48 protein-coding genes, 1 tRNA gene and 1 other RNA gene (2 of these 50 running past the window's edge) are annotated in these 57671 nt (G+C 65.4%); 20 read left to right on the forward strand and 30 right to left on the reverse strand.

What is annotated here, in order from left to right:
* Positions 1-5, forward strand: partial view of a DUF1428 domain-containing protein gene (locus FHY19_RS10885; protein ID WP_259153267.1) — the end only. Its footprint begins 361 nt before the window's first position; only the last 5 of its 366 coding nucleotides appear in the window; the start codon falls outside the window, past its left edge; it ends in the stop codon at positions 3-5.
* Between the two features lie 179 nt (positions 6-184).
* On the forward strand, positions 185-631 hold the full coding sequence (gene trxC, locus FHY19_RS10890; protein ID WP_259166065.1) for a thioredoxin TrxC: 447 nt from the start codon (positions 185-187) through the stop codon (positions 629-631).
* Between the two features lie 95 nt (positions 632-726).
* Here trxC and FHY19_RS10895 read toward each other — a convergent pair whose 3' ends face one another.
* Positions 727-3087: a TonB-dependent receptor gene (locus FHY19_RS10895; protein ID WP_259166066.1), complete on the reverse strand. Its 2361-nt coding sequence runs from the start codon at positions 3085-3087 to the stop codon at positions 727-729.
* Positions 3088-3388: 301 nt separating this feature from the next.
* On the opposite strand from FHY19_RS10895, the gene FHY19_RS10900 reads away from it, so the two are divergent.
* On the forward strand, positions 3389-5026 hold the full coding sequence (locus FHY19_RS10900) for a glycoside hydrolase family 43 protein (RefSeq protein ID WP_259166370.1): 1638 nt from the start codon (positions 3389-3391) through the stop codon (positions 5024-5026).
* Between the two features lie 48 nt (positions 5027-5074).
* On the opposite strand, the gene FHY19_RS10905 is transcribed toward FHY19_RS10900, so the two are convergent.
* The 6 genes from FHY19_RS10905 to FHY19_RS10930 are packed head-to-tail and all read right to left on the reverse strand — an operon-like array spanning position 5075 to position 10491.
* Entirely contained in the window at positions 5075-7030 is a 1956-nt protein-coding gene (locus tag FHY19_RS10905) for a response regulator (protein ID WP_259166067.1), read from the reverse strand.
* Positions 7020-7895, reverse strand: coding sequence for an ATP-binding protein (locus FHY19_RS10910; protein ID WP_259153263.1), 876 nt, complete (start codon positions 7893-7895; stop codon positions 7020-7022). The genes FHY19_RS10905 and FHY19_RS10910 overlap by 11 nt, the downstream gene beginning before the upstream one ends.
* Positions 7892-8902, reverse strand: coding sequence for an ATP-binding protein (locus FHY19_RS10915; RefSeq protein ID WP_259166068.1), 1011 nt, complete (start codon positions 8900-8902; stop codon positions 7892-7894). The genes FHY19_RS10910 and FHY19_RS10915 overlap by 4 nt, the downstream gene beginning before the upstream one ends.
* Complete coding sequence (locus FHY19_RS10920; protein WP_259153261.1) at positions 8893-9288, reverse strand: ATP-binding protein; 396 nt, start codon at positions 9286-9288, stop codon at positions 8893-8895. The genes FHY19_RS10915 and FHY19_RS10920 overlap by 10 nt, the downstream gene beginning before the upstream one ends.
* Entirely contained in the window at positions 9285-9647 is a 363-nt protein-coding gene (locus tag FHY19_RS10925; RefSeq protein WP_104611489.1) for an STAS domain-containing protein, read from the reverse strand. The genes FHY19_RS10920 and FHY19_RS10925 overlap by 4 nt, the downstream gene beginning before the upstream one ends.
* Before the next feature lies 1 nt (position 9648).
* Positions 9649-10491 carry an STAS domain-containing protein gene (locus FHY19_RS10930; RefSeq protein WP_259166069.1) on the reverse strand — a complete coding sequence of 281 codons (843 nt, stop codon included), beginning with the start codon at positions 10489-10491 and terminating at the stop codon, positions 9649-9651.
* A gap of 637 nt (positions 10492-11128) precedes the next feature.
* On the opposite strand from FHY19_RS10930, the gene FHY19_RS10935 reads away from it, so the two are divergent.
* Complete coding sequence (locus FHY19_RS10935; RefSeq protein WP_259166070.1) at positions 11129-12229, forward strand: NADH:flavin oxidoreductase/NADH oxidase; 1101 nt, start codon at positions 11129-11131, stop codon at positions 12227-12229.
* 171 nt (positions 12230-12400) lie between these two features.
* Here the strand turns inward: FHY19_RS10935 and FHY19_RS10940 are convergent.
* From FHY19_RS10940 to FHY19_RS10955, 4 genes are all read right to left on the reverse strand, one after another.
* A non-coding RNA gene (locus tag FHY19_RS10940) (sX9 sRNA) lies at positions 12401-12475 on the reverse strand.
* 60 nt (positions 12476-12535) lie between these two features.
* Positions 12536-14860, reverse strand: coding sequence for a tetratricopeptide repeat protein (locus tag FHY19_RS10945; protein WP_259166072.1), 2325 nt, complete (start codon positions 14858-14860; stop codon positions 12536-12538).
* A 24-nt stretch (positions 14861-14884) separates the two neighbouring features.
* A complete protein-coding gene (locus tag FHY19_RS10950; protein ID WP_259166075.1) occupies positions 14885-16753 on the reverse strand; it encodes an ATP-binding protein in 1869 nt (622 codons plus the stop codon).
* Between the two features lie 225 nt (positions 16754-16978).
* Positions 16979-18334, reverse strand: coding sequence for a helix-turn-helix transcriptional regulator (locus FHY19_RS10955; RefSeq protein WP_259153971.1), 1356 nt, complete (start codon positions 18332-18334; stop codon positions 16979-16981).
* Between the two features lie 899 nt (positions 18335-19233).
* Here FHY19_RS10955 and FHY19_RS10960 point away from each other — a divergent pair.
* Entirely contained in the window at positions 19234-20019 is a 786-nt protein-coding gene (locus FHY19_RS10960) for a response regulator transcription factor (RefSeq protein ID WP_259153970.1), read from the forward strand.
* Positions 20020-20715: 696 nt separating this feature from the next.
* On the opposite strand, the gene FHY19_RS10965 is transcribed toward FHY19_RS10960, so the two are convergent.
* The 13 genes from FHY19_RS10965 to murJ form a co-directional block, all read right to left on the reverse strand.
* Positions 20716-21102 (reverse strand): DUF805 domain-containing protein, encoded by a 387-nt coding sequence (locus FHY19_RS10965; protein ID WP_259166078.1) that lies wholly within the window; start codon positions 21100-21102, stop codon positions 20716-20718.
* Between the two features lie 265 nt (positions 21103-21367).
* Complete coding sequence (radA, locus tag FHY19_RS10970; protein WP_259166080.1) at positions 21368-22759, reverse strand: DNA repair protein RadA; 1392 nt, start codon at positions 22757-22759, stop codon at positions 21368-21370.
* 397 nt (positions 22760-23156) lie between these two features.
* Positions 23157-25037 carry a tetratricopeptide repeat protein gene (locus FHY19_RS10975; RefSeq protein ID WP_259166083.1) on the reverse strand — a complete coding sequence of 627 codons (1881 nt, stop codon included), beginning with the start codon at positions 25035-25037 and terminating at the stop codon, positions 23157-23159.
* 156 nt (positions 25038-25193) lie between these two features.
* Positions 25194-25529, reverse strand: coding sequence for a cytochrome o ubiquinol oxidase subunit IV (gene cyoD, locus FHY19_RS10980; RefSeq protein WP_003484294.1), 336 nt, complete (start codon positions 25527-25529; stop codon positions 25194-25196).
* Positions 25529-26161 (reverse strand): cytochrome o ubiquinol oxidase subunit III, encoded by a 633-nt coding sequence (gene cyoC / locus FHY19_RS10985; RefSeq protein WP_024711670.1) that lies wholly within the window; start codon positions 26159-26161, stop codon positions 25529-25531. The genes cyoD and cyoC overlap by 1 nt, the downstream gene beginning before the upstream one ends.
* A complete protein-coding gene (gene cyoB / locus FHY19_RS10990; protein WP_259153253.1) occupies positions 26158-28158 on the reverse strand; it encodes a cytochrome o ubiquinol oxidase subunit I in 2001 nt (666 codons plus the stop codon). Before cyoB ends, cyoC begins: the two co-directional genes overlap by 4 nt.
* Positions 28158-29093, reverse strand: a complete 936-nt coding sequence (gene cyoA, locus FHY19_RS10995) for a ubiquinol oxidase subunit II (RefSeq protein WP_259153252.1) — start codon at positions 29091-29093, stop codon at positions 28158-28160. The genes cyoB and cyoA overlap by 1 nt, the downstream gene beginning before the upstream one ends.
* 356 nt (positions 29094-29449) lie before the next feature.
* Positions 29450-29525 (reverse strand) — tRNA-Thr (locus tag FHY19_RS11000).
* Positions 29526-29667: 142 nt separating this feature from the next.
* A complete protein-coding gene (gene ispH / locus FHY19_RS11005; RefSeq protein ID WP_259166085.1) occupies positions 29668-30618 on the reverse strand; it encodes a 4-hydroxy-3-methylbut-2-enyl diphosphate reductase in 951 nt (316 codons plus the stop codon).
* 66 nt (positions 30619-30684) lie between these two features.
* Complete coding sequence (lspA, locus tag FHY19_RS11010; RefSeq protein WP_259166088.1) at positions 30685-31203, reverse strand: signal peptidase II; 519 nt, start codon at positions 31201-31203, stop codon at positions 30685-30687.
* Between the two features lie 308 nt (positions 31204-31511).
* Complete coding sequence (ileS, locus tag FHY19_RS11015; protein WP_259166089.1) at positions 31512-34343, reverse strand: isoleucine--tRNA ligase; 2832 nt, start codon at positions 34341-34343, stop codon at positions 31512-31514.
* 6 nt (positions 34344-34349) lie between these two features.
* On the reverse strand, positions 34350-35435 hold the full coding sequence (locus FHY19_RS11020) for a bifunctional riboflavin kinase/FAD synthetase (protein ID WP_259166090.1): 1086 nt from the start codon (positions 35433-35435) through the stop codon (positions 34350-34352).
* Between the two features lie 272 nt (positions 35436-35707).
* Positions 35708-37312 (reverse strand): murein biosynthesis integral membrane protein MurJ, encoded by a 1605-nt coding sequence (murJ, locus tag FHY19_RS11025; protein WP_259166091.1) that lies wholly within the window; start codon positions 37310-37312, stop codon positions 35708-35710.
* A gap of 116 nt (positions 37313-37428) precedes the next feature.
* Between murJ and rpsT the strand changes: the two genes are divergently transcribed.
* Positions 37429-37698 carry a 30S ribosomal protein S20 gene (rpsT, locus tag FHY19_RS11030; protein WP_002807888.1) on the forward strand — a complete coding sequence of 90 codons (270 nt, stop codon included), beginning with the start codon at positions 37429-37431 and terminating at the stop codon, positions 37696-37698.
* A 91-nt stretch (positions 37699-37789) separates the two neighbouring features.
* Here rpsT and obgE read toward each other — a convergent pair whose 3' ends face one another.
* The 3 genes from obgE to rplU form a co-directional block, all read right to left on the reverse strand.
* A complete protein-coding gene (gene obgE / locus FHY19_RS11035; protein ID WP_259153246.1) occupies positions 37790-38839 on the reverse strand; it encodes a GTPase ObgE in 1050 nt (349 codons plus the stop codon).
* Positions 38840-39074: 235 nt separating this feature from the next.
* On the reverse strand, positions 39075-39335 hold the full coding sequence (rpmA, locus tag FHY19_RS11040) for a 50S ribosomal protein L27 (protein ID WP_003484326.1): 261 nt from the start codon (positions 39333-39335) through the stop codon (positions 39075-39077).
* A gap of 12 nt (positions 39336-39347) precedes the next feature.
* A complete protein-coding gene (gene rplU / locus FHY19_RS11045; RefSeq protein WP_005989959.1) occupies positions 39348-39668 on the reverse strand; it encodes a 50S ribosomal protein L21 in 321 nt (106 codons plus the stop codon).
* Between the two features lie 292 nt (positions 39669-39960).
* Here rplU and uvrA point away from each other — a divergent pair, with 292 nt between their 5' ends.
* From uvrA to FHY19_RS11075, 6 genes are all read left to right on the forward strand, one after another.
* Positions 39961-42927, forward strand: coding sequence for an excinuclease ABC subunit UvrA (gene uvrA, locus FHY19_RS11050; RefSeq protein WP_259153225.1), 2967 nt, complete (start codon positions 39961-39963; stop codon positions 42925-42927).
* A complete protein-coding gene (locus FHY19_RS11055; RefSeq protein WP_259153224.1) occupies positions 42927-43331 on the forward strand; it encodes a thioesterase family protein in 405 nt (134 codons plus the stop codon). Before uvrA ends, FHY19_RS11055 begins: the two co-directional genes overlap by 1 nt.
* Positions 43332-43570: 239 nt before the next feature.
* Positions 43571-44341 (forward strand): enoyl-CoA hydratase/isomerase family protein, encoded by a 771-nt coding sequence (locus FHY19_RS11060; RefSeq protein ID WP_259166092.1) that lies wholly within the window; start codon positions 43571-43573, stop codon positions 44339-44341.
* A 72-nt stretch (positions 44342-44413) separates the two neighbouring features.
* Positions 44414-45319, forward strand: coding sequence for an acyl-CoA thioesterase II (gene tesB, locus FHY19_RS11065; RefSeq protein WP_259153222.1), 906 nt, complete (start codon positions 44414-44416; stop codon positions 45317-45319).
* A 230-nt stretch (positions 45320-45549) separates the two neighbouring features.
* The gene (locus FHY19_RS11070; RefSeq protein ID WP_259166093.1) at positions 45550-46053 is read left to right on the forward strand and encodes a DUF2007 domain-containing protein; all 504 of its coding nucleotides are present in this window, start codon (positions 45550-45552) and stop codon (positions 46051-46053) included.
* Positions 46054-46540: 487 nt separating this feature from the next.
* A complete protein-coding gene (locus FHY19_RS11075; RefSeq protein WP_259166096.1) occupies positions 46541-47734 on the forward strand; it encodes a sigma-70 family RNA polymerase sigma factor in 1194 nt (397 codons plus the stop codon).
* Between the two features lie 494 nt (positions 47735-48228).
* Here FHY19_RS11075 and FHY19_RS11080 read toward each other — a convergent pair whose 3' ends face one another.
* On the reverse strand, positions 48229-48828 hold the full coding sequence (locus FHY19_RS11080; RefSeq protein ID WP_259153219.1) for an EF-hand domain-containing protein: 600 nt from the start codon (positions 48826-48828) through the stop codon (positions 48229-48231).
* Between the two features lie 39 nt (positions 48829-48867).
* Between FHY19_RS11080 and FHY19_RS11085 the strand changes: the two genes are divergently transcribed.
* Both FHY19_RS11085 and FHY19_RS11090 read left to right on the forward strand, forming a co-directional pair.
* Positions 48868-49782: an arginyltransferase gene (locus tag FHY19_RS11085; RefSeq protein ID WP_259166098.1), complete on the forward strand. Its 915-nt coding sequence runs from the start codon at positions 48868-48870 to the stop codon at positions 49780-49782.
* A gap of 51 nt (positions 49783-49833) precedes the next feature.
* Complete coding sequence (locus tag FHY19_RS11090) at positions 49834-51060, forward strand: endonuclease/exonuclease/phosphatase family protein (RefSeq protein ID WP_259153218.1); 1227 nt, start codon at positions 49834-49836, stop codon at positions 51058-51060.
* 252 nt (positions 51061-51312) lie between these two features.
* Here the strand turns inward: FHY19_RS11090 and purT are convergent, their stop codons facing one another.
* Positions 51313-52515, reverse strand: coding sequence for a formate-dependent phosphoribosylglycinamide formyltransferase (purT, locus tag FHY19_RS11095; RefSeq protein ID WP_259166100.1), 1203 nt, complete (start codon positions 52513-52515; stop codon positions 51313-51315).
* Positions 52516-52644: 129 nt separating this feature from the next.
* On the opposite strand from purT, the gene FHY19_RS11100 reads away from it, so the two are divergent.
* The 6 genes from FHY19_RS11100 (at position 52645) to FHY19_RS11125 (ending at position 57174) form a co-directional block, all read left to right on the forward strand.
* Positions 52645-53511, forward strand: a complete 867-nt coding sequence (locus FHY19_RS11100) for an SPFH domain-containing protein (RefSeq protein ID WP_259166101.1) — start codon at positions 52645-52647, stop codon at positions 53509-53511.
* A gap of 9 nt (positions 53512-53520) precedes the next feature.
* Entirely contained in the window at positions 53521-53805 is a 285-nt protein-coding gene (locus FHY19_RS11105) for a hypothetical protein (RefSeq protein ID WP_259166102.1), read from the forward strand.
* A complete protein-coding gene (locus FHY19_RS11110) occupies positions 53802-53981 on the forward strand; it encodes an Arc family DNA binding domain-containing protein (protein WP_259153215.1) in 180 nt (59 codons plus the stop codon). The genes FHY19_RS11105 and FHY19_RS11110 overlap by 4 nt, the downstream gene beginning before the upstream one ends.
* A 325-nt stretch (positions 53982-54306) precedes the next feature.
* Positions 54307-54759 (forward strand): PH domain-containing protein, encoded by a 453-nt coding sequence (locus tag FHY19_RS11115; protein ID WP_259166103.1) that lies wholly within the window; start codon positions 54307-54309, stop codon positions 54757-54759.
* Between the two features lie 15 nt (positions 54760-54774).
* Positions 54775-55572 (forward strand): M15 family metallopeptidase, encoded by a 798-nt coding sequence (locus FHY19_RS11120; protein ID WP_259166104.1) that lies wholly within the window; start codon positions 54775-54777, stop codon positions 55570-55572.
* Between the two features lie 168 nt (positions 55573-55740).
* A complete protein-coding gene (locus tag FHY19_RS11125; protein ID WP_259166105.1) occupies positions 55741-57174 on the forward strand; it encodes an FAD-binding oxidoreductase in 1434 nt (477 codons plus the stop codon).
* A gap of 106 nt (positions 57175-57280) precedes the next feature.
* Here the strand turns inward: FHY19_RS11125 and FHY19_RS11130 are convergent, their stop codons facing one another.
* Positions 57281-57671, reverse strand: the 3' portion of a protein-coding gene (locus FHY19_RS11130) for a DNA-3-methyladenine glycosylase (protein WP_259166107.1). It continues 284 nt past the right edge of the window; 391 of the gene's 675 nt are visible here — the last part of the coding sequence; its start codon lies off the right edge, out of view — the gene reads right to left on this strand; its stop codon occupies positions 57281-57283.

Below are 57671 nucleotides of genomic sequence, written 5' to 3' on the forward strand. Positions count from 1 at the left end.
CCTGAGCGAGGCAGCGCGCGTCTGCACGCGCGATCGCATGGCGGCCGCACGCAGTTGGTGCGGCCACCGGTCTGCGGGCCCAGCAGCGTCGGCCGCGGCCGCTACACTGGTGGCATGCAGCCGCAATCGCCGCCGGCGATGTCTGGCGTAGCGACGCGCTGCCTGCCCATCGGAGACCATACACATGACCGACGCACCGCTTCTGATCGCCTGCCCGAACTGCGCTGCCATGAACCGCGTGGCGCGCGCACGCCTGCACGATGCGCCCAACTGTGGCAGTTGCCATCGGCCGTTGTTTCTGGGGTCACCGGTGGCGTTGTCGGCGGCAGATTTCGACAAGCACGCCGTGCGCAGCGCGCTCCCGCTGGTGGTGGATTTCTGGGCACCGTGGTGCGCGCCGTGCCTGAGCATGGCACCGCAGTTTGCGGCCGCTGCCGCGACGCTGGAGCCGCAGGTGCGGCTGGCCAAGGTGGATACCGATCTGCATCCGGCGCTGGGCACGCGCTTTGGCATCCGCAGCATCCCGACCCTGCTGGTCATCCGCGGTGGACATGAGATCGGCCGTCATTCCGGCGCGGTGAGCAGCGCGCAGATCGTCAGCTGGGTGCGCTCGGTCCTGAGCCAAGGCTGAGATGACAAAGCCAGCGGCGCATCCACGCCGCTGGCTTGGCTGACATATCGGACAGGGCCGCGAGGGCTGCGCCGCGGCCCTGCCCCAGGCAGGCGTTACTGCCAGTTGACGTTGACCGACACGCCCACGATGCGCGGCTCGTTATAGACCGCCGCCATGTAGTTTTCGATCACACCCTTGACGTTCTTTTCGTTGGTGATGTTGCGCGCGAATGCCGCCACTTCCCACGCGCCATAACCGCCGGTGTAGCCCAGCTTGAGGCCGCCTTCGAAGTTGCCGTCGGCGCGGAACTCGGTGGAGTCGTACAGCACGAAGCTGGTTTCGCCCTGCTTGTTCCAGTCGGTGGAAACGAAGAACGCGCCATCGTTGCCCATCGGGATGTCGTAGCGCGCGGCCAGGTTGAGGTTGTACTTGGGCGCGTTGGGCAGCGGGTTGCCGTCGATCTGCGCAAAGGTGTTGGCACCGACGCGGATGGTCGGGTCGTTGACCGTGCACACCACTACGCCATTGAGCGCGCAGGCCTGCGCAAACACGCGCCTGTCCTGGATTTCGCTGTGCAGCAGGCTCAGGCCGGCGGTCAGCGACAGGTTGGAGATCGGGCGCCAGTCCAGGTCCGCTTCCAGACCGTAGGCCTTGGCCTTGTCGGCATTGAACAGCACGCCGTTGCCGTCCGAATCGTTGCCGTTGAGCTGGATGTCGTCGACGGTGTAGGTGAAGCCGCTGACATTCAGGCGCAGCCGGTTGTCGAACAGGCTGCTCTTGATGCCGGCTTCCCAGGACAGGATGGTTTCCGAATCGGCGGTGGTGAAGTCCGAATTGAACACCGCGCTGCGGCCCTGGATGGTGGGGCCGCGGAAACCGCGTGCCACGCGTGCATACACGCTCAGGTCCGGGTTGAGTTCATACATCGCGCTCAGGTCCCAGCTGGGCTGGGTGTCGGACATGCGCACATCGCGACGGCCGCGATAGGTCACCGCACCGGCGGCGGTATCGGCGGTCTTGAGCAGGCGGGTCTCCTTGCTGTCCTTGGTCTGGCGCAGACCGGCGGTCAAGGTGAGCGCATCGGTGGCCTTGTAGCTGAGCTGACCGAAGCCGGCCCATGAGGTATTGGTGTTACGCAGCCGCACCCAGTTGTTGGGGTTGCGCGCGGCGGTGCGCAGGAAATACGCACGCTGATAGAAGTCGGTGGTGTCGCGGCCATCGAAGTAGAACGCGCCCACCTGCCATTGCAGTGCGTCGTCGCCTTCGCTGGCCAGACGCAGCTCCTGGGTGTATTGATCCAGGTCGCGGATCTGCCCCATCGACTGGCCGAAGCCGTTCGGCACGCCGTTGACCGGATAGTTGGCCGCCGCGCCGCCATCGGTGTCGCCACGGCTGTAGCCGGAGGTGGTTTCGTAGGCGGTGATGGAGGTCAGCGACACGCCGCCGAAGTCGTAGATCGCCTTGATCGAGCCGCCATCGGTCTTGTAGGCCTGCGGGTTGTCGTTGGCCTCGTCGTAGGCCACGCGGTCGCGCGGCACGTCGACCTTGTCGCTGCCGCGCGTCACTGCGTTGCGCAGGAACAACGTGGAGGTGCCGTCGTAGTCGCGGGTGTGCACAGAGCCCAGCAGCGAGAACGCATCGTTGGGCTTGAGCAGCACCTGCAGGCGCGCATTGCGGTCGTTGTAGCCGCCCATCGCATCCTTGCGCGGGGTGCGCGTGCCATCGGCGCTGCTGCCGGCAAAGGTATTGTCCACCCAGTCGTCGCGGTGCTGATACAGGGCCGACACGCGGAACGACAGCACATCGTTGATCGGCCCCCCAAAGCCGCCGTCCAGCGACACGGTGTTGTAGCTGCCGTAGCTGGCGTCGACGCGGCCGGTGTAGGTGTCGCCCGGCTTGACGGTATCGAACTTGACGATGCCGGCGGTGGTATTGCGGCCGAACAGGGTGCCCTGCGGGCCGCGCAGCACTTCGACCTGATCCACGTCGTAGACGGGGTTGGACTTGAGCACCACGTGCTCCAGCACCACGTCGTCCTGGATGATGGACACCGGCTGCGACGCGCCGAGATAGAAGTCGATGTTGCCCAGGCCGCGGATATAGAAGCGCGGAAAGATGCGCCCGGTGGTGGTCTCGGCGTAGAAGCCCGGCACGCGGCCGGACAGCGCCAGCAAGGTGTCGTCGCCGCCGGCGGTGTACTGCCGCATCGCCGCGCCCTGCACCACGCCCACCGACACCGGCACCTCCTGCAGGTTCTGCTCGCGGTGCTCGGCGGTGACGGTGACCGCGTCCAGCGCGGTGGGGCTGCCCTCGCCCTGGCTGGCCGGCGCCTGCTGGGCCGATGCGGCAGCGGCCATCGAAGCGAGCAGCAGACCGGCGCAGGCGCGTGCCAGCGGCGTGCGTTGCGGTGCACGTGCATACAGATGCGCAACAGCGGACGTCAGCGACGGAGAGACAGACGAGTACAACGACATGCGGGTTGATCCTTGGATGAAGACGCGAAGATGAGTCCGTGCGGCACGGGCCTGCCAGCAGGAGGCGCAGCATGGCGCCGCGCGCACGATATGTCAGCAATGTTGCAGCGAAGTGGCAGGCGCACCGATCCGCGCCCAGAGGCTGCGTTGCGCACAGCCATGCCAGCACGCGCCTGCGGCATGGCAAAACGTCATGCCGTGCCAGGCGCAGAGCTGTCATGCTGCCGCGAGGCTGGCGCCAGGCCAGTGGACGCGTATCGGGGAACCTGTCGTGAAACGAGTCGGATGGATACTGGGCCTGATGGCCGCCGTGAGTTGCGAGCTGGCCCATGCCGGCAGCGCGCTGATCACCCAGGTGGATTACCAGGGCGATGACGGCGGCGCGTTGCCGACCGAGACGCAGTACCGCAATCCGGTGCTGGCCGGGTTTTATCCGGACCCGTCCGCGGTCCGGGTCGGCGACGACTTCTATCTGGTCAACTCCACGTTCGGCTACTTTCCCGGCCTGCCGGTGTTCAAGAGCAGCGACCTGGTGCACTGGACCCAGATCGGCAATGCGATCGATCGCCCCGACCAGATCGACTACGGCCGCGACGAGCTGACCCGCGGCCTGTTCGCCGCCAGCATCAGCCACCACGACGGCACCTTCTACATTGCCAACACCTGTTTCTACTGCGACGGCGGCAACTTCCTGATCACCGCCACCGATCCGGCCGGTCCGTGGTCCGACCCGATCTGGCTCGACGCCAAGGGCATCGACCCGTCGCTGTTCTTCGACGACGACGGCAGCGCCTGGCTGGTCAACAACGACGTGCCGGCCGGCAAGCTGCGCTACGACGGACACCGCGCCATCTGGCTGCAGCAGCTGGATCTGACCCGCATGACACTGGTCGGCACACGTCAGGTGATCGTGGACTCGGGCTTTCAACCGGCCACCAATCCCGAACATATCGAGGGCCCGCATCTATTCCGCCGCGACGGCTACTATTACCTCACCGCAGCCGAAGGCGGCACCGGCGAGCAGCATGCGCAGATGATCTACCGCAGCCGCCAGATCACCGGCCCCTACGAGCCCTGGAGCGGTAACCCGGTACTGACCCAGCGCGACCTGGACCCGAGCCGCAGCGCACCGATCACCTCGACCGGGCATGCACAGTTCGTCGAGCTCCAGGACGGCACGTGGTGGGCGGTGTTCCTGGGCACACGCCCGTATCAGGGCAACCACTACGCGCTTGGCCGCGAAACCTTTCTATTGCCGGTGCAATGGCGCGACGGCTGGCCGCAGGTATTGCCGCATGGCAGCGCCGTGCCGCCGATCGCCACGCGCTCCGCACTGCCTACCGGCACCCAGGCCCTGCCCACCAGCGGCCCGATGCAATGGAGCGAGCGCTTTCAACAGGCGCGCGTGCCGATGCAATGGATGACCTTCCACCCGCCTACCCAGCCGTGGTACCTGCCCGGCCCGCAGGGTCTGCGCATCACCCCCTCGCAGGTGGCGCTGGGCGATATCGGCCGCGGTCAACCCGCGTATCTGGGCCATCGCCTGCAGCATCACCACGCCACGCTGGCGGCCACTGTCGATGGCAGCGCGCTGGCAATCGGCGAGCAGGCAGGCCTTGCGATGGTGGCCAAGGAAAGCCACTTCCTGGCGGCCATGCTGGTGCGCGACGAGGCCGGCGCCGCTGTCGTGTTGTATCGCCGCGCAGGCCTGCAGGACCCCGGCACCGGCACCGTGCTGGCACGTGCGCCGCTGCCCGATGCGACCCAACCGGTGCAGCTGCGCTTTGCGCTGGACGGCGCGCGCGTGCATGTGGATTTCGCGGTAGGCAACGGTCAGTGGCAGACGCTGCTCGAACAGGGCGACGCCCTGCTGCTCAGCACCGAGACGGCCGGCGGTTTTCTGGGCGCCACGTTCGGGCCGTACGCGTACTCGCGTTGACTGCCGGCGCGCGTACACCGCACTGCCGGGCAATCGAACCAATGCTTCCTAAGCGCGCGCCAGCACGCTGCTGTCGAGCATCTGCCCGACGGTATTGAGCAAATCGTTGAGGCTGAAGGGCTTGGGCAGCAAGGCCATGCCGTCGGCCAGAAATTCCTGCCGCGTGACCGCGTTTTCGGCGTAGCCGGTGATGAACAGGATCGGCAGCCCCGGACGCAGCGTACGCGCCACATCGGCCATGTCGCGCCCGTTCATGCCCGGCAGGCCGACATCGGACACCACCAGGTCGATCTGCAGATCGGTGCGCAACTGCTCCAGCGCGCCGATGGCGTCTTCGGCTTCGATCACCTGATACCCGGCGTCGCTGAGCACCTCGCTGACCATCATGCGCACCACGTCGGTGTCGTCCACCAGAAGGATGCGCGCGTTGCGCGCGCGTTGCGTCGTCGGCGACGGTGCCGGCGGCACCTCGCTCGCCGACAGCCCGCGCGGCAGCAGCAACGTCACCGTGGTGCCCTGGCCGATCTGGCTGGTGATGCGCGCGGTACCGCCGGACTGGCGTGCAAAGCCGTAGGTCATCGACAACCCCAGGCCGGTGCCTTCGCCGATGGGTTTGGTGGTGAAAAACGGCTCGAACACCTGATTGAGGATGGCCGGCTCGATGCCGCTGCCGTTGTCGATCACGTTGACCGCGACATACTCGCCATCGTCCAGTTCCGGGTCATTGAGCGCGACGTAGGCGGCGGTCTGCACGCAGATGGTGCCATGCCCGCGTAATGCATCGCGGGCATTGATCACCAGGTTGAGCACCACGTTCTCGAGCTGGTTGGCATCGGCAACCGCCACCAGCGAGGCATCGGCAAGCTCCAGCTCCAGGGCGATGTTCTCGCCGATCGAGCGTTGCAGCATGTCTTCCAGCGAGCGCACGCGCAGATTGACGTCGAACGGCTGCGCATCCAGCGATTGCTTGCGCGCAAACGCGAGCATGCGCTGGGTCAGCGCCGCTGCCCGATGTGCCGAGCCGGTGGCAATTTCGGCCAGGCGCGGCACGCGCTCGATGCGGTTGGATTCCACCGCCAGCTGGATCATGTCCAGGCCGGAAATGATGCTGGTCAGCAGGTTGTTGAAGTCGTGCGCGATGCCGCCGGTGAGCTTGCCCAGCGCTTCCATCTTTTGCGCCTGCAACAGCTGGATTTCGGTGCGCTGGCGCTCGGCGATCTGGTGCGCCAGCTCGGTGGTGGCGGTATCCAGTTCCTGACGCTGCTCGCGCTCGCGCAGGCGCCGCTCGGTGACGTCCTCCACCATCAGCAGGCCCAGGTCCGGCTCGCGGTACGGCGACACCCGCCATTCGGTTTCGCACAGCTTGCCATCGCGCAGGATCGACAGCGTGCCGCTCCAGCGCTCGCGCTGCGCCAGTGCGCCGGTCAGCGCCTGCACGGTGGCCGTCTGATCCAGCCCCGCAGCGTGGATCGCTTCACCCGGCGTGGCATCGCCGATCAGGCGCTGGAACGCCGCGTTGAGGTCATGCGTGTGCAAGGCGGCATCGACCACTGCGATCGGCGCGCTGATGTGCTCGAAGATCTCGCGGAAACGTGCCTCGCTGAGCCGCAACGCTTCTTCGGCATTGCGCGCGCGCAACAGCGTGCGCAGCGTGGCGACCAGCACGTTCGGATCCACCGGGTGGATCAGGTAGGCATCGGCGCCGGCATCAAGCCCGGTGATCATGTCGCCGGTGGCGATCGAAGCCGCCGACACGTGCACCACCGGCAGCAACGCAGTGCGCGGCTCGGCGCGCAGGCTGCGCACGATGTCGAAGCCGCTCATGTCAGGCAGATTGACGTCCAGCACCACCGCCGCGAACGCCTGCGCTGCCAGCTTGGCCAGGCCTTCGGTGCCGGTGCCGGCTTCCTCGACCACGAAGCGGTGGTGCTCGAGCACACGTCGCACCGAATAGCGCGTCACCGCGTTGTCGTCGACGACCAGAATGTGCTGCTTACTGCCCAAGTGCCTTCTCCGCTGCCAGGGTCACCGGCAGCACGACGAAAAATTCCGACCCCTGCCCCACCACGCTGTTGATGCCGACCCGCCCGCCCAGCAGTTCGGCGAACCGCTTGCAGATCGACAGGCCCAGGCCGGTGCCGGTCAGGCGCTTCTGCAGCGGCGAGTCCACCTGTACGAAATCCTCGAACAAGGTCTCGTGAAGTTCGGGCGCGATCCCGATGCCGGTGTCCTGCACGCTGAAGCGCACGTGGTCGTCGCCTTCCATCTGCGCCAGCACGCGCACATGGCCCTGCGGGGTGAACTTGAGCGCGTTGGAAATGAAGTTGCGCAGGATCTGGGCCAGCTTCTTGTCGTCGGTGTACAACATCGGCAGCACCGGCGGGTCTTCGAAGATCAAGGTGGTGGTGCCCACGTCGGTGAGCGGGCGAAACATGCCGCGCAACGCCGCAAACAGGTCCATCAGGTCGAACCAGCCCGGCGAAATGGTGATGCGGCCGGCCTCGATCTTGGCCAGGTCCAGCAGGTCGTCCACCATCTCGGTGAGCTCGCGCGCCGATGCGCTGACAAAGCGCACCTGCTTGAGTTGCTCGTCGTTGAGCGGCCCGTCCATGCCGTCTTCCAGCAGCCGGGTAATGCTCAGGATCGAGCCCAGCGGGGTACGGAACTCGTGGCTCATGTACGACAGGAAACGGCTCTTGAGCTCGGACACCTCGCGCAGCTGCTCGGCCTGCTGGTCGAGTTCGGCGTACAACGCCAGGACGCCCTGGTTGGTTTCGTCCAGCTCCTCGCGCAGCGCCTGGTTCTGCTCGCGCAGGCTCGCCAGTTCGCTCATCGGATCGCTGCCCGGTACTGCATCGGATGCGTTCATTGCATGGCTCCCAGGCGCATGACGAAGACGCAGGCATCGTCGCGGCCGCGCGCGTAATCGCGCAATAGCACGCCCGCAATGATGCGTGGATGGCGCGACAACAGCCCGGCGTGATCGCGCAGGTTCCAGCGCGTCTGCAGGCCGTCGCTATGCATGACCAGCAGCTTGCCCGACGCCTGCGGAAAATCGAACGGCTTGGCCCTGCGAAACTGCACGCCGACGATGCCCGGATGCGAGGGCATGCCGCGCACACCATCGCCATCGCACAAGGCTGCGGCGATATTGCCGACGCCGGCAAAGCGCACCTGCCCGCTGCTGCCGTCGAACTGCATCACCGCGGCCGCGCCGCCCCGGCTGCCGGACATGCCGGCATGCAGCCGCACGAGACGTTCGTCGGGTTCGCCGCTGGCAGCGGCCGCAGCGCGCGTGCCGGCATCGGCGGCATCGGCCGCGCCCGGACCGTGGCCCAGGCCATCGATCATGGTGACGGTGACGTGTTGCGCATTGATCGCCAGATGCCAGGCATCGCCGCAGACCGCTTCGCTGTGCAGCGGCAGCCGGATGGCGCCGTACGGCAGATCGGACGCGGCGCCTGCATCGGCATAGACCCGCGCCAGCACCATCGTACCGGCATGATCCGAATACGCATCCAGCAGCGCCGCCTGCCGTCGCACCGCGCCCAGACCATTGCCGGGCGTGCTGCCGGTGGAGTAGCCGTCGGGCAGGCAATCGGCGAGCACGAAGCCCGGGCCCTGGTCGAGCGCGCACAGCTCCACGCCGATGCCAGCGCTGCCGGCCACGCGGCACAGCTGAATCTGCCCGCCGCCGCCGTGGTTGAGCAGGTTGGTACACAGCTCGGTCGCGACCAGCGCAACGCGGCCGCAAGCGCCTTCGTCGAACCCATTGGCCTGCGCAAGTGCCACCGCATCGCGGCGCACCTGCCCCACCTGTGTCACTTCTTCGACGCGGATGACCTGGGTGAGTGCGCCGGCAACATTCACTTCCATTTGGTGATGGTGATGCGCGTGCCCTTGCCGGCCGCAGTGTCCAGCGTGAAATCGTCGACCAGACGCCGGCTGCCGGACAGGCCTAGCCCCAGCCCGCTACCGGAGGTCCAGCCATCGGTCAGCGCAAGATCCAGATTGGGGATGCCCGGGCCTTCGTCGCGGAAGGTCAGCTGCACGCCCTTGCGGATGCCGCTTTCCACCAGCGCCCAGTCCATGTCGCCGCCGCCACCGTAGATCACGGTGTTGCGCGCCAGCTCGCTGGCCGCAGTGACCAGCTTGGTCTGGTCGACCAGACGCAGGCCGCACTGCACGACCAGCTTGCGCACGGTCTGTCGCGCCAGCACCACGTCCTGCTCGGTGCGGACCGGTTGCGAGCCGGTGGTCATGATGCGGTGTCGGGTTGCTGCAACAGCCGCATGCCGCGTTCGACGTCCAGCGCCGTGCGCACCGACGGCAAGGTCAACCCCAGTTCCACCAGGGTGATCGCCACCGCCGGTTGCATGCCCACCACCACGGTGCGGGCACCCATCAGCGTCGCCAGCCCGGAGATGGTGCTGATCATGCGGCCGATGAACGAGTCGACGATATCCAGTGCGGAGATGTCGATCAGCACGCCACGCGCGGAGGTGACGCTGATCTTTTCCGACAGGTCTTCCTGCAGCTGCAGCGCGAGCTGGTCGTGCATGTCCACCTGGATGGTGACCAGCAACAGGTTGCCCATCCGCAGGATCGGGATGCGCTCCATGTCAGAGCGCCTTGCTCACGGTCAGCCCGGTGCGCTTGAGCGCCAGCGCCAGTGCGTCGGCCAGGTTGGCCTTGGTCACGATGCCCTGCAGATCCAGACCCAGATGGACGATGGTCTGCGCAATCTGCGGGCGCACGCCGCTGATGATGGCATCGGCGCCCATCAGCCGGATCGCGGTGACGGTCTTGAGCAAATGCTGCGCAACCAGCGTGTCCACGGTGGGCACGCCGGTGATGTCGATGATGGCGATCTCCGAGCCGGTATCGACGATGCGCTGCAGCAGCGACTCCATCACCACCTGGGTGCGTTGCGAATCCAGCGTGCCGATCATCGGCAGCGCCAGCACGCCGTCCCAGAGTTTGACCACCGGGGTGGACAGCTCCAGCATCTCTTCCTGCTGGCGCGCGATGATGTCTTCGCGGGTCTTCTGAAACGCCTTGACGGTGTACAGGCCCAGACGGTCCAGCAGCTCGGACAGCGCCCACAACTGCTGCGCGAGGTCTTCCGGAGTGCTGGCGTATTCGCGCTGCACCAGTTCGAACAGCACGCGCTTGAGCGAGAAAATGAAGTTGGCGGTTTCCTGCGAATCGAAGCCACGGGTGGCGCGGTCGCGCGACAGGTTTTCCAGGAAGCGACGGACCTCGCTCCACTCGGCGCTGTCCAGACTGCTGCCATCGTCCTTCAACGAGGCGGCCAGCAGCCGCAAAAAGTCCGCACCCTGGGCCTGCTGATCCTGCCGGGAGATACGCGCATCGTTGCCGAGGCTTGAGCCCAGCCACGCGGCCAACAACGCCTCTTCCTGGCCACGGATCGCGTCGATCGAGCGCTGCTGCAGTGCCACCATGAGATCACCCGCCAAAGAAATGAATAAAAGAAGCTGGCATGCGGGCTGGACTGCGCCTTGACCGACGCGGCGCCCCCACGCCGATGCGTAGCAGAGTAAAGCAATTCAGTTTCGGCAACCAGCAACCCAACCTGTAGCGGTCAGAGGACGTTGCCGCCCGCAGTTTGACATTGCAGCGCACGCACCGAACGTGCGCCGGGACACGTGGTGGGGAATGGGGAATGGGGAATGGGGAATGGGGAATGGGGAATCGGGAATCGGGTGTGGGGTTGGGTGTTGGCAGTTGTTGGTCGGGATTTCGCAGGCGGGGACTGCACGCAAGTGATTGATTGCTGTCAGGTACGCCGGCAACGGCGCATGCAGGTCTCTTGCACGCTGCATGCCGCGGCGCAGCCATGGTCGCCGCGCGTTGTCGCACCGGTCTTGCGTGCGCGACAAGGCGCCTTGGAAAGCGTGCGCTGCGCACCTGCCCTTTCGCTTCTGCCCCCCACCACGCCGTCTTACTCAAGCAAGCGCCACCGGCCTCGACGGTGCGCGCGCCAGGCCGCTGCAACGCGGTGTGCCACCGGCAGTGTTTTGATACGGCCGCCGACGTGGTCTGATCGCCAACCAATTTTTCCAAGGTTCCCGCCCCGCCATGTCGTCGCTTTTTACGCCGTACCACCTCAAGGACGTCTCGCTGCGCAATCGCATCGCGATCCCGCCGATGTGCCAATACACTGCCGTCGACGGATTCAGCAACGACTGGCATCAGGTCCACTACGCCGGCATGGCGCGCGGTGGTGCCGGGCTGGTCATCGTCGAGGCGACCGGCGTGTCGCCCGAAGGGCGCATCACCCCAGGATGTCTGGGCCTGTGGAATGACGCGCAGGCCGAGGGGCTGGCCCGCATCGCCGCATCGATCAGCGCGGCAGGCGCGGTGCCCGGCATCCAGATCGGGCATGCCGGTCGCAAGGCCAGCGCCAACACACCGTGGGAAGGCGACGACCATATCGCCGATGGCGATGCGCGCGGCTGGGACACCCTGTCACCGTCCGCGGTCGCCTTCGGCGGCGGTCTTGGCAAACTGCCGCGCGAGATGACACTGGACGACATCGCCCGCGTGCGTGGCGATTTTGTCGCCGCCGCGCAGCGCGCGCGCGATGCCGGCTTCCAGTGGCTGGAACTGCATTTTGCCCATGGCTATCTGGCGCAGAGTTTCTTCTCGGTGCACGCCAACCACCGCCAGGATGGTTACGGTGGCAATGCCGAAGGCCGCGCGCGCTTTCTGCTGGAAACGCTGCAGGCCGTGCGTGCGGTGTGGCCGGAACATCTGCCGCTGACCGCACGCTTCGGTGTCATCGAGTTCGACGGCCGCGACGAACAAACCCTGGCCGAGGCGATCGACCTGACGCGCGAGTTCAAACGCAGCGGCCTGGATCTGTTGAACGTAAGCATGGGCTTCAGCACACCGAATGCGCAGATTCCATGGGGCCCGGCGCTGCTGGCACCGATCGCCGAACGCGTCAGCCGCGAGGCGCAATTGCCGGTCGCCTCGTCCTGGAACATCGACGACCCCATCGAGGCCGACCGCGTCGTCGCCGACGGGCAAATGGAGCTGGTGATGGTCGGACGCGCGCACCTGGCCAACCCGCATTGGCCGTACCAGGCGGCACTGGCACTGCAACAAGCGCGTCCGTCCTGGGTGCTGCCGCCGTCGTACGCGCATTGGCTGGAGCGGTACGGCAGTCGCAGCTGAGCGGACACGGACTGCAACGTTGCCGCGCGCGGCAACGTTGCGCTCAAGCAAGGACGGGCCCAGCCCACCACGATCGCTGCACGCGCGGGAACGAAGGCAGCCTGGTAATTCTCCGCGAAACAGCACGCCAATCGCCGTACCGATCGCTACGACGCCACGCCGTTCCAACATGGCTAACAAAAGTTGGCGAGTGGTCGTCAGCTGGCTGCGGACGGCGCAGAGCAACCGGATGTATGCGGGGTACATGCCGCACCGAGCAGCGGCCGCGCCCACCTGGCGGTGAGCGCAGTCGTTTTGCTCGCTGTTCTAGAGCCCGTAACGCTCCACCGCTTCCAGATGCGGACGCGTGTCCTGCTCGCAGGCTTCGGCCAGCCGCAGCCAGCACATCGGATGCGACCAGCGCGAGGTCGTGCATCGCAGCACGCGATGCAGTTCCTGCGGGGCGACGTTTTCCGGAAGCGCCACGGTGAACAACACGCCCGGCAGCCCGGATGTTGCATCCTCCGGATCGAACGCATCCGGATGATCCGGGTCGACCACGCGATAGTCGTCGCGACTGTGCAGCCACATCTTCCAGCCGCGCGTCTCCATGTCGGCACGCATCGCCTCGATCACCTCGTCGCCGGGATGCACGCCGTCCACCAGCCAGCTGCTGCCAAAACCGCCGGTTTGCAGCACATGCACCTGCGCATAGGTCGGCACGAAGCGCGCACGCTCGGCCTCGTCCTCCGGTGCCGGATACAACAGGTCCGCATCGAACACCACCCAGTCGCCCACATGCTGACGGCGATGGGCCGGTGCGTTTTCGATGATGCGCGCGGTCACCGGGCCGGTGCGGCGCGCGTAGTACTCGGCAACGTCGCCATCGTCCACACACCGCACGATCACCCAGCCCCAGTCTTCTTCGACAACGCCACTGGCGCTGCTCAGTTCCATGCCGATCGCGGCAGCAGAGGTACGCACCGCATCCCAGTCCTGCGCGGCACTGGCGGCGGTCATGAGATCCCAATGCGCCGAGCGCGGCTCGTCCATCAGCGCGATCAGTTGGCGGTAGACATCGGCCGCCTCGGCAAAACGGCCGGTATTGAGGTACATGCGCGCCAGCAGCCCGCGCGCACCGTGCGAGCCTGGGGAGAGATCCAGCAGCGACGTGCATGCCTGCTCCAGCGCCGGCCAATCGGCCAACCGCTGCGCAAGCTGGGCCTCGCACCACAGCGCCGCCACCGGCACCTGCGGCCGATACAGCAACGCCAGCCGGCGCACGCCCGCGTCATCGCCCCGGGCCAGCAACAGATTCATCAGGCGGAAGGTGGGGCTGGTTTCGCGATCGGCATACCGCTCCACGAAGGCCCACAGCAGCGTAATCGCCTGTTCGTCCGCCGCGCAGGCACTCAATGCGGATGCCGCGGTATCGACCAACTCGGCATCGTCCGGACGCTCGGCCACCGCCTGCAGCAACCATTGCGCTTCGCGCTCAGGATTGCGCACCACATCGTCGCCCTGCGCGTTCAACCATTCCAGCAACTGTGCGGCAGCGACCGGTGCATCCTCGCCCGCCGATGCGGAGGCGATGCGCGCAGCCCAACCGTCCAGCGCCTGCGCGGCGCCACGGTCCTGCCGCAACTTGGGCACATGCGCACGCGCCAGCGCCAGATGCCGGCGTGCCGTCCACACCGCACCGCGCTGCAGCGCCAGATCGATCGCGAGCTCGGCGGCCTCGATCAGGATGCGATGCGCACCGACCTGCGCGTAATGATCCAGCATGACCTGCAGGCGGCTGCCCAGGTCCCAGGTATTGCGCTCGGGTGCGCGCGAGGCCAGCACCGCCACCGCGCGCAACCAGTGCAGGCGATAGCGCGGCGCCACCTCGCGCCACGGCAGCAACGCATCCATGGCTTCTTCGTCGCGCTGCAACAGCGCCAGCGCGCGCGCCTTCTGCAGGCGGCGCGGCTGACTGCAGTTGGCCCACTCCGCGCCCTCGCGTGCGGCCTCGGCTTCGCGCTGTTCGATCAGCGCCAGGGCATCGGTTGCCCGCCCCAGCGACAGCAGGATCGAGATCCGCATGTCCGGCACACCGTCGTAGATCTGGCCGCCGTGCGCCACGATGGTCTGCGACTGCTGTTCCAGATAGCTCAGCGCGGCGTCGCCGCGACCATCGTCGAGCAAGGCATCGGCCTTTTCGCAGCTCAGGCATTGGTAGCACGACCAACTCGGGTCGATGCGGCCCAGGGTTTCATCGCAGACCTCGATGCGCTCTTCCACCCAACCCGGGCCATCGATGTTGGCGTAGCAGGCGGCCAGATCCTGGGTGACGCACACCGATTGCGGGCACTCCACCGCATCGGCACGGTGCGCGCGCTCGAACAGCGCCACCGCATCGCCCAGCGCGCGCTCGCCTTCGCACAGATTGCCGACCCGGTTGCGCATTTCCCAATGGCCGACGAACACTTCCAGCCAGGGGTTGGCCAGCGTCTTGCCCAGCGCACGCGCCTCGGGCAGCAGCGCTTCGGCACGTTCGATCTGCAGATCGCAGATATGGTCGGTCAGGCGTGTCAGCAGCTGCGCGTTCTGCGGCTGCCCGGCTTCGCCCAGATCGTCCTGCAGTTTTTCAACCCAGTTCCAGATTTCCATTGCGTTGTTCCTTGAATGCAGCGCTCAGCGCGCCAGCAATTGGGTCACGGCGTCGGCAAAATCGCCGAACGCCTTGTTGAGATCCGAACCGCCCGACTCGGCGCCGCCGGCCTGCGGCTGCGCGCGCCCCTGCGCAGACACGATCACCTTGAGCGAGCGCAGCAAGCGTGCAGCGACCGCGGCTTGCGGGTTGCCCGCACGCTGTGCGGCCAGCAATGCCTGCAGTGCAGGATTGTCGAGGTTGAGATACAGCCGCTGGGTCTGACGCGCTTCGATACGCGCGGTGAACTGCCGCGCCAGCCGCAGCGCTGCAGTGGACACCCGCTTGTCGTTGTCGTCCTGCTCCAGCCGACGCTTGAGTTCGGCCTCGCGGTCGGGCACCACCACCAGCGGCAGTTCTTCGGGGCTGAACCGCGCCGGCACCAGTGCCTCGCCATCGCCCAGATGCTGCTCCAGCCACGCCAGTTCGTCGGCCGGCAGGGTGTCGAGATGGAACAACTGGCGGTTGCCGTGCTCGGTGCCCAGCTCCACCAGGCGCACGCCCTTGGCCTGCGCCCAGCGACGCAGGAACGGCACCACCGCGTAGCGGTTTCCGTAAGCGACCGGCACGCCCATCGCGCGGAACAGCATTTCTTCGAAACCGCTGTCGCTATCCAGGATCACATGCACCGCGCCACGCGCCGGCAACTGCTGCGCAGGCAAGTCGCCCTGCGAGGTCGGCACGCGCACATGTTCAAGCAGCAGGTCGAACAGGCGCTCATCGCACAGCGCCGCGCCCAGCAAGGCTTCGTTATGCCGCAGCAGGATGCGGCGCCACGCTTCGGGCTGTTGCCGCGCCACGTCCGCCAGGCCCTGCACCAGCGCTTCGGACAAGGCGTGCTGCACCGAGCTGTACACCACATCGCGCTGCAGATCCTCGCGGCTCGCGGTCGGTGTCAACCGGTTGGATTCGATCACCCCGCCGATAAAACCCGCCCACGGCGGCAACAACTCGCGCGCATTGTCGTCCAGCAACATGCCGCGCAGGAACACCGATAGATTGCGGTTATCGCTGGTGCCGTAGGTGGCGCCGTCCTGCACCCACAACAGGCCGACCGCATCGCTGCCGTCGGCGGCACGCACCGGCATGCAGCACAGCGGCTCGAAATTTCGTTCGAAGCGCGCCGCAAACTCGCGCTGCCGACGCCATGCCTGCACCGGATGCAACGGCACCGCATCGTCCATGCGCCACGGCGGCGGCTCGGGATTGATCGGCTGCGCATCGGCACCGACCCGGATCGGCTCGCGCAACAACGCGCAGTAGCGCGACAGGATCTCGTGCAGGCGCGCGTCCTGCGCCAACGCCAGATATTGATCGTGCAGCTCCAGCACCACCTCGGTGCCGACCTGCGCACGCGCCGGGATCGGGCTGACCGTGTATTGCTCGGCATTGCTGGAGATGTAGCAATGGGCCAATGTCGGATTCTGGTACGAGGCGGTACGCACGGTAACGCGTCGCGCCAGCACGAATGCCGACAAAAACCCCAACCCGAACATCCCGATCAGACCGCTGTCTTCGTGCCCTCCCTGACGCAGCCCACGGGTGTACCCCACACCAACGGTGGCCAGAAAATCGTGGATTTCCTGCTGGGTGAGCCCGGCACCGGTATCGGTGATGCGCACGATGCCCTGGGCGGGATCGGCATAGACATGAATGCACGATTCGCCTTGCCAATCGGGCTGTTCCAGGCGGCGTCGCAGGATCGAGTCGTGCGCGTTCTGCACCAGCTCGCGCAGGGCGACAACTGGAGTGGAATACAGATGTTTGCTGAGGACGGACATCAGTCCGTTGAGATCGACGCCAGCGCGGCGGATCTGTGAGGCGTCCGTCGCCTCGGAGATGTGATCTTGCATGATCGTCGTCGTTTCCTTGGCGGCCACGCCCATCCTCGGACGCGCCTCCTGGGTGGCAGTGCGAGCCGGCAAGGATAGCCGCAAGCCATCCTGCACGCACGTCTCACTTTGGCTCCTGCGCTGGCGCGTATACAGGCGCATACGCGCAGCGGACTGCGCCTGACATGTGCCGTCGGAAACGATGCGCCACCGCCCGGCATGCATGCCGGGCGGTGGCGCTGTCGACTAGCGTTGCAGGGTTTCCATCGGTGCCTCGTTGAAATGCTGGCGGTACCCTTTGGCCAGCGCTGAACGGCTGCCAACGCCCCAGCGGCTGGCCGCCTGCAACACGCTGCCGCAGCCGCCTTCGGCCAGCAACTCGTCGCGGATGCTCTGCATGCGGTAACGCCGCAGCACCTGGGTCGGCGACAGCCCGGTGGCCGACTTGAATGCCTGCTGCAACGCGCGCCCGGTCACACCGATCTGCGCAGCCACTTCGTTGATCGACAGGTCCGAACGGTGCGCATTGGTGATCATGTACCCGTAGGCACGGCGGTACTTGGCCGGCAGGCGCGCGGAGATATCGTCGCTGACGTGCGCCGGGGTGCCGCTTTCCAGCAGACGCGGTGCCTGCACTTCGCTGCGCAGGCATTGCACGGCGCCCAATGCGTAGCGGTTGTACAGCAGCAAGGCCTGCTCGGTACGGCCCAGCGCCTGGCTGATCTTGGCCTGGCAGTACTCGAACTCCAGGTTCCAGCGCGGCGCATGATGCCGGCCGGCACCGGCCAGGGCACGCTCGGCCAGATCGGCGCGACCGACAGCCAGTGCAGCCAGCGCCAGCTCCACCTGCGCATCCTGGCGCGCGCACGGCGGGCAACCGGTTGCCGCGGCCGGCAGCGCATCGATCTGCGCGTCGAACCCGAAGGTGTCGCCGCCAGCGATCCGCAACAGGTTGCGCACATGCCGCATGCGCTGCGCCAGTACCGGCATGCTTTCGGCCAGATCGGCGATGCAGGCACGCAGTTCGCTGGGCTCGAACGCATGCGCGGCATCTTCCTGGCGCAGCGTGGCCTGCCAGAAGACATGGTCGCTCATGCGGTCGGCGCGACGGATACGCAGCTGCGCAATCATGTCCAGACGCAGCGCGGTGGCGATGCGCAGCCAGTCGGAGGCGCCGGTTTCCAGCTCGGATAGCGCTTCACGCGCACGTTCCAGCGTCTGCAGGGCCAGGGTGCTCTGGCCGAGGTGAAAGTGGGTCAGCGCCTTGCCCAGCAGACCTTCGCCACACAGGCAGGCCGGCGTGTCGCGGTCCATCGCAAGCTGCGCAAAGCAGTTCAGCGCCGCGCTCAAACGCCGCTGGCTCAGCATCAGCCAGGCGGTATTGCGGCACGACAACAGCCGAAGCTGCCGCTGATGGCCGCGCATTGCCTTCAATGCGTGGCGGTAGGCGTCTTCGGCTTCTTCCTGGTATTCGAGAATCAGCAAGGCATCGCCGCTGGCTCCCAGCAGGCTGACCTCGTCGTCGGGGCCGTCCGGTGTTGCCTGGCCGTCGCGACGTTGTTGAAGATGTTGCAGACCTTGCGGCCAGGCACCAACCAGCATCCTGCTTGTATAGGTAGGAAGACGATCTGCGTAAGACAACGCAGAAATCGCTGCGAAGTAGGTTGAAAGGATCATGCCGGGCTCTCTCTGAGGGGGACGAGCAAAAAACAAACAATGCGCCGGTCTGGCTGGCGCAAACGATTGTATGCAGCGGATCCAATGGAAACTCTCACCTGCGCGCACCGCAAAAATCAAAAAACCTCACTCTGTCTTCCAGCGCGTCCGCCGTGCGTTTTGCATATGCGGGATTCTTTTTTGCAGAGCGCGTGCAGTGTCCAGCGATGGACATTACTTAACGCCTGGACGCTGGTTGCGGTTGCGGCACGACCAGGCAATGCGGTGCCTTCGCGCAACATCTGCCAACGCACGCGTTGATCGCAGATTTTTGAGTGTTTGCTCCGATTGCTGCGCGAACGTTGGGCGGGACGTGGCCATGTTGCTGCGCACACGTCCCGCTCATAACCAAAGTAACTTTCGTGTTACCTGCTCGCCGGACCTATTCCTTGCGAAGGCAGCGTTCGTCGTAATCGCAATACCTTGGTCTAGACCTTTCCAACCAATTTCGTGTATTCCCGGACAAACATGTCCGGGCAATACACCAAGGATATGCGTGGATGCGCGCCCGCATGCCCAAGATGTAAGAGCTGCGTTGCGTATAGATGAGCGCGAGTTAAAGCGTACCCACCCAAACCCGAAGAAAAGTACGCAGCAGTGAAACTTTCTGCCGCTGGAATGGTACATACCATTCGCCTGACCTCGGTCAGACCCTCCCCCCTTTCGCAGCCGGATGGTATGGCGATGCACTTATCTCTATCTGTGGATTTTGTAGCGGCGCCTGCCGCCCGTCACCGGCATCCCACGCACGACTGGTACGTGTGCCGTCACGGGAAGGCCGGATGATGCACACCCCTTCTCCCGGCAAGCACGGAGCGGCGTTCCTGTTGACGCAGGACGCGCGCCTGACATCGCAGGTCAACGCGAGCCTGGCCTCACTAGCACCCAAATTGGCGGTGTTTTCCGATGAGCTGGAGCTGTTGCGCAACTTGCGGCATTCGCCCTGCGACCTGCTGATCTTCGATGCAAGCTGCGTCGCCTCCGACGACAGCTCGGTCCTGGCCTGGCACCGCTGCCACAGCGGCCATCCCACGCCGCTGATCGTGCTGGGGCGGTTCGACTGCCCCGACGACATCCTGGCCTGGTACCAAGCCGGCGCGCAGGAAGTGTTAGCGCTCCCATTCAACTCGTGCGAACTGCAGGTGCGGGCGGCATTGGCGATCTCCCCCGCCCCAGAGGCCTGCCAGGAGTCGCAACACCTCACCGTCGGCCCGTATCAGCTGATCCGCGAAGAAAACACGGTTTACCTGCATGGCAAGCCGATCGTGCTCACCGCGCGCGAGTTCTCGATCGCCTGGCTGCTGTTTTCCAGCCCCGGGGTCTGTTTCCGCCGCTGCCAGCTCGCCAAAGCGGTCTGGGGCAGCCACACCGAGTTCACCGACCGCACCATGGAGCAGCACATCTACAAGCTGCGCAAGAAATTGCAGCTGTGCAACCACAGCGGCGTGGTCCGTATCAGAACCGTGTATTCGCATGGCTACAAGCTGGAGCTCGCGTTACAGGGCAAGGACCCGCTGGCGCCGGGCAAAAGCGCAAGCCCGAGCGCCGGACATCGCGCGGCCGCCTGCTGAGCGCTGATTCGGCATCAGACCCTCGCCATGCACTTATCGAGGTACGTGCATGGCGGATCGTGACGCTGGCGGCCTGCATCGGCTTGCCATGGCGCCATGCGCCCGCCCCCACTCCCCGGTTTCAAGGTGTTTGAATCGTTGTATTAATTCATTTCAAACTGTGTCGTTCGACCAAACCAGGTTGAATCGACCAACGATGAGATCGGCAGTGGCTCAGGCTGCGAATATGAAGTCCGGGCAGATCGGCTGTTCACGCACGATGCCGAGTGACGCAACCGCCGGTCGAAACACCTTGCGATCTTCGGGAACTTTCTGATTCCCTTTGGGCAAGCAAGGGAGGCCTGAACAGGCACCCGTACAACCGATTGCGATGAGGGCGCTGCGCCCGCGCATCTCGCCCCTGCAAAAATTCAACAACGCCACCAGAGCGACAGCGTAGCTGCCAGGCAGGAGCAGGCGTGCTGCTAACGCAATACACGTTGCCGTGATCATTCGGCTGCGGTGTACTCGATCCGCCATGCGGTGGATGTGTGGCCCTGAGCCGCCGTCCCGGCATCGGCAGGTAACATGCGCGCAACGCGGGAGACAGTGCACGCGACACCGCACCCTGGGGGTTGCCAGCTGCGTCAAATCGCATAAACGACGATGGCGCAGGAAACTCCTGCGCCATCGTTCAACCCACATCGTGCGAGGCGATTACTGCTTCGGGCTCTCGCCGTACTGGTTCGGGCCCGGGGTGCCTTCCAGGCACATGAACACGAGCACGATAAAACCGCCGACGTAAGGCACGAAGCTGATCAGATAGAACCAGCCCGACTTGTCCTGGTCATGCAGCCGACGCACGGTCACCGCAATGCCGGGGACGATCAGCGCCAGCACGAAGATCGCCATGATGGCAACGACCACCCAGGCCAGCGGACCAGGGCCGTTCTCGCCTCCCATCACCGCCGCCGCAATACCGAACATGATGCCCAGCACCGCCAGAACGATCACCTGCATCAACATGAACATCCAGTATTCCTTGCGACGCGAGCGACCTTCAAAGTCGGCGTAACGCTTGAGCGGCAACAACATCCATTCCATCGTGGTTCTCCAGTTCGAGCAATCAGCGGTGTCTGTGATCCGGTGCACAGTGCAACGGGCCGCGCATGGTGCCATAGCCGCACTCTGGTGAAAACGCTTTCTTCACACCCGAATCCAAATTGCCGCCGCCAGCCGACGGGCGGTTGCCTGCGCAGGCAACGCCCATCGGGCGATAGCGATATTGGGCAGGGCCGCCTGCGGATAGGCCAACGGCAAGCTCGGCCGGGTCGTCTGCCCTGCCAGTCCCCACGCAGCAACGCATGCCTCAGTCGGCCGCGGCCTCCAGCGCCTGGCTCAGCCGCTCCACCGCGATGATCTCCATCCCCTTGATGCTGGCCGTCTTCGGTGCATTGGCACGCGGCACGATCGCGCGTTTGAAGCCGTGCGTGGCAGCTTCCTTCAAGCGATCCTCGCCATTGGGCACCGGACGGATCTCGCCGGACAACCCGACCTCGCCGAAGGCGATCGTCTTCTCGGACAACGGCCGGTCGCGCAGCGAGGACAACACTGCCAGCAGCACCGGCAGGTCGGCCGCAGTCTCCTGCACGCGAATGCCGCCGACCACGTTGACGAACACGTCCTGATCGCCCACCACGATGCCGCCATGGCGGTGCAGCACCGCCAGCAACATCGCCAGCCGGTTCTGCTCCAGGCCCACCGCGACGCGCCGCGGATTGGACAGCGGCGAGGCGTCCACCAGCGCCTGCACCTCCACCATCAACGGCCGGGTGCCTTCGCGGGTGACCATCACGCAGCTGCCGGGCTGCTGGGTGCTGCCGCCAGACAGGAAGATTGCCGACGGGTTGGAGACCTCCTTGAGGCCCTTCTCGCCCATCGCGAACACGCCTAGTTCGTTGACCGCACCGAAGCGGTTCTTGAACGCGCGCAACAGGCGAAACCGGCTACCGCTCTCGCCTTCGAAGTACAGCACCGCATCGACCATGTGTTCCAGCACGCGCGGGCCGGCGATGCCGCCTTCCTTGGTCACATGGCCAACCAGGAACACCGCGGTACCGGTCTCCTTGGCGTAGCGCACCAGCCGCGCCGCGCTCTCGCGCACCTGGCTGACCGAACCCGGCGCCGCGGTCAGCGACTCGGTCCACAGCGTCTGGACCGAGTCGGCCACGATCAGCTTCGGGCGCGCCACGCTGGCGTGCTGCAGGATGTTTTCGATGCCGGTTTCGGCCAGCGCGTTCAAGCCTTCCAACGGCAGATCCAGCCGCACCGCGCGCCCTGCCACCTGCGCCAGCGATTCCTCGCCGGTCACATACAACACCGGCAATGTGCTCGCCATGCTGGCCAGCGCCTGCAACAACAACGTGGATTTGCCGATGCCGGGGTCGCCACCGATCAACACCACCGCACCTTCGACCAGCCCACCACCCAGCACGCGATCGAACTCGCCGATGCCGGTGGACACGCGCGCCTGCTCGGATTGCTGCACATCCTTGAGCGCGGTAATCTTGGGCGCCTCAGTCTTGCCAGCCCAGCCGCTACGCCGCGATGCCGCAGGCGAGGCCTTGCCGCCGGGCGTGGCGCTTTCCAGCACGATTTCGCTGAGCGTATTCCACACTCCGCACTCGGTGCATTGTCCCTGCCACTTGTTGTACTCGGCGCCGCACTCGCCGCAGACATAGGCCGTTTTTGCCTTCGCCATCGTCAGTTAACCAATCGCTTCTGGAGCGACAGGATAGTCGGCGTTGGTCTCAGGATGCGCGACGCTGGCTCGGGATTCGGGATTCGGGATTCGGGATTCGGGATTCGGGATTCGGGATTCGGGAATCGGGAATCGGGAATCGGGAATCGGGAATCGGGAATCGGCCAGGCTGCGGCGGCGCAGGAATGGATGCAATCGCGCATTTCTGCTGCTGCGTTCTCACTCGGACATCGATGGCGCCGAGCATTTGGCTGGCGCGATGTCTTTTGATCGGTCGGCACCGGCATCGGTACCGAACAAGACCAGCGTCTGGAGCCGCATGATCGATCGCAGCCGGTCATGCAGCTCCAGGTCTTGCCATTGCCCGCTTCAACGCCTGCGAGCGGGCGGCCGCCACTCAGCGCGGCTTGTACAACTCGCTCAGGCGATCCGGCTTGCCGGCGATGCGTTCCAGATGCGGATACAGCAGGCCGCCGTGGTAATCGATGCGCACGGTGTCGTAGCGGTCCAGGCGCTTGACCAGCAACTCGATCGGCGCGGTGGTGCCCTTGGCCGCCTTGATCGCGTCCTTGATCACCTCGCTGCTGAAGGCGCGGCCGTTGACCGCCACGATGGTGTTGCCGGCGATCAGGCCGGCATTGAAGGCCGGGCCATCCCAGAGCACATCACCGATCTCGCCAGAGGCCTTCAGGGACAGGCCAAGCGAATAGGTCAGGCTGGCGTCCTTGTCGTCGCTCTCGTCGGCCTTGGTGGCCAGGTTCGGCTCCTCGTTGTAGACCAGCTTCCAGCCGTTGGCCTCGATGCCGGCATTCAAGGAACCGTGCCCGTCCATGCGGCTGCGTAACAGGCTGGCCCAGTCGTAGGGCGCCACGCCGTTGAGCGTGGCCACGATGTCGTCGAAGGTGTACGGGTTGACGTCCCAATCGCCGTTGTTCATGCCGAAGAAGGCCTTGCCGAAATCGTCGATGGAGCGCTTGTTGTTGGTCAGCGCGCGCAGCTTGCTGTCCACTTCCAGCCACATCATCTGGCCGCCGGAGTAATAGTCTTCGGCCATCTGATAGCTACGGTAGGCCTTGGGGCGGCGCATCGACATGGTCGGGTCGTTGGTGGTGTCCTGCACGGTGCGCCAGGCCATGCCGGGGCGCCCACGCTCGTACTGGGCTGCCACGCCAGCGAGCATCTCGCGCGCCTGATCCTGCGTCCACAGGCCCGAACGTGCAGCCATCACTTCGCCCCAGAACTGGGTCTGGCCTTCGTACAGCCACAGCAGGCTGTCGCCCATCGGGACGTTGAAATTGGGCGTGGCCAGGTCGGCACCACGGCGGTACTTGCCGTTCCAGGAATGGTTGAACTCGTGCGCGAGCAGGTCGCGCCCGGTCCAGCTCTTGTCCCACTCGGTGAAATAGGTCGGCACACCGCTGTTTTCGCTGGAGCGATGGTGTTCCAGGCCGATGCCGCCCAACTTCTTGGTCAGCGCCAGCAGGAATTCGTAGTGATCGAAATGCCGCGCGCCGTAAAGCTTGTCCATCTGCTGCACCAGCGACGCATGCGCCTTGATCTGCTCGGGCTTGGCCTCCAGCGACTTGGCTTCGTCGGCGAACACGTTGAGGTAGACCGGCTGCTTGCCGGCGCTCAACTCCACGCGCTTGTAGTACTTGCCGGCGAACATCGGCGAGTCGACCAGGTCGTCGAAATCGATCGGCTTGAAGGTCACCGTGTCGCCGACGCGGCGGTCGGTTTCCAGTGCCGTGGCATAGCTCCAGCCGGCTGGCAGGGTGACGCTGGCCTGGGCCTTGATGTTGCGCGCGAACACGCCGGCCGGATACAGCGCGGTGGTGTTCCACTGCAGGTTGAGCATTTCCGGAGTCATCATCACCCGGCCCTGGTTGGGGGCCTGCGGCGACAGGAACTTGAACTCGGCCACCAGCTCGGTGGCGCCCTGGGGCACGTCCACCTTGAACGCGTAGACATCGAACTGGTCGCGCGTCCATGGCACCACCTTGCCATCGACCTTGATCACCAGACCGGCCAGTTTGTCGATCGGCCCTGTCGGCGAGTGGTTGCCCGGAATCCACTGCGGATACAGCAGCGTCATCGGGCCCGGCTTGGCCGGCATGGTGGTCTTGACCTTGAAGATGCGGTGGGCCAAATCGGTGGCATCGACGTCGATCTTCAAGGTGCCGTCGAACGGCACGTCCTGCGGCGGCGCGGTTTGCGCGGCGGCCGGCAACGACAGCGCTGCCAGCAGCGACACGGACAACAGGGTGGGCATCTTCATCGCAACTCCGCAGGTGACCTGGAACAGGCAAGCCCACGATGCTAAGCGCCCACCACGGCTTCCCCGTATGCCATTGGTCATGCCGCAGGCAAATTCATGCGCAAAAAAAAAGCCGCCCATCGCTGGCGGCTTTCTCCGATCCGGCACTGCGCCGTCTCAATGCATCATGTTGACGTTCATGTTGTGTAGCACCCACAGCGAGCCGACGATCACGATGCCGATGATCAGCAACGAGAACAGGCCCACCTGCACGTTGGAGCGCTGCTCGGGCGTGCGATCCATATGCAGGAAGTACACCATGTGCACCAGCATCTGCACTGCGGCCATGACCGAGATCACGACGATGGTGACACCCTTGGAGAACGCCCCGCTCATCACCATCGCAAACGGGATGACGGTGAGGATGACAGCCATGACGAAGCCGATCAGATAGGACTTCAAACCGCCGGCATGCGCATCGGCCGCGGTATCGGTGTGGTGGTGATTGGCCATTACAGCGCTCCCAGCAGATAGACGACGGTGAACACACCGATCCAGATGATGTCCAAGAAGTGCCAGAACAGGCTCAGGCAGGCCAGACGCGTGCTGTTGCGCGCAGTCAGGCCGTTCTTGGAGATCTGGATCACCAGCACCGCCATCCACAACAGGCCCGATGCCACGTGCAAACCGTGGGTACCGACCAGGGTGAAGAAGGCGGACAGGAATGCGCTGCGTCCCGGGCCGGCACCTTCATGGATCAGGTGGTTGAACTCCCAGATTTCCATGCACAGGAAGCCGATACCCAGCAGCGCGGTGACAGCCAGCCAGCCATACAGGCCGCCCATCTTGCGCTTGTGCGCGGCAATCATCGCAAAGCCAAAGCTCAAGCTGCTGAACAACAGCAGGAAGGTTTCCACCAGCACGAACTTCAGGTCGAACAGCTCCTTGGCGGTCGGTCCATCCACCGTGGCGCCGGAGAGCACCGCATAGGTGGCGAACAGACCGGCAAACAGCAGGCAGTCGCTCATCAGATAGACCCAGAACCCGAAGACGGTGTTGCCACCGCCGTCGTGATGCTCGTGGTCGTGATCGTGGCCGCCCGCGTGGGCGGCGTGGTCAAGCGTGGTCGAGGAAGCCATGGTCATACCACCTTCGCGGCCTGCGCCGCCTGTTGCTGTTCGAGCAGCGCAAAGCGCGCGTTTTCGATGCGCTCCACTTCATCGGCCGGCACCCAGTAATCGATGTCGTCGTCGAAGGTGCGCGCGATGAAGCTGCCGATCATGCCCACCAGGCCAATGATGGCCAGCCACCAGATGTGCCAGATCAGGCCGAAGCCCAGCAGCACGCTGAAGGCGCCGATATACACGCCTGCACCGGTGTTGCGCGGCATGTGGATGGGTTCGTACTTGGACGGACGCACCCAGCCCTTGCCGTTCTGCTTGTCGGCCCAGAACTGATCGCGGTCGTCGATGTGCGGCAGCACGGCGAAGTTGTAGAACGGCGGCGGCGAGGAGGTGGCCCACTCCAGGGTGCGGCCATCCCACGGATCGCCCGTGTGGTCCATGTGCTCCTTGCGCTTCCAGACGCTGTAACCGATCTGCACCAGATTCAGGAAGATGCCCAGGCCGATGATCGCAGCACCCACCGCAGCGACATACAGCCACGGCGCCCACTCGGGATGGTTGTAGGTGTTCATGCGGCGGGTCATGCCCATGAAGCCGAGCACGTAGAGCGGCATGAAGGCCACGAAGAAGCCGATGATCCAGCACCAGAACGAGGCCTTGCCGATCTTCTCGTTGAGCTTGAAGCCGAACGCCTTCGGGAACCAGTAGGTCAGCCCGGCCAGGTAACCGAACACCACGCCGCCGATGATCACGTTATGGAAGTGCGCGATCAGGAACAGGCTGTTGTGCAGCACGAAGTCCACGGCCGGGATCGCCAGCATCACACCGGTCATGCCGCCGATGGTGAAGGTGATGATGAAGCCGATCGTCCACAGCACCGGCGAGGTCATGTGCACGCGGCCGCGGAACATGGTGAACAGCCAGTTGAAGATCTTCACGCCGGTCGGGATCGAGATGATCATCGTCGTGATGCCGAAGAAGGCATTGACGTTGGCACCCGAGCCCATGGTGAAGAAGTGGTGCAACCACACCACGAACGACAGCACGCCGATGCACGAGGTGGCGTAGACCATCGAGGTGTAGCCGAACAGGCGCTTGCGGCTGTAGGTGGCGATCAACTCGGAGAAGATGCCGAACGCCGGCAGGATCAGGATGTAGACCTCCGGGTGACCCCAGATCCAGATCAGGTTGACGTACATCATGGCGTTGCCGCCACCGTCGTTGGTGAAGAAGTGCGTGCCCAGGTAACGGTCCGCACCCAGCAGCGCCAGCGCCACGGTCAGGATCGGGAACGCAGCGATGATCAGGATGTTGGTGATCAGCGCGGTCCAGGTGAATATCGGCATGCGCATCAGGGTCATGCCCGGCGCGCGCATCCGCATGATCGTCACGAAGAAGTTGATGCCGGTCAGCAACGTGCCCAACCCTGAGACCTGCAATGCCCAGATGTAGTAATCGACACCGACCCCTGGACTGTATTCCAGCCCCGACAACGGCGGATAGGCCAGCCAGCCGGTCTGCGCGAATTCGCCGACGCCCAGCGAGATGTTGATCAGCGCCGCACCGGCCACGAACAGCCAGAAGCTCAGCGAGTTCAGGAACGGAAACGCCACGTCGCGTGCGCCGATCTGCAGCGGCACGATCAGGTTCAACAGGCCGGTCATGAACGGCATGGCCATGAAGAAGATCATGATCACGCCATGCGCGGTAAAGATCTGGTCATAGTGGTGCGGCGGCAGGACGCCTTCGCCACCGTTACCCGCCAGCGCCTGCTGGGTACGCATCATCGCCGCATCGGCGAAGCCGCGCAGCAACATGACCAGCGCCACGATGATGTACATCACACCGATGCGCTTGTGGTCCACCGAGGTGAACCACTCGTTCCACAGGTAGCCCCACAGCTTGTACTTGGTGATGGCGCCGGCGATGAGCAGGCCGAGCAGGCCGGCACCACCGAGAGCGACCATGATGATCGGCTCGTGGTACGGAACCGCCTCGATCGTAAGTTTGCCTAGCATCACTTGTCTCCAGAAGTGCACATGGCAACCGGCTCTGCAGCCGATGCCTCATGGTCGCCGTGGCCTTTGTTGTGGCCCGGACCATTCATGTATTTGTCGACCAGCGAGCGGAACATGCCGTCCTGCACCGACGAGTAGTAGGTGACCGGATACTGTTCCTTGTCGTTGCGGTTGGCGGCCAGCACCTGGTACTCGGCAGCGTTCAACGCGGTCGGCGATGCCTTGACCTTGGCCACCCATGCATCGAAGCCGGCCTGATCCACGGCATGCGCCTTGAAGCTCATCTTCGAGAAGCCGTGACCGCTGTAGTTGGTCGACAGGCCGAAGTATTCGCCCGGCTCGTTGGCGACCAGGTGCAGCTTGGTTTCCATGCCCGCCATCGCGTAGATCATGGTGCCCAGGTGCGGGATGAAGAACGAATTCATCACCGTGTCGGAGGTGATCTTGAAGTTCAGCGGCGTATGCACCGGGAAGGCGATCTCGTTGACCGTGGCGATGTTCTGGTCCGGGTAGATGAACATCCACTTCCAGTCCAGCGACACCGCTTCGATGGTGATCGGCTTGACGTCCGAATCCAGCGGCCGGTACGGGTCCAGCGCATGCGACGAGCGCCAGGTCAGCACCGCCAGCACCAGGATGATCACGCACGGGATCGACCACACCACCACCTCGATCGCGGTGGAATGCGACCAGTCCGGCTCGTAGCGCGCCTTCGTGTTGGATGCGCGGTACTTCCACGCGAACGCAATCGTCATCACGATCACCGGGATGACCACGATCAGCATCAGCACCACCGAGGTGATCAGCAGTTGCTTCTCGTCGTGGCCGATCTGGCCTTTCGGATTGAGGATGGCCGAGTTGCAGCCTGCCAACAGCAGGAACGGCAACATCAGACCTGGACGAAGTAAACGCCCGAGATGTTTCAGCGGAATCATCGGTCGATCCAAGTGCGAAGGAACGCCAGCCGCGCATCGTCTCCAGCAAGGGAGATGTCCGGCGATGCCCTTCTTTTTGAGGGAGGGCCCACGCAGACCGAAGTTGCAGGTTAGCGCGCCAATTTTAATCTTTGCTGCACCTGCACGAAACCCATTGGCAATGATCTGCCGCAATAAATGCGCGCAAAACCGTGCGACATGTTGTCGCAGCGCAGCGTAAGCAAAGATGCAGGCCATGACGCCCGTCGTCGCAGCCTGCGGTTGCAGTGCAATCGATGCGCAAACCGCGTGAAATACGCTTGCGAACGCCAGAAACGCAACTGGGCCGGCCAAGGGCCGACCCAGTGCTGAAGCGATGGTGCCGGAAATAGGAATCGAACCTACGACCTACGCATTACGAATGCGCCGCTCTACCAACTGAGCTATTCCGGCGAGCCGTGCATTGTAGGAGCGGAGCCAGGGGCTGGTCAATCGCCGCCGTGGCGGCCAGCTGCGCGAATGGTCTGCCAGACGTGCCGACACCCGGACGTCGCTCTCCCTGCCCTGTCCGGCAGCTTTGGCTGCTGACGTGAAGTCAGCTGACCAGGCGCAACCGCAATTCCTTGGGCAGCGCGAACACCATCGATTCGGGCTCGCCTTCCAGCTCGGACACACTGTTGGCGCCCAGCTCGCGCAACCGCGCCAGCACGCCATCGACCAGCACCTGCGGGGCGGAGGCGCCAGCGGTCAGGCCGATGTGCTGCTTGCCGACGATCCAGGCCGGATCGATCTCGCCGGCATTGTCGATCAGGTACGACTCCACCCCGTCGCGGCGTGCGAGTTCGCTCAGTCGATTGGAATTGGAGCTATTGGGCGAGCCGACCACCAGCACCAGGTCGCACTGGCGCGCCAGATCGCGCACTGCGTCCTGGCGGTTCTGGGTGGCATAGCAGATGTCGTCGTGGCGCGGCCCCTGCATCGCCGGGTAGCGCGCACGCAGCGCCTCGATGATGCCCATGGTGTCGTCGACCGACAGCGTGGTCTGGGTGGTGTAGGCGAGATTGTCGGGCTGGCGAATCTGCAGCGTGGCAACCTGCTCGATGTCCTCGACCAGATAGATCGTGCCCGGGCCGCGCTCGCGGCTCCACTGCCCCATGGTGCCTTCCACTTCCGGGTGCCCGGCATGGCCGATCAGCACCACATCGCGACCGGCACGGCAGTGGCGGGCAACCTCGAAATGCACCTTGGTCACCAGCGGACAGGTCGCGTCGAACACCTTCAAGCCGCGGCGCTCGGCCTCCTGGCGCACCGCCTGCGAGACGCCGTGTGCGCTGAAGATCACCGTGGCGTTGTCGGGCACCTCGTCGAGCTCTTCGACGAAGACCGCACCGCGCTGCTTCAGGTCGTCGACCACGAAGCGGTTGTGCACCACTTCATGGCGCACATAGATCGGCGCGCCCAGCGTCTCGATCGCGCGCTTGACGATCTCGATCGCGCGGTCGACACCGGCACAGAAACCACGGGGATTGGCGAGCAGGACATCCATGACGGGCATTCTACGGGAATGGAGAAAGAGGGGTCGGACCGGGTGGCGCGCGTCGGCACCGGGGCTTCAGGGGCGATTCCCGATTCCCGGCTCGTGTTTGCCGCCCTTGTCGAACAGCCCGAACACTGCAATCCCGATGGCACCGCCCACGATGGCCGAGTCCGCGATGTTGAATGACGGCCAGGTATGGCTGCCGATATACCACTGGATGAAATCGACCACGTGGCCGTGCATCAACCGGTCGATCACATTGCCGATCGCCCCGCCGATCACCAGCGCGTAGGGCAGCGCGCTGCGCCACTGCCCACGCGCGGTGCGCGACAGCCAGAACGCCAGCAGGCCACTGATGCCCACCGCCAGCGCGGTGAAGAACCACAGCTGCCAGCCGCCGGCATCGCTCAGGAAGCTGAAGGCTGCGCCGGTGTTATAGGTGCGGTACCAGTTCCAGAAGCCGTCGATGACCGGCACCGGGGTGTATTCGGGCAGGCTGGACAATACCCAGGCCTTGCTCCACTGGTCCAGCCCGACCACGAGTGCGGACAGCAGCAACCAGATCAGGGCGGAGGGTTTGGGGCGTTGACTCATGTCGGAAGGTCGCAGTTGGTGGTGACTTCTCCGACGCCGGAGAAGATGCCTGGATGGCGTTGAGGATGACGGTGGCAGAACGAAAGCCGGAAGACAGGCGCGCAAGGATGGCATGGACCTCGAAGCCAGCCGCCCCGTCCCGCCTTGCCGCATGCGCCACGCTTCAGCAAGCTGGGAAATGCGACGCTGGCGCAGTCATCCAGCCGCAGCGCCTGCGAACGAGGTCGCACGCAGGCGCAAGCCTGGCCCATACGGGTTCTGGATCACGCGTGGCAGGATCGGCCCGCCATGCGCATCGTGCAAACCCATCAGAACCAGCGACGATCCTCGCCGGGGCCTTCGATATTGCTGACGCAGCGGCTGCACAGCTCCGGGTGTCGCGCATCGCTGCCCACGCTGGCCTGGTGGTGCCAGCAGCGCACGCACTTGGCCTTGCTGGTCGGTTGCGCGCTGACGAAGATGTCGTCGGTGCTGGCCGCGGTCACGGTGACATCGCCGCTGATGAACAGGAAACGCAGCTCCTCGGCCAGCGGCTGCCAGCGCGCCGCGGTCTGCGCATCGGCGGCAACCGTGATCTCCGCTTCCAGCGCCGCGCCGATCGCACCATTGGCACGCATCGGCTCCAGCACCTTGGCCACCTGCTCGCGCAGCGCCAGCAACTTGTCGACATCCGCGCTGGTCAATGCGGCATCGGCAGGCAGCGGCGCCAGGCCGTCGTACCAGGTGGCGAACAACACGTTGCCGACATGCTCGCCCGGCAGATACGCCCACAGTTCTTCGGCGGTAAAGCTCAGCACCGGCGCCACCCAGCGCACGAAGGCTTCGGCCACGTGATACATCGCGCTCTGCGCCGAACGGCGGCCGCGTGCATCCTCGGCCATCGTGTACAGGCGGTCCTTGGTCACGTCCAGATACAGCGAGCCCAGGTCCACGCTGCAGAAATTCAGCAGCGCCTGCACGATCTCGGCGAAGTCGTAGCGCGCGTAGGCAGCGACGATCTTTTCCTGCAACTCATGCGCGCGATGCACGATCCAGCGGTCCAGCAGCACCATGTCGTCCAGCGCCACCAGATGCTGCAACGGGTCGAAGCCATGCAGATTGCCGAGCAAAAAGCGCGCGGTATTGCGCAGGCGGCGATACGCATCGGCATTGCGCTTGAGGATCTCCTGCGACAGCGACATCTCGTTGCTGTAGTCGCTTGACGCGATCCACAGGCGCAGGATGTCCGCGCCCAGGGTCTTCATGATCTCCTGCGGCTCGATGCCGTTGCCGGAAGACTTGGACATCTTGCGGCCGTGTTCGTCCACGGTGAACCCGTGGGTGAGGCACTGCTTGTACGGCGCCGCCTTGTCCATTGCCACGCCGCTCAGCAGCGAGGACTGGAACCAGCCGCGATGCTGGTCGGAGCCTTCCAGGTACAGGTCGGCCGGCTTGGGCAGGCCGCGGTCCACCAGCACCGCTTCATGGGTCACGCCGGAGTCGAACCACACATCCAGGATGTCGGTGATCTTGTCGTAGTGGGCCGCTTCGTCGCCCAGCAGTTCGGCCGCGTCCAGCGTGTACCACACGTCCACGCCACCCTGCTCCACCCGGTCGGCGACCTGGCGCAGCAACTCGGTGCTGCGCGGATGCGGCTCGCCGGTTTCGCGGTGCACGAACAGCGCGATCGGCACGCCCCAGGTGCGCTGGCGCGAGATGGTCCAGTCCGGGCGGCCGTCGACCATGCCGGCGATTCGCGCCTGGCCCCAGGCCGGGTACCAGGTCACCTGCTCGATGGCCTTGAGCGCATCGGCGCGCAGGTTGGCCTGCTCCATCGAGATGAACCACTGCGGCGTGGCACGGAACGCGATTGGTGTCTTGTGCCGCCAGCAATGCGGATAGCTGTGCTCCATCTTGCTGGCCGCCAGCAACGCACCGGTGCCGCCCAGCGCCTCGATGATGACGTCGTTGGCCTTCCAGATATGCAGCCCGGCCAGCACGGTGTCGCCCAGCGGCGGTGTGGAGGGCAGGTACACGCCACGCCCGTCCACCGGGTTGATCTGCGCAGCGCCGTAACGCTCGAGCAGGCCGTACTGCTTGGAGACCTGGTAGTCCTCCTGGCCATGGCCCGGTGCGGTGTGCACCGCGCCGGTACCGTCCTCGGCCGACACGTGGTCGCCCAGCAGCAGCGGGATCTCGCGCTCGGCATAGAACGGGTGGTTCAGCAGCATCTGGTCCAGCACGGCGCCCTTGGCATGGCCATGCACCGCCACTTCGTCCACGCCGTAGCGCGCCAGCACCCTGGCCGCGAGGGCCTCAGCCACCACCAGCCAGCGCGGCTGGCCGCGGTCGGCCGGGCCTTCGACCAGCACGTAATCGAGCTCCGCACCCAGGCTCACCGCCAGCGACGCCGGCAGCGTCCACGGCGTGGTGGTCCAGATCGGCACCGCCACGCTGGTGCCTGCCGGCAGGCTGGCACCGAATGCGGCAGCCACCGCCGCCGGATCGCGCGCCGGATAGGCCACATCCACGGTCGGCGAGACCTTGTCGGCGTATTCGATCTCGGCCTCGGCCAGCGCCGAGCCGCAATCGAAGCACCAATGCACCGGCTTGACGCCGCGCGTCAGGTGGCCGTTGTCCACCACCTTGGCCAGCGCGCGGATTTCATTGGCTTCGAAGCGGAAATCCAGCGTCTTGTACGGGTTATCCCAATCGCCGACCACGCCCAGGCGCTTGAAATCGCGCCGCTGCAGATCGATCTGCTCGGTCGCGTATTCGCGGCACTTCTGACGGAACTCGGCAGCGCCCAGCTTGACGCCGACCTTGCCGTACTTCTTTTCGATCGCGATTTCGATCGGCAGGCCATGGCAATCCCAGCCCGGGATGTACGGCGCATCGAAGCCAGCCAGATACTTCGACTTGACGATGATGTCCTTGAGGATCTTGTTGACCGCGTGACCCAGATGGATCTGGCCATTGGCATACGGCGGGCCATCGTGCAGCACGAACAGCGGGCGCCCCGCCGCGTTGGCACGCAGTTGCGCATACAGCCCATCGCGCTCCCAGCGGTCCAGCATCGCCGGCTCACGCTTGGGCAGGTCGCCGCGCATCGGAAATTCCGTCGCAGGCAGATGGAGAGTGGCTTTGTAGTCTTGGGTCACAGGAATCTACCGTTGCGCTGCGTAAGGAGATGTACGGGGATGTTGCGAAGCGGTGGCATCGACGGCGTCTGCATCTGCCAAATGGCGCGAAGCGTTGTCACGCTGCCCCTCAACGGGAAGACCGACGGAACGAGCAACGCCCGCATCGGCAGGCAGGCGCGAGGGGCTCGCCTTGAGCACGGCGCGGGCCTGCTCGGCGTCGCGATGCATCTGCACGGTCAACGCGTCCAGCCCATCGAACTTTTCTTCATCGCGCAGCTTGGCGACGAATTCGACCTCGATATGCCGGCCATACAGATCGCCCTGGAAATCGAACAGGTGCGCTTCCAGCAATGGCTCCACGCCGGCCACGGTGGGCCGGGTACCGAAGCTGGACACCGATGGCCACGGCCGCTCGGCCACGCCATGCACCCAGGTCGCGTAGATGCCCGACAACGCGGGAGTGCGCGGGAAACGCAGATTGGCGGTGGGATAGCCCAGCGTGCGCCCCAGTTGCTTGCCGCGCACCACCCGCCCACCGATGGCATACGGGCGGCCGAGCAGTTCCCCGGCATGCACGAACTCCCCGGCGCCCAGCAGCTCGCGAATCCGCGTGGCGGAAATCCGCTCGCCGTGCAGGTGCACCGGCGTGATTTCGCCAGCCGCAAATCCATGCTGTTCACCCAACGCACGCAGCAAGCCGATATCGCCGCCACGCCGATGGCCGAAACGAAATTCCGGGCCGATCCACACCTCTTTGGCGCATAGCCGGCCGACCAGCGCCAGCCGTGCGAAGTCTTCGGCACTCATTGCCGACAAGCGGCCGTCGAAACGGATCAGGCCCACGCTGTCGGCACCGAAGTCGTACAGGCCTTCGATCTTGGCGCGCGCCAGGGTCAAGCGCGGCGGCGGCGCGGCCGGCGCAAAAAATTCGCGCGGCAACGGCTCGAAGCTCAACGCCACCGCCGGCACGCCCAGTGCGCGCGCGCGCGCGATGGCGTGCTGCACCAGCGTCCGATGCCCCAGGTGCAGGCCATCGAAAGCGCCGATGCAGACCACGCTTCCGTGCGGGAACAGCGTCCCGCCCTCGACGTCTCTAAACAGCCTGCTCATTCCTCGATCCAAACAGATGCCGGCCTGGTGGCCGACCCTCGCTGATACATAACTTGTAAGTATAGCCATGCCTGTCAAGCCGCATGGGCGCGCCTGGCGCGCGCAGCACCACCCACGCGCGTGGCCTGGCCAGGCAGCGACTGGCATCCGCTCCCCGGCCGTAACGTCGGCCAGGGCCGCCGCGGACCTTCCACGCCTGTGCGGCCGCGCTGATTGCAGACACCCCGGCGGAGCTCGCCAGGGGCCGCTGCAATGTTCGGAAGCAGGTCGGCTCAGTTCTCCCGCAGATGCCGCGGCCGCAACCCCAACGCCAGTTGGGCGACCACGTAGGTCAGCCCGCCGCTGCCGACCAGCACCGCCAACCAACCGATGCGATGCCATTTATCCATCACGGTGAACGATGGCAGCCACCACAACACGCCCAACAGCACCGTTACCATGGCCGCGCACGCCAGCAACAGGCGTACCGCATAGCCGCCCCAGCCCGGCCGCCGCTGGTAGACGCCGGACTTGCCGAGCCAGTACCACAGCAACCCGAGATTGAGATAACTCGACAGCGCGCTCGCAATGCCCAGCGCCAGATGCAGACCCGGCTGCTTGCCCAGCGCCTGCATCACGCCCTGGGCCTTGAGCTCGGGCGGCACCATGATCTGGTAGACCACTGCCAGCAACGCGAAGTTGAACACCATGTTGGCCACCAGCGCCGCCACGCCGGCGCGTACCGGAGTACGGGTGTCCTGGCGCGCGTAGAACGCCGGCAGCAGCACCTTGAGCATGGCGTAGGCCGGCAGGCCGAAGCTCAGCCCGTAGACCGACATCGCGGTCATGCGCGTATCGAAGGCAGTGAACTGGCGGTACTGGAACAAGGTGGCCACCAGCGGCTCGGCCAGCAGCAGCAAGCCGAGCATCGCCGGCATCGCGATCAGCAGCGTGGTACGAAAGCCCCAGTCCAGCGCGCCGGAGAACGCGTTGCGGTCGGTCTTGACGTGATGGCGCGCCAGCGCCGGCAGGATCACCGTGCCCAGCGCCACCCCGAACACGCCCAGCGGCAATTCCAGGAAGCGGTCGGCCAGCGACAGCCACGACTGTGAGCCATCGGTCAGCCTGGCCGCGATGATGGTGTCCAGCAGCAGGTTGATCTGCGCGATCGATGAGCCGAACAGGGTCGGCACCATCAGGGTCAGCACCTTGCGCACGCCCGGATGTTGCCAGCCCCAGCGCGGCAGGGTCAGCAGGTCGATGCCTTTCAGCGAAGGCAGCTGGAACAGCAACTGCAGCATGCCTGCCGCCAGCACCGCCCAGCCCAGCGCCAGGATCTGTTTTTCCGGAGTGCCGCCCAGCTTCGGCGCCAGCCACACGGCGCCGGCGATCATGCACAGGTTGAGGATCACCGGGGTCAGCGCCGGCATGGCGAACTTCTGGAAACTGTTCAGCGCCCCGCCGGCCAGCGCGGTCAGCGAGACGAACAGCAGGAACGGGAAGGTCAGACGGAACAGATCCACCAGCAGGCCATGCTTGGCCGGATCCGTATCTACCCCACTGGAGAACAGCGTGGCCAGCGACGGCGCGAAGATCAGCGCCAGCGCGGTGACAAGCAGCAGCACTCCGCCCAGCGTGCCTGCCACCCGTGCCATCAACTCGCGCAGGTCCGCATGCGGGCGGGTTTCCTTGATCTCGGTGAACACCGGCACGAACGCGGTGGCGAAGGACCCTTCGGCAAATAGCCGGCGCAGGAAATTGGGGACCCGGAATGCCACCCAAAACGCATCGGTCACTGCATTGGTGCCGAAGGTGGTGGTGATGACCTGGTCGCGAACCAGTCCCAGCACCCGCGACACCATGGTCATACTGCTGAATGAGAGCAGGCCTCTCAACATGCCAGGCTTGCTCACGCTGCATCCCTCTTGACAACTGACTTGACGTACATATCTGGGTCCATCATACTTTCCCGCTTGCTTTTTCCACTACACCGATTCTTCAGGAAACCACCACCGTGGCCAATATCAAGTCCGCCAAGAAGCGCGCCAAGCAGACCGTTGTGCGCAATGAGCGCAACACCGGACAGCGCTCGATGCTGCGCACCGCCGTCAAGAAGGTGATCAAGGCCCTTGACGCCAACGATGCCGCAGGCGCCGAAGCTGCTTTCGCCGTTGCTCAGCCCATCCTCGACCGTTTCAGCGCCCGTGGCCTGATTCACAAGAACAAGGCTGCGCGCCACAAGAGCCGTCTGACCGCTCGCATCAAGGCCATCAAGGCCGCGTAAGCGATCAGCCGCGCCGTTACCGGAAGCCTGGCTTCCGGCAACACAGAAAAACCCGGCCTCGGCCGGGTTTTTTGTGTGCCTGTACGTGCACTCAGCCCGCATTGCGCGCCTCGAGCTCGTCCTCGCGCTGGCGGTCGAAGAACGCCATGACATCCTTCATGATCGGGAACGTGCCATCGCGCCCCAGCGCTGACACCAGATACCACGGCGCGGTCCAGCCCAGCTCGGCCACGATGGTTTCGGCGGCGGCACGCGCTTCGTCCTCGAACATCAGATCGGCCTTGTTGAGGACCAGCCAGCGCGGCTTCTTCAGCAGCTCGGCATCGTGACGTTCCAGCTCGCGCTCGATGGTGCGCACCTGATCCACCGGTGAGGCGTCCACGCCCCCATCCATCGGCGAAATATCCACAAGATGCAGCAGCAGCCGGGTGCGCTGCAGATGGCGCAGGAACTGCGTGCCCAGGCCGGCACCATCGGCGGCACCCTCGATCAGGCCCGGCACGTCCGCGATCACGAAGCTGCGATAGGCCTCGACACTGACCACGCCCAGATTCGGATACAGCGTGGTGAACGGATAGTCGGCCACCTTCGGCGTCGCCGAGGACACCGCGCGGATCAGCGTGCTCTTGCCGGCATTGGGGAAACCCAGCAGGCCGACGTCGGCCAGCAGCTTGAGCTCGAGCTTGAGCAGACGCTCCTCACCCTCTTCGCCGGTGGTGGACTGGCGCGGCGCGCGATTGACCGAGCTCTTGAAATGCATGTTGCCCAGACCGCCCTTGCCGCCTTTGGCCACCAGCAGTCGATCGCCATGCTGGGTCAGGTCGCCGATCACTTCGTCGGTCTGCACATTGATGACCACGGTGCCGACCGGCACCACGATGACGCGATCTTCGCCCCCCTTGCCATAGGCCTGACGGCCCATGCCGTTCTCGCCGCGCTGCGCCTTGAAGGTGCGCTCATGACGAAAATCGACCAGGGTGTTGACGTTCTCGTCCGAGACGATCCAGACGCTGCCGCCGGCACCGCCATCGCCACCGTCGGGACCACCAAGTGGAATGAACTTCTCGCGGCGAAAGCCGACACAGCCATTGCCGCCATTACCGGCGGTCACCAGGATTTCTGCTTCGTCGACTAACTTCATGAGATTTGGGATTCGTAATTTGGGATTGGTAACACCAACGCAGGACGCCGCTTGGCGGCCGCGGAAACAGCAGGAAGCAACGGTATCAGGACTCTCGAAATCCGCTGTTGCGAATCCCGAATCCCCAATCCCCACTCCCGGCCGTCAAACGAAAAACCCCGCCGAAGCGGGGCTCTCCGTGTCGTTGGCAGCCGCGCTGGGCACGGCTGCGAACTGGCCTGCATGGAGCGGGCGATTACGCCTCGGCAACCACGCTGACGGTACGACGCTTCTTCGGACCCTTGGTGGAGAACTCCACCTTGCCGTCGACCAACGCAAACAGCGTGTGGTCACGACCCAGGCCGACGCCGGCGCCCGGGTGGAACTGGGTGCCGCGCTGACGCACGATGATGTTGCCGGCGTCGATGGCCTGGCCACCGAAAATCTTCACGCCGAGGTACTTCGGGTTGGAATCGCGACCGTTGCGCGAGGAACCTACGCCCTTTTTATGTGCCATGACTGGTTCTCCTTACTTCTTGTCGCCACCGGCGATGCCGGTGATCTCGATTTCGGTGTAGTACTGACGGTGTCCCTGACGCTTCATGTGGTGCTTGCGGCGACGGAACTTGATGATGCGCACCTTGTCGGCGCGGCCATGGGCCACGACCTTGGCGGTGACCGAGGCGCCCTTTAGCGCATCGCCCAGCTTGATGCCATCGCTGTCGCCCAGCATCAGGATGGTGTCGAACTTGATCTCGTTGCCTGCTTCGACTTCGAGCTTTTCCACGCGGAGCGTTTCGCCCTGCGCGACGCGGTATTGCTTACCGCCGGTTACCAGAACTGCGTACATGACCAGGTGTTCCTCTGTAGTTATTATGGTCGCCTGACTTGCCCATGGGGCAGACAGGAGCGGGATTGTACTGGCCTAGCGGGTTTCGGGTCAACCCGCAAGCAGGTTCGCAGCCGCGCACCCGAATCGGACGGGTGGAACGCATCATCCGGCCGCCACAACGGCCCCGGCAGACTGGCATTTGGGGCAATTGCCCTCACCTAGGTCGGCGGGTAGGCTGATCGACTGCCACTCATTCCTGCTGAGCACGCTCGCACCACTGCCGGTTCGCCGGCCCGACATCGGATCCCCCATGGCGATGGATTTCATCCGCATCCGCGGCGCGCGGACGCACAACCTCAAGAACATCGACCTCGACCTGCCTCGCGACAAACTGATCGTGATCACCGGCCTGTCCGGCTCGGGCAAGTCGTCGTTGGCGTTCGACACCATTTATGCGGAGGGCCAGCGCCGCTACGTCGAGTCGCTGTCGGCGTATGCGCGCCAGTTCCTCAGCGTGATGGAAAAGCCGGACCTGGACCATATCGAAGGCCTGTCCCCGGCGATTTCGATCGAACAGAAATCCACCTCGCACAACCCGCGTTCCACGGTCGGCACGATCACCGAGATCTACGACTACCTGCGCCTGCTGTACGCGCGGGTCGGCCAGCCGCGCTGCCCGGACCACGGCTTCCCGCTGGAGGCGCAGACGGTCAGCCAGATGGTCGACCACATGCTCACCCAGGACCAGGAGCAGCGCTACATGCTGCTGGCGCCGGTGATCCGCGAGCGCAAGGGCGAGCATGCGCAGGTGTTCGAGCAGCTGCGCGCGCAGGGTTTCGTGCGCGTGCGCGTGGATGGCGAGCTGTACGAAATCGACGCGGTGCCGCCGCTGGCGCTGCGCCAGAAGCACACCATCGAGGCGGTGATCGACCGCTTCCGCCCGCGCGAGGACATCAAGCAGCGCCTGGCAGAAAGTTTCGAGACCGCGCTCAAGCTGGGCGAAGGCATGGTGGCGGTGCAGTCGCTGGACGACCCGGCTGCGGCGCCGCACCTGTTTTCGTCCAAGTACAGCTGCCCGGTCTGCGATTACTCGCTGCCGGAGCTGGAACCTCGGCTGTTTTCGTTCAACGCACCGGTGGGCGCCTGCCCCAGTTGCGATGGCCTGGGCGTGGCCGAGTTCTTTGATCCGGACCGGGTGGTGGTGCATCCGGAGCTGTCGCTGTCGGCCGGCGCGGTGCGCGGCTGGGACCGGCGCAACGCCTATTACTTCCAGCTGATCGCCTCGCTGGCCAAGCACTACAAGTTCGACGTGGATGCGGTGTGGAACTCGCTGCCGGCCAAGGTGCGCCAGGCGGTGCTGTTCGGCAGCGGCGATGAGGTGATCAGCTTCACCTACTTCACCGATGCGGGCGGGCGCACCACGCGCAAGCACCGCTTCGAAGGCATCCTGCCGAATCTGGAACGCCGTTACCGCGAGACCGAATCGCCGGCCGTGCGCGAAGAGCTGACCAAGTACGTCAGCCAGCAGCCCTGCCCTGCCTGCAATGGCACGCGTTTGAATCGTGCTGCGCGCAACGTGTTTGTGGCGGATCGTCCGCTGCCGGAGCTGGTGGTGTTGCCGGTCAATGAAGCGCTGAGCTTTTTCCGGGGCCTGTCGCTGCCGGGTTGGCGCGGCGAGATCGCCAGCAAGATCGTCAAGGAAATCGCCGAGCGCCTGGGCTTTTTGGTCGACGTGGGCCTGGATTACCTCACCCTGGAACGCAAGGCCGACACCTTGTCAGGCGGCGAGGCGCAGCGCATCCGACTGGCCAGCCAGATCGGCGCCGGCCTGGTCGGGGTGATGTATGTGCTGGATGAGCCGTCGATCGGCCTGCATCAGCGCGACAACGAGCGCCTGCTGGGCACGCTGACGCGATTGCGCGACCTCGGCAACACGGTGATCGTGGTCGAACATGACGAAGACGCCATCCGTCTGGCCGACCATGTGCTGGACATCGGCCCCGGCGCGGGCGTGCACGGTGGCGAAATCTGCGCGCAAGGCACGCTGCAGGACATCCTGGACTCGCCACGTTCGCTGACCGGGCAATACCTGTCCGGCAAGCGCCGCATCGAGATTCCCAAGCAGCGCCACAAGCCCAACCCGAAGATGATGTTGCATCTGCGCGGGGCCACCGGCAACAACCTCAAGAATGTCGACCTGGAGATTCCGGCCGGCCTGCTGACCTGCATCACCGGTGTGTCCGGTTCGGGCAAGTCGACCTTGATCAACGACACGCTGTTTTCGCTGGCAGCCAACGAGATCAACGGCGCCTCGCATCCGGTGGCGGCACACCGGGAGATCGAAAATCTCGATCTGTTCGACAAGGTGGTCGATATCGACCAGTCGCCGATCGGACGCACGCCGCGCTCGAACCCGGCAACGTATACCGGCATGTTCACTCCGCTGCGCGAGCTGTTCGCACAGGTGCCCGAGTCGCGCGCGCGCGGCTATTCGCCGGGCCGTTTCAGCTTCAACGTACGCGGCGGCCGCTGCGAGGCCTGCCAGGGCGACGGCATGATCAAGGTGGAGATGCATTTCCTGCCCGACGTCTATGTGCCGTGCGATGTCTGCCATGGCAAACGCTATAACCGCGAGACACTGGAGATCCGTTACAAGGGCTTCAACATCAGCGACGTGTTGCAGATGACTGTCGAAGATGCGCTGCGCCTGTTCGAGCCGGTACCGTCGATCGCGCGCAAGCTGGAAACGCTGGTCGATGTCGGCCTGAGCTACATCAAGCTGGGGCAGAGCGCGACCACGCTGTCCGGCGGTGAGGCGCAGCGCGTCAAGCTGTCCAAGGAACTGTCGCGTCGCGATACCGGACGCACCCTGTACATCCTCGACGAGCCGACCACCGGCCTGCACTTCCACGACATCGAAGCGCTGCTCGGCGTGCTGCACAAGCTGCGCGACGAGGGCAACACGGTGGTGGTGATCGAACACAATCTGGACGTGATCAAGACCGCCGACTGGATCGTGGACCTGGGCCCGGAGGGCGGCCATCGTGGCGGCACCATCCTGGTGTCCGGCACACCGGAAGAGGTGGCCGCGCACGAGGCATCCTACACCGGGCAGTTCCTGGCCAAGATGCTGCCGTCGGTCAAGGCGCGCGAGACCCGCCCGGCCGCGATGGCCAACAAGCCGGATGCGCGCCCGCCGCGCAAGGTCAAACCGGAGAAGGTGACCAAGGTCGCCAAGTCCGCCACCAAGAAGACTGCAAAGAAGAAGGCAAGCTGATGAGCGAACACAAGATCCTGGCACGCATCCCGATCAGCGTGCGCTGGCGCGACATGGACAGCATGGGCCACGTCAACAACGCCAAATACATCTCGTACCTGGAAGAAGCGCGCGTGCGCTGGATGCTGGGCGTGCAAGGCGTGTCGATGACCGACCGTATCGCGCCAGTGGTCGCCGCCACCAACGTCAATTACAAGCGCCCGCTGGTGTGGCCCAACGACATCACGGTGGAGTTGTTCGTCGAGCGCCTGGGCAGCAGCAGCATCACCATCGGCCACCGCATCGTCGACCAGAAGGACGAGGGCGTGCTGTATTCGGACGGCAATGTGGTGGTGGTGTGGATCGATACGCAGACCGGCAAGAGCGCGGCGCTGCCGGATGCGGTACGCGCAGCGAGCAGCTGATCGCGCTCAGCACGGACGCGGTTGAATGACACACGGCGGCTTCTTGATGGAGCCGCCGTTTTTATTTGCGCATTTCCCGCCCCTGGTGAAACAGCTGGCTCGGCATATGCGCTTGATGTGCGATGTGCCTGCGCGCCAAAACGCAGCACCGGACCAGCACCGGACCAGCAGCGCGCCTGCATGTACGCGCTGCATGCAGCGACGGCCGTCTATCATGACCCGACTTTCAGGAGCCCCGCATGAGCATCCAAATCCTCGACCACGGCCGTCTTCGCGAACTCCGCCTGGCGCGCCCGCCGGTCAATGCGCTGGATACCGCACTCTGCCAGGCACTGACTTCCGCCGTGCAGCAGCTGGGAAGCGATGTCGACGGCGTGGTGCTGTCGGGTAACGAACGCATTTTTTCCGGTGGCATGGATGTGCCGCACCTGCTGTCGCATGGCACCGACCGCGCTGCGCTGCTGGCTAGCTGGACGGCCTTCTTCGAGGCAGCGCAGGCGCTGGCCCATTGCCCGGTGCCGGTGGTGGCGGCGATCGGCGGCCATGCACCGGCCGGCGGTTGCGTGCTGGCGCTGTGCTGCGACTACCGGGTGATGGCGCGCAGCGCCGATAGCGCAAGGCCGTACACGATCGGCCTGAATGAAGTGCAGGTGGGGTTAGCGGCGCCGGAAGGCATCCAGCGGCTGCTGCGCCGCGTGGTCGGGGCGCATCGCGCCGAACGCCTGCTGATTTCCGGGCAATTGCTGCCGGCCGAACAGGCCGCCCAGATCGGCCTGGTGGACGAGCTGGTGGATGGCGAGCTGGTCACCGCACGCGCGGTGGCGTGGCTGCAGGAGCTGCAACAACTGCCACGGCAGCCGATGCTGGCCACGCGCGCGGTGGCCAGGGCGGATCTGCGCGCTGCACTGGCGCCGGAGCTGATCCAGCTGGAGCGCTTTGTCGATGGCTGGTACGCACCCGATGCCCAGGCCGCGCTGCGCGGCCTGGCCGCACGGCTACAGAAGGCCTGAGCCCGGCCCCCGCACGGTGGCTGGCAGGCGGCCCGCTATAATCGTGGTCCGTCGCACGCCCAGGCCAGCCTCTTGTCCGCCACCGCCGAACCCGTCGTCTCCGAACTGATCAGCCTGCTGTCGCTGGAGCGCCTGGAAGACAACCTGTTTCGCGGCCAGAGCCGCGACATCGGCACCAAGTACGTGTTCGGCGGGCAGGTGCTGGGCCAGGCGCTGTCGGCCGCGCAGGCCACGGTGGAAAACGGCCGCCAGGCGCATTCGCTGCACGCCTATTTTCTGCGTGCAGGCAATATCGACCACCCGATCGTCTACGACGTCGACCGCACCCGCGATGGCGGCAGTTTCTCGGTGCGGCGGGTCACCGCGATCCAGCACGGCAAGGTGATCTTTTTCTGCGCGGCCTCGTTCCAGGAACACGAAGACGGCGCCGAGCATCAGTCGGCGATGCCGGTGGTGCCGCCGCCGGAAGACATCGAACCGGCCGCGCCGCTGGCGCCGGAGGTGCTGGCAAAGCTGCCGGCGAAGGTGCAGCGCTGGCTCTCGCGCGGTGGCCCGTTCGAATTTCGCCATGTGTTTCCGCGCGACGAGCTCAAGCCACCCAAGCGCCCACCGTTCCAGCAGATGTGGCTGCGCCTGAACGACCCGATCGGCGACGATGTCGGCCTGCACCAGGTGCTGCTGGCCTACGCTTCGGATTTCCAGTTGCTAGGCACCTCTACCTTTCCGCACGGCATCAGCTACTACACGCCGAATGTGCAGATGGCCTCGCTCGACCATGCCCTCTGGTTCCACCGCCCCTTCCGTACCGACGACTGGCTGCTGTACTCGCTGGACAGCCCCACTGCACAGGGCGCGCGCGGCCTGGCACGCGGGCAGTTCTTCACCCGCGATGGCGTGCTGGTCGCCAGCACCACGCAGGAAGGCCTGATCCGCGTGGTGCCCGACGGCAGCGCGATTGCCGTGCCGGCCAAGGGCTAGGCGCAGATGCGTGGCGCGCTTGTGGCGCGGACTCATTCATCGACAGCGCAGGGGCTGGGCGCGCTGGCGGTTCACCACCCGGCATGCGAGTGGCCACGACCATGCGCGGGTGTGTTCGCCGGCGCGCGTGCGGCCAGCTAGCGACAGCGATCAGCGGCATCCTTCTTTCATCTTGAACCGGCGCAGCACTGGCGCCATCTGTTCCGGACCCAACGGCGGTTTTCACCAGCATGCGCAAGATCTTCAGCAGTCAACGTATCGAAACCGCCGAGGGCGTGGCCAATCTGTTGCGCAACGCCGGCATCGACGTGCGCATGAGCAATGGCCGCTCTTATGAGAGCAAGCGCACCGGCCAGTTCAGCTACCTGGAGCAAGGCAACGCGCAGGCCTATCCCACGGTGTGGATCGTGCACGCCGACGACCAGCCGCGCGCGCGCGACCTGCTGCGCGAAGCACGCCTGCTCGATACCACCCGCCGCGATCTGCCGAACGTGGAATACACCTTCCGCGAAGGCGAAAACGGCTCCAGCACCACCGCACGCAGCTGGGCATGGCGCATCCGTCTGATGCTGTTGCTGGTGATTGGCGCGGTCGCCATGGTGGTGGTGATGCGCCATCGCAGCGCTCCGGCGCCGGTCGCGCCGGCCACCCAGCCCGCCTCGCGATCGACCCCGGACGCGACACCACCGGCGGACGAGGAAGAAATGCGGGTGCGGATCCAGCCGGCGCGCTGAGCGCCGCTGATGCTGCGTGGGTCGGCCCGGGCCGGCATGGGCGTACCCACTCGCTCGCTGCCCACCATGGCTACAGGCACGTCCCCACTGCGCCGCTACCTGGGATGCAGGTCGATCAGTGGATCGACACCGACGGTGGGTTCGGCGCGGACGGCGGCCATCATGCGCCGTCGATGCGGCTCAGACCCGGTCGCGGTCGGCAGTCGCTCGACCGTTATCGCTTGCGGTCGCCGGTACCGATCGTGTCATGCCGCTACTGCCGGGACCGGGTGACCCACCTGGCGACACCAACAATGCGTTCGCTGCGGACCGTGTCCTCATGCGTTGAAGAGCCGGGCCAGCCCCGGTCGATGGAGCATCGGCTCGGCTGCGCCCGTGCATGATCGTTGACCGGCGTCTCCAAGGCCGCATCCGCCCACCACCACATCGTATCGGTCACATCCACCGTGCCCATGCGTCATGCTGGGAACAGGACGGGATTGCGCCGATGAATGCCGACACACTGGATCTGATGCTGCAACGCGAACTGCCCAGTGCCGCGGCCGGCTGCCAGCAGGCATACGGCCGCATCGTCGGTGCCTGCCAGAACACCGTCACCGCGATTGCACTTGCGATCACCCGCGATATCGCCGCCAGCGAGGACATCGCCCAGGAAGCGTTTTTGCGCGCCTGGCAGCGGCTGGCGCAACTGCATCAGCCCGCCAGCTTCCTGCCGTGGCTGCGCCAGATCACCCGCAATCTGGCACGCGACTGGCTACGCGCCAATCGCCATCGCGCACTCAGCGGCGAGGCGGCGGATCTGGCGATCGCCATGGCCGCCGACCCTGCGCCCTCGCCCGCCGACCGCCTGCTGAAGGCGGAGGAAGAGATCGCCGCGCTCGACATCATTTCCGCATTGCCCGAAGAAAGCCGCGAAACCCTGCTGCTGTATTACCGCGAAAGCCAGAGCTCGCAGCAGGTGGCCTCGCTGCTCGGTCTGAGCGATGCGGCGGTTCGCAAGCGCCTGTCGCGTGCGCGCGCCAGCGTGCGCGACGAGTTGCTGCGCAGGTTCGGCGAAGTCGCACGCAGCAGTGCCCCCAGTGTCGCGTTTGCCACGGCAGTGACCTCGGCGACGATGCTGGCGGCACCCGGCACCGCCAGCGCGGCCATCGCCTTGGGCAGTCTCGGGGGCGCAGGTAAACTCGGCGCCGGTGGATTGACCGGCGCGGCACTCGGCAGTGGTGGCGCAGCAGGCGCGGCGAGTGTCTGGTTGGGCGCGCCGGCGCTATTGGCCGCAGGCAGCGTGCTGATCGCCGCGCTGGCCACCTACTGGTCGGGCCACTACCTGTTGCGCTTTGCGCAATCGCCCAGCGAGGCGGCAGCCGTGCGACGTTTTATACGTGCAATCACACTGGTCTCCGTGCTGGTCTGCAGCGCCACGCTGATGCTGAGATGGGTCGAAGTCAGCCCATGGGCGTCGCTGCTGGCGCTATGCGCAGGCCTGCTGGTGGTCAACTATCAGTCCCTCATGGTGCTGCCGCGGGTGATGCACCCGATGCTGGAGCGCGATGCACGTCGGCGTGGGGCCACCCGGGCACCGTTGCTCTACCGCTGCATGTTCAGCCCTGGCGCAGTGATCGTCAGCAACGTCGCGGTGGTGCTGCCGATCCTGCATCACTACATCAAGCTGGGGATGCTATGAGGTACTCCAACACAGGGATCGATCCGCATGCCAGTGGCCCGCACGTGGCAGATCGGCCGGATGCGCGTAGCGCGTTTGTCACCAACACGCGCGAGGTGTGCCACCTGCACGTGCCAGCAGCATTCTACGTGGCGCTTGTCTGGCTTGTTGAGGCGATCTCGGTCATCGGATGATGTCGATTGACCAACGTGGCGCTCGCAAGTTGCCGCACCCTTGCCGCCGCAGAAGGCGCGATCGAGGTTCCGCCCCAGGTCGACCAACGGCGCTTGGAGGTGGCCATTAGTCGGCGATGAGGCGATTGCCGCAACTAGAGGCGGTAAACACTCCCCGTACCTGGCAGATCCGACAACGTGCGCACAAAAAACGGCCTCCTGCTTTCGCGGGAGGCCGTCTGTCGATCGGCGCCTTGTTACCCGTTGCGGATGAGCCACCGCCATGACGACGGCATCATCCGAGCACTGCATTGTTCAACCCGTTGCACTGCACCTACATACTCAGTTGCCTGCGGCGGGCTTGGCCGGCATCGGACGCTTGCCATGGTCGCCATGCTCACCGTGCCCACCTGGGCCACGCGGGCCGTGCTCGCCGCGCAGCTTCGATGCGGCATCGAACTCGGCCTTGCTCAGCTTTCCGTCCTTGTCGGTGTCGGCCTTGGCAAACCAGGCATCGCGATGCTGCTGCATGCGCAGCTCACGGTCGGCACGATCGACAAAGCCGTCCTTGTTGAGGTCCATCTGATCGAAGCGCGCGGCAAACTTCGGATCGGCCTTGGCTTCCTCGCGGCTGATGCGGCCGTCCTTGTTGGTGTCGAATCTGGCCATCCAGTCACCACGTCCGTCGCGACCCGGGCCGCGATGACGCGGGCGCTCATCGCGCGAGAGCTTGCCGTCCTTGTTGGCGTCCAGCGTATCGAACTGCGCGGCCAGCTTGGGGGCGGCGGCCGCTTCGCTGCGATCGATGACGCCATCGTTATTGCTGTCGAGCTTGCCAGGACGCGGCGCATCGCCGGCAACAGGCACAGTGGCGGCGAACACGACGCCGGTGGACAGCGCAGCCAGCACGGCCAGGGCGAGGAAAGGTTTGCGAGACGTCATGGGAAACTCCTGATTGTGGGAACCACACGCGGCACCTGCATGGGCCGCATCGCGTGGGTGGCGCATCCGGACAGGCCGTGCGCTGCCACCAACACCCACATCAACGAGCCATCGGCGCGCACGTTGACGCGCGCACCTGGCGTATTCATCCGGCGGACAGTCGCCGCTGTTGTGACGCACAGGCGCTATCCTGCGCGCATGGCCATTCACGCCGACACCCACGACGACCTGCGCCTGTTCCAGACCGGTGAGCATGCCTGCGGCTACTGGCCCGAGCGTCGTGCGCGCGATCTGGTACTGGACCCGCATGACCCGCGCCTTGGCACGATCTATCCGCAGGCATTGGCATGGGGATTCCGTCGCTCCGGCGATCTGGTGTACCGGCCGCATTGCGAGCGCTGCCGCGCATGCGTGCCGGTGCGCATTGCGGTGGATGCGTTTCGGCCCGATCGCAGTCAACGCCGCTGCCTTGCGCGCAACCAGGATCTGGTCGTGCGCGTGGTCGCGGCCGAGCGCACCGACGAGCAACTGGCCCTGTACCGCCATTACCTTAAATCCCGCCACCCCGGTGGCGGCATGGACGAGCACGGCGGCAGCGAATTCGATCAGTTCCTGATCGGCGGCTGGTCGCATGGGCGGTTTCTGGAAATCCGCGAACCGTCCGTGGCGCATGCCCCGGGACGACTGCTCGCCGTCGCGGTCACCGATGTGACCGAGCATGCGCTGTCGGCGGTGTACACGTTCTACGCGCCGGAGGCGGCCGCCCGCAGCCTGGGCACCTTCGCGATCCTGCAGCAGATTCAATGGGCGCAGCGCGAGCGACGCGCGCACGTGTATCTGGGCTATTGGATCGACGGCCACGCCAAGATGAACTACAAGCGTCGCTTCAACGCACTGGAGGCCTACGACGGCCGTCAGTGGCGCGGGCTGCCGCCGGCCGCATCGGCACCGTGAATCGCAGCGCGCGACATCGGCCTGTCGCATCCGGCATGCGAGAATCGCGCGATGATCAGACCTCTTCTGTTGCTCGCATTGACCGCGCTTTGCGCCGCCTGCACCCATCGCACGCCTGCATCGGCCGCCACCTCCGATAGCGCGGGCGGCGCTGTGCCGACACAGCTGCGCATCGCCACCTACAACACCTCGCTGTACTCCGACGAGGCCGGCGGCCTGGTGCGCGAACTGCAGGGCGACAGCGCGCATGCACGCAAGATCGCCGCCGTGCTGCAGCGCGTGCGCCCTGATCTGGTGCTGCTCAACGAATTCGATTTCGATCCCGACCACCGCGCTGCCGATCTGTTCCAGCAGCGCTATCTGCAGGTCGCCCAGCCGGGCGGCGGAGACGCGTTGCGCTACCCATATCGGTATCTGGCACCGGTCAATACCGGCGTGCCGAGCGGCCTGGACCTGGACAACAACGGCAGTGTCGGTGGCGACGGCCGCACCCGCGGCAACGATGCCTGGGGCTATGGGCTGCATCCCGGCCAGTACGGCATGCTGGTGCTGTCGCGGTATCCGATCGATGCGCAGGCCGTGCGCAGTTTTCAATTGCTCAAATGGAGCGCGTTGCCGGGTGCGCTGCGGCCGCTGGATCCGGGGACCGGGCGTTCGTTCTACAGCGACGCGATCTGGTCGCAGCTGCGCCTGTCGTCAAAATCGCATTGGGATGTGCCGGTGCGCACGCCGCTCGGTGTCGTGCATGCGCTGGTTTCGCACCCGACGCCGCCGGTGTTCGATGGCGCGGAAAAACGCAATGCCGCCCGCAACCACGACGAGCTCGCGCTGTGGCGTGCATACCTGGACAACGCGGCCGACAGCAAGCGCTGGTTGTGCGATGACAAGGGAATCTGCGGCGGCCTGGCAGCCGATGCGCACTTTGTGATCCTTGGCGATCTGAACAACGACCCGATCGATGGTGCCGGCCGCCACGAAGCGATCAGCGCATTGATCCATCACCCGCGCGTGCTGCAGTACCCCACCCCACGTAGCGACGGCGGCCCGGAAAAGACTGCCGAATACGCCGCGCAAGGCATCGTGCACATCGGCGACCCGCACCAGGTCACCGGCGACTTCGGCCCGCAGGCCGGCACCATGCGCCTGGACTACGTACTGCCATCGCACCGGTTCACCCTGATCGGCAGCGGCATCTTCTGGCCGGCCAGCACCGCTCCGGAAGCGGCGATTGCCGATGGCAGCGACCATCATGCGGTGTGGGTGGATGTCGGCTTGTAGCCGGGATTAGCGGGTGGGGGGCAAAGTCGCGTCGTTGGAACCGGTCTTACTTCCCGAGCCGGCATGACGGGGATAGCGAACGCACGCACGGCGCGAATCGGCCCCGTCGCGAACTGACGCCCGCCGCACGTCGACGCGTGATCGCTCGCACGCTTGCCTTCAATGGTGATGGCAAGCGTGTCGACACATACCGCAGCTGGCTTTCCGAAAGAAGTGCAACACCGGGCGGACCTCTTTCAAGCAGGCCGCTGCTCAGCCTTGCAACTGGATCGTCAGCGCCGCAGCCGCCACACGCGCTTTCTCGCGTGCCGCATCGATGCTCTCTGCACGCGCCAAGGTGACGCCGACACGGCGGTGGCCGTCCACGCGCGGTTTGCCGAACAGGCGCAGGGCGGTGTCCGGGTCGCGCAGTGCATCGGCCACGTTGTCGAACACCGGCACGCCATTGCCGTGCGCGAGTAGCGCACAGGACGCCGACGGGCCGCTCTGACGGATCACGCCACCGTTCTCGGCACCGACCGGCAGGCCGAGAATGGCGCGGGCGTGCAGCGCGAATTCGCTCAGGTCCTGCGACACCAGCGTCACCAGGCCGGTGTCGTGCGGGCGCGGCGAGACTTCGCTGAACCACACTTCGTCGCCCTTGACGAACAACTCCACCCCGAACAGTCCCCAGCCACCCAGATCGTCGGTAATGGCTTTCGCAATCTCCTGCGAACGTTGCAAGGCGGCGGCCGACATCGGCTGCGGCTGCCAGCTTTCGCGGTAATCGCCATCCTGCTGCCAATGCCCGATCGGGTCGCAATACGAGGTTCCGCCGGCATGCCGCACGGTCAGCAAGGTGATCTCGTAATCGAAATCGATGAAGCCCTCGACGATGCAGCGGCCGGCACCGGCACGTCCGCCGGTCTGCGCGTAGTCCCAGGCCGCATCGATGTCGGCCTCGCTGCGCAACGTGCTCTGGCCCTTGCCGGAGGACGACATCACCGGCTTGACCACGCACGGCAGGCCCACCGCGGCGATCGCATCGCGGTACTCGGCAGCGGTGTCGACAAACCGGTACGGCGAGGTCGGCAGGCCCAGGGTTTCGGCAGCCAGGCGACGGATGCCTTCGCGGTCCATGGTCAGGCGTGCGGCGCGCGCGGTGGGAATCACGCGCTGGCCCTGATCGCGCTCCAGCGCCACCAGGGTTTCGGTATGGATGGCTTCGATCTCCGGCACGATCAGATGCGGCTGCTCGGCGGCGATCAGCGCGCGCAGCGCGGCGGGATCGAGCATGTCCAGCACGTGCGAGCGATGTGCCACCTGCATCGCCGGTGCATTGGCGTAGCGATCGGCGGCGATCACTTCCACGCCGAAGCGCTGCAGCTCGATCGCCACTTCCTTGCCCAGTTCGCCCGACCCCAGCAGCAACACCCGGGTGGCGGAGGGCGATAACGGCGTGCCGAGAGTGGTCATGAGCGCGGGTCCAGATCGGAAGGGGGCGGCCATTCTAACGGGCGGGCGGCACGACCGCTGGTCGGAAACCAGTCGAATCCTGATATCAATCTGATATCTTTTATCCACACCCATCAAGGATGCCCCACCATGAAAGAGAAGTCGCTCGGCTCCGTCCCAGGCATTCCGGTGATCGCCGCGAGTGTCGTCGTGCTGCTGCTGGCAGCCGCGGCGCTGATCGCGGCCGGCATGGGGTTGCTGCCGATTCTGAGCATGCTGCCGACCATCCTGATCGCAACCGGCAACGTGTTCGTGCTGGCCGGCCTGTACACCCTGGAACCGAACCAGGCCGCAGTGCTGAGCCTGTTCGGCAAGTACGTCGGCACCGTCAAGGATCAGGGCGTGCGCTGGAACAGCCCCTTCTACGCCAAGCGCCGGGTCAGCCAGCGCGTGCGCAACTTCGAGAGCGGACGACTCAAGGTCAACGAGCTCGATGGCAGCCCGATCGAGATCGCCGCGGTGATCGTGTGGCAGGTCATGGATGCATCGGAGGCGGTCTACAACGTCGACGATTACGAAAGCTTCGTGCACATCCAGTCCGAAGCGGCGCTGCGCGCGATGGCCACCAGCTATCCCTACGACCAGCACGAAGATGAGCAGATTTCGTTGCGCAGCCATCCGGCCGAAATCAGCGAACAGCTCAAGCGGCATCTGGACGAACGCCTGACCCAGGCCGGCGTGGACGTCATCGAAGCGCGCATCAGCCACCTGGCCTACGCACCGGAAATCGCCCAGGCCATGCTGCAGCGGCAACAGGCCAATGCGGTGATCGCCGCACGCACGCGCATCGTTGCAGGCGCCGTGGGCATGGTGGAAATGGCATTGGCCGAGTTGCAGAAAAGCGGCGTCGTGCAGTTGGACGAAGAGCGCAAGGCGCATATGGTCAGCAACCTGCTCACCGTGCTGTGTTCTGATCGCGGCACCCAACCGGTGGTCAACACCGGCTCGCTCTATTGAGGTCAAGCAATGAATGTCATGGTGCCGTTGGTGGTCGCCCTGTCCGGTCTGCCCGCGCTGGCGATCGCCGCCTCCATCGGTGCGGACGACGACGACCGCGCGCGCGGCCTGGGCCTGCGCTGGGCCTTGATCAGCCTGGTGATCTTGATCGGTGCCGCCTGCCTGTACTGGGCCGGCGACAACCGCACCGGTATCTACGCAGTGGTGATCGGCATGATCATCGGCGTCAACGTCTTGATCGTCTCGATGGTCATGCACCTGCACCGTCACAGCGGCCGCGGTGAGCGCGAGTGAGCGAAAAGAAGGCCTACCCGCTGCGCATCAGCGCCGATGTGCTGGCAGCCGTGCAGCGCTGGTCCGACGACGAACTGCGCAGCCTCAATGCGCAGATCGAATACGTGTTGCGCGATGCGCTACGCAAGGCCGGACGTTTGCCCAAGCCACGCGACGACAAGGAATCCGAGGCATGAGCAGGCGCGGGCTTGGCGTTGCCGCATCGCGGCCCTCTATCCGAGCCTTCAACGGCGATGACATCCAGGTTGTGATTGCCGCACCACACACCTTCGACATACTCGCTGCCAGACACCCACGCATGACGGCGAGGGCTGCGTCGCCGGTGCCCGCCAGGGAAGCCAGATGACAACGCGAACAGTCCAACGCCCCGGCAACGTCGCACCGCCCACTGCACATACCGGTCACCGTCCGCCACCATACCGGCGTGACTACGCCGTCGCTGCGGTCGCGCCCTGGAGGCTGGCGCTGTGGCTGTGGCTCCCGTTGCTGGCTTCAGCATGCGTGATCGTCGTGGTCCATGCGGACAATGCCCGCGACGGGCATCCTGCCGCCCTGTACGCCCACCTGGCACTGCTGCTGACAGTTGCGGTGAGCTGCACTGCCGCGCATGCGCGACGCAGTATCCGGCTCCAGGACGAGCGCTTGATCGTGCGCTCGACACTGTTCACCAGGCGGGTGCCCGTCGACCAGATCCGGCTGGACACGGCGCGCGTGATCGACCTGGCCAGGGACACTGCCTTCAAGCCGGGCAGAAAGTCCTTGGGTTTTGGCTACCCGGGCTTCCAGTCCGGGTACTACCGCAGCAGGCAGGCGGGCCCGGGTTTCTATCTGATCACCCAGTCTGCCCGCGTGCTGGCCCTCCCGTTGAAGGACGGCAGCGTACTCGTGCTCAGCCCCGAACAGCCGCGCCAGCTGCTGCAGGATCTCCAGCAACTGGCCGCGCAACGCGCTTAGCCCTACCCTGTCGCAATGCGTACAACGCCGTCCCTGCTGCTCAACACCACCGCTATCGAGCTGGTACCGGCCGCCCTGCTGCGTGCGCGCAGCAATGCCGACGCCCGCGTGCTGGCGCAGGCCGACTGGCTACTGCGGCGCAAGCGCGATGGACGCTATCTGGCCGCGCAACTGCCGCACGGGCTGATGCCGCTGGTGCCGCGACTGGCGCGCGAGCCCGGCCTGGACGAGGCACTGGACCGACTGCAAGACGCGACCGTTCGATGTCGCCAAGGCCACGCCGGCGTTCTTGCGATCGACGGCTTGCAGCATCGACTGACACAGCTCGGGCTTGTTGCCGATGACTATGTGCAACGCACCGGCCTGCGCCTGATCGCCGAACCGGCAACGCTGCAGTACGCCGGGCGCGATCGCTTCGGCCGGCCGCTCTGGCTCAGCGCAGGCGCCGCGCGTGCATGGAGGCAGATACGTGCGGCCGCACTGCGTGCGGACATCGTGCTCGATGCAATCTCCGGGTATCGCAGCCACGATTACCAACTTGGCATCTTCGAACGCAAGTTCGCACGCGGGCTGGCGCTGGAGCAGATTCTGGCAGTCAACGCCGCGCCCGGCTTCAGCGAACACCACAGCGGCGACGCACTCGATATCGGCACTCCTGGCGAACCCCCGGCCGAAGAATCGTTCGAAGCCACCGCTGCATTTGCCTGGCTGGGCAGTCACGCGGAGCAGTTCGGCTACCGCCTGAGTTATCCGCGCGACAATCCGCATGGCATCGTCTACGAACCCTGGCATTGGTGTTGGCACGCGCCATGAAGCCTGCCGCACTCTGTGTCATCGCGACGACAGCTCCAACGCGTGAGCGCGCGCTGCATCGCCATCATCTCCATTGCCTGCAAATCCCCTGGCCGTGGTCCGACGCACCACTCGACAGGCCGCCGCCGGCCGTCACCTGATTCCCAACCCTGCTGGAAACATCCGCTTATGGACGAGCACATCGATAGACAGCGCCGCACTGCCACCGCCGCACTCCTGGGTGCCGGCGTTGCATTGACCACGCCCGGATGCGGCAAGCGCTCCGACACATCGCTGCAGGTCACCGATATTGCCGGCATCGATCGCACCACGGTGGCACGCATCGCGCGGCCGCGCAGCGTGGACGAGGTGGTCAGCCTGCTACAGGGCAGTACCGGCACGGTATCCATCGGCGGCGCGCGCTACAGCATGGGAGGGCAAATCTCTTCGCCCTCTTCGCTGCATCTGGACCTGCGCGAGCTGGTCGGCCTGGTGCACCTGGATGTCGCTGCCCGACGCATCCGCGTGCGTAGCGGCATGCGTTGGCGCGACGTGCAGGAGCTGATCGATCCACATGACCTGGCGGTCGCGGTGATGCAGAGCTACAGCAACTTCAGCGTCGGTGGCTCGATCGGGGTCAATTGCCATGGCCGCTACCTGCACGCCGGGCCGATTGCGCACACGGTGCATGCCTTGCAGCTGGTGGACGCAGGGGGCCAGATACACGAACTCGACCGCACGCGCACTCCGGAGCTGTTCTCCGCTGTCATCGGCGGCTACGGCGGGCTCGGCGTGGTCACCGAAGTGGAGTTGTCGCTGACACTCAACGACATGCTGGAGCGACGGGTGGAACCAGTGGCGCTGGACGATTACCCCGCCTTCTTCGCCGACCGCATCGCCGCCGACCCACTGGCGGTGATGCACAATGCCGACCTGACGCCGCCGCACTTTGATCGCCCCTTGGCGGTGACCTGGGTCAGCAGCGATGCCCCGCCAACCGATGCCAGGCGCCTGATTCCGCGCGACCTGGACTACTCCCGCGAACAGAATCTGATCTGGGCTGCATCGGAACTGCCGCTGGGTAAGTCGCTGCGCGAGCGCTATCAGACCGCGCCGCTGTTGCAGATGCCGGCGGTGATGCGTCGCAATTGCCAGGCCAGCCTGGATGCACGCTCGCTGGAACCGCGCACGCGGCGCATGTCCACCTATCTGCTGCAGGAATATTTCGTTCCGGTGCCTGCATTTACCGCATTCGCGCGCGAAATGGCCGCAATCCTGCGCCGCCACGATGTCAACGCACTCAATATCTCGATCCGCCACTCGCCTGCCGATACGGTGTCGCTGTTGCGCTGGGCACCGCAGCCGGTGTTTTCCTTCGTGCTTTATTACAAGCAGCGCAGCGGCAGCTCGCCTGACAAGGCAACGGTGGCCTGGACCCGGCAGTTGATCGATGCGGCGCTGGCGCATGGCGGCCGCTACTACCTACCCTACCGGTTGCATGCCAGCCAGCAGCAATTTGACGCCGCTTACCCGGAAGCCGGGTCTTTTGCGAGCCTCAAAAGTAACATCGATCCCGGGCGTCGCTTCCGCAACCACTTGTGGGACAAGTACCTGCCTGGCTGAGCAACGCCGGGAACCGGCCATTGCCGGCGCCCGGGACACCCCTGACAACTGATAACGCCCGGCCCGCTCGCGCCGGCGTGCGCGCCTGTACATCCACCCGGTGCACCTACTCCTGCGAGCGCGGGGTCGGCACTTTGGTCGCGACGCTGAAGTCGGCGATCTTCCACAGATAAAACGCAGCGTAGGTGCGGTACGGGCCCCACCGTTGCCCACGCTCGGCAAGCTCCCTGGGCGTGGGCATCTGCTCCTGTTTGTCCACGCGCTGAGCGCCTTTGCGCACGCCCAGGTCGTCGATGGGCAGCAGGTCCGGGCGGCCCAGGCGGAACATCAGCATCATTTCCACCGTCCAGCGGCCGATGCCGCGTACCGGTACCAGCGCTTCGACGATCGCATCGTCTTCCATGAAGGCGAGTTTGCGCAGCGAGGGGATTTCACCCAGCGCTTCGCGCCGGGCAAGATCGCGCAGTGCCAGCGCCTTGTTGCCGGACACACCGCAG

Origin of the sequence: Xanthomonas sp. 4461 (assembly GCF_024806475.1) — a bacterium.
GTDB classification, from domain to species: Bacteria; Pseudomonadota; Gammaproteobacteria; order Xanthomonadales; family Xanthomonadaceae; genus Xanthomonas; species Xanthomonas arboricola_F.

Coding starts and splice junctions, on each gene's coding strand:
- FHY19_RS11125 (WP_259166105.1), top strand. CDS start 55,741: ATGGACGAGCACATCGATAGACAGCGCCGCACTGCCACCGCCGCACTC.
- FHY19_RS11020 (WP_259166090.1), bottom strand. CDS start 35,435: ATGAGCAGGCTGTTTAGAGACGTCGAGGGCGGGACGCTGTTCCCGCAC.
- rplU (WP_005989959.1), bottom strand. CDS start 39,668: ATGTACGCAGTTCTGGTAACCGGCGGTAAGCAATACCGCGTCGCGCAG.
- cyoC (WP_024711670.1), bottom strand. CDS start 26,161: ATGACCATGGCTTCCTCGACCACGCTTGACCACGCCGCCCACGCGGGC.
- FHY19_RS10920 (WP_259153261.1), bottom strand. CDS start 9,288: ATGACCACCGGCTCGCAACCGGTCCGCACCGAGCAGGACGTGGTGCTG.
- cyoD (WP_003484294.1), bottom strand. CDS start 25,529: ATGGCCAATCACCACCACACCGATACCGCGGCCGATGCGCATGCCGGC.
- radA (WP_259166080.1), bottom strand. CDS start 22,759: ATGGCGAAGGCAAAAACGGCCTATGTCTGCGGCGAGTGCGGCGCCGAG.
- FHY19_RS11100 (WP_259166101.1), top strand. CDS start 52,645: ATGAAAGAGAAGTCGCTCGGCTCCGTCCCAGGCATTCCGGTGATCGCC.
- FHY19_RS10915 (WP_259166068.1), bottom strand. CDS start 8,902: ATGGAAGTGAATGTTGCCGGCGCACTCACCCAGGTCATCCGCGTCGAA.
- FHY19_RS11085 (WP_259166098.1), top strand. CDS start 48,868: ATGGGCCGCATCGCGTGGGTGGCGCATCCGGACAGGCCGTGCGCTGCC.
- obgE (WP_259153246.1), bottom strand. CDS start 38,839: ATGAAGTTAGTCGACGAAGCAGAAATCCTGGTGACCGCCGGTAATGGC.
- FHY19_RS10955 (WP_259153971.1), bottom strand. CDS start 18,334: ATGCTGGTTGGTGCCTGGCCGCAAGGTCTGCAACATCTTCAACAACGT.
- FHY19_RS10950 (WP_259166075.1), bottom strand. CDS start 16,753: ATGCAAGATCACATCTCCGAGGCGACGGACGCCTCACAGATCCGCCGC.
- FHY19_RS11090 (WP_259153218.1), top strand. CDS start 49,834: ATGATCAGACCTCTTCTGTTGCTCGCATTGACCGCGCTTTGCGCCGCC.
- FHY19_RS10965 (WP_259166078.1), bottom strand. CDS start 21,102: ATGGAATGGATGTTGTTGCCGCTCAAGCGTTACGCCGACTTTGAAGGT.
- purT (WP_259166100.1), bottom strand. CDS start 52,515: ATGACCACTCTCGGCACGCCGTTATCGCCCTCCGCCACCCGGGTGTTG.
- FHY19_RS10930 (WP_259166069.1), bottom strand. CDS start 10,491: ATGGTGGCACTGCAGCAGCGCTCGATCGACGCGATCCGTGGCCAGGAA.
- cyoB (WP_259153253.1), bottom strand. CDS start 28,158: ATGCTAGGCAAACTTACGATCGAGGCGGTTCCGTACCACGAGCCGATC.
- FHY19_RS10960 (WP_259153970.1), top strand. CDS start 19,234: ATGCACACCCCTTCTCCCGGCAAGCACGGAGCGGCGTTCCTGTTGACG.
- murJ (WP_259166091.1), bottom strand. CDS start 37,312: ATGTTGAGAGGCCTGCTCTCATTCAGCAGTATGACCATGGTGTCGCGG.
- FHY19_RS11105 (WP_259166102.1), top strand. CDS start 53,521: ATGAATGTCATGGTGCCGTTGGTGGTCGCCCTGTCCGGTCTGCCCGCG.
- FHY19_RS11070 (WP_259166093.1), top strand. CDS start 45,550: ATGCGCAAGATCTTCAGCAGTCAACGTATCGAAACCGCCGAGGGCGTG.
- FHY19_RS10910 (WP_259153263.1), bottom strand. CDS start 7,895: ATGAACGCATCCGATGCAGTACCGGGCAGCGATCCGATGAGCGAACTG.
- lspA (WP_259166088.1), bottom strand. CDS start 31,203: ATGAGTCAACGCCCCAAACCCTCCGCCCTGATCTGGTTGCTGCTGTCC.
- cyoA (WP_259153252.1), bottom strand. CDS start 29,093: ATGATTCCGCTGAAACATCTCGGGCGTTTACTTCGTCCAGGTCTGATG.
- rpmA (WP_003484326.1), bottom strand. CDS start 39,335: ATGGCACATAAAAAGGGCGTAGGTTCCTCGCGCAACGGTCGCGATTCC.
- FHY19_RS11060 (WP_259166092.1), top strand. CDS start 43,571: ATGAGCATCCAAATCCTCGACCACGGCCGTCTTCGCGAACTCCGCCTG.
- FHY19_RS11055 (WP_259153224.1), top strand. CDS start 42,927: ATGAGCGAACACAAGATCCTGGCACGCATCCCGATCAGCGTGCGCTGG.
- FHY19_RS10945 (WP_259166072.1), bottom strand. CDS start 14,860: ATGGAAATCTGGAACTGGGTTGAAAAACTGCAGGACGATCTGGGCGAA.
- FHY19_RS10935 (WP_259166070.1), top strand. CDS start 11,129: ATGTCGTCGCTTTTTACGCCGTACCACCTCAAGGACGTCTCGCTGCGC.
- FHY19_RS11080 (WP_259153219.1), bottom strand. CDS start 48,828: ATGACGTCTCGCAAACCTTTCCTCGCCCTGGCCGTGCTGGCTGCGCTG.
- FHY19_RS10975 (WP_259166083.1), bottom strand. CDS start 25,037: ATGAAGATGCCCACCCTGTTGTCCGTGTCGCTGCTGGCAGCGCTGTCG.
- ispH (WP_259166085.1), bottom strand. CDS start 30,618: ATGGATGTCCTGCTCGCCAATCCCCGTGGTTTCTGTGCCGGTGTCGAC.
- FHY19_RS10925 (WP_104611489.1), bottom strand. CDS start 9,647: ATGGAGCGCATCCCGATCCTGCGGATGGGCAACCTGTTGCTGGTCACC.
- trxC (WP_259166065.1), top strand. CDS start 185: ATGACCGACGCACCGCTTCTGATCGCCTGCCCGAACTGCGCTGCCATG.
- FHY19_RS10900 (WP_259166370.1), top strand. CDS start 3,389: ATGGCCGCCGTGAGTTGCGAGCTGGCCCATGCCGGCAGCGCGCTGATC.
- FHY19_RS10895 (WP_259166066.1), bottom strand. CDS start 3,087: ATGTCGTTGTACTCGTCTGTCTCTCCGTCGCTGACGTCCGCTGTTGCG.
- FHY19_RS11120 (WP_259166104.1), top strand. CDS start 54,775: ATGCGTACAACGCCGTCCCTGCTGCTCAACACCACCGCTATCGAGCTG.
- FHY19_RS11075 (WP_259166096.1), top strand. CDS start 46,541: ATGAATGCCGACACACTGGATCTGATGCTGCAACGCGAACTGCCCAGT.
- uvrA (WP_259153225.1), top strand. CDS start 39,961: ATGGCGATGGATTTCATCCGCATCCGCGGCGCGCGGACGCACAACCTC.